Below are 55778 nucleotides of genomic sequence, written 5' to 3' on the forward strand. Positions count from 1 at the left end.
ATGAAGCGCCGCCGCACTGGGCCGAAGCCGGAACCGTTGCCGAAACCACGCAAAGCGTTGCCGTCGCGGCCAGGAAGGCCGTGCCGAAGAATTTGGATTTCACTTGTTTACCCCGTTTGAGACGGGGGACGTCGGGATGGAACCGGGGCCTTCGAGGCGCTTCAGGGTACCGTCCGGGCGTTCCCCGCACTAATGCCAGTTACCTTGCGCCCACATACTCGACAGGGCCGTCTTGTAGTCGCTGTGGGCGAAAGCGAAACCGGCCTGTTTAAGCTTCGCGTTCGAGACGCGCTTGCATTCCCCGTAAAAGGATCGTGCCATGGGCGAAATTGTGGCGGTCTCGAAGTCGATTGCGGGCGGCAAATCAACTTTCATTAAAGACGCTGCATATTCGACAACATCCTGAGGCGGTGCCGGCAGGTCGTCCGTGACATTGAAAACGCCGCCGATACGCCGTTCACCAAGGAAATCGAGCGCCCGCGCAATGTCCTCGACATGGATGCGGTTGAATACCTGGCCCGGCTTGATCAGCCGCTTCGCGGTGCCCCGTTCCAGATTGACGAAGGTGTTTCGGCCGGGGCCGTAGATACCCGAAAGCCGAAGGATCGCCAGGGGTTTGCCGGCCATGTCCGCGAGGTCCTGCCACGCCATCTCGGCGGCGAGCCTTTGCGACGAGCGTTGCGAGACGGGCCGGCATTCGGCCTCTTCGTCGATCCACGCGCCGTCATGATCGCCATAAACGCCGACGGTCGAGAGGTAGCCGATCCATTCGAGCTTCGGCAAAGTCGCGATCCGGTCGCCGAGTGCATCCAGCACCGGGTCGCCCTCGTCGCCGGGTCCGATCGAAATCACCAGATGCGTCGTCTCCTCCAGCGCCGAGGCAAGCTCCGGCGCGACCGCTGTTCCGTCGAACACATGCGGTACGAGCCCGATGGCGCGCAACGCGTCCGCCTTCTCCTGCGTCCGCGTCGTGCCGTGGACGGTCTTGCCGCGCGCGGCCATCAGGCGGCCGAAGGCCTGGCCGGAAAAACCCGCACCGAAGATGAAAATCGTCATGAGGTCGCCTCTTTCCATTCGTCGAGCACCGTCGGGTCCGTTTCGCGCGTCGCGTGCAGATCGCGCAACCCCGCCATGCGGTCTTTCGCCAGATTTCCAAGTGCCCAGACGGCCGCGCCGCGCACGGTCGGGTCGGGATCGGCCAGATGAGGCTCGACATGCCTGGCGAGGCCCGGCGTCTCGCTGTTTCCCGCCGCGATCAGCACGTTGCGGATGAACCGGTCGCGGCCGATCCGCTTGATTGGCGATCCGGAAAAAAGGGCACGAAACGCCGTATCGTCGAGTGCCAGCAGGTCTTCGAGCGCCGGGTTCTTCAGATCGTCGCGCGCCATGAGCTTCGATTCTCTCGCCGCGCTGGCGAACTTGTTCCACGGACAGACGGCAAGGCAGTCGTCGCAGCCATAGATGCGATTGCCCATCGCCTTGCGAAACTCGGCCGGGACAGGTCCCGCGTGTTCGATGGTCAGATAGGAGATGCAGCGTCGCGCATCGAGCCGGTAGGGTTCGGGAAAAGCACCGGTCGGGCAGATGTCGAGGCAGGCGCGGCACGAGCCGCAGTGGTCTGTCTCCGGCGCGTCGAGCGGCAACTCCATGTCGGTGAAGATCGAGCCGATGAAGAACCATGAGCCGAGCGCACGGCTGACCAGGTTGGTGTGCTTGCCTTGCCAGCCGAGACCGGCGGCCTCGCCGAGCGGCTTTTCCATCACCGGCGCGGTGTCGATGAAAACCTTGACGTCCGCGCCCGTCTTTGCCGCGAACCGGCCGGCGACCTGCTTCAGTTTGCCCTTGATGACATCGTGGTAGTCGCGGTTTTGCGCATAGACCGAAATCGTCGCGCGGTCATGTTTGTCCAGCGCCGCCAGCGGCGCATCGCTGTCTTCCGGCCCGTAATTCATCGCCGCGAGAACGACCGTTTTCGCATCGGGCCACAGTGTTCTGGGGTCGGCGCGGCGGGCCTCGGTTTCCTCCATCCAGCCCATCGTCCCGTGATGGCCGGCGCGCAGGAACTCCCGCAGCCGGGGTGCGGCGTGCGGAATGGAATCGGCGCGCGTCATCCGAACGTCCGAGAAACCCTCGGACTGCAGATCATCGATCAATCCCTGTCTGGCGCGTTGCGGCGTCATCGCGTGATCATGCCCGTCGCGGCGGCCATGCTTCAAGCACGGCTTTACCGCAGCCTAGAAATCGAGGTCGGCGTAATGCGGCGCGGGCGGCAGGCGGCGGACCCGGTCGGCCAGCAATTCGCGGAAGGAGGGGCGCGATTTCATCCGCTGATACCAGTCGCGGGCGGCCGGTTCGGCGGCCCAGTCGATCTCGCCGAGATAGTCGAGCACGCTCACGGTCGCGCCGGCGGCAAGGTCGGCGGCCGTCAGCCGGTCTCCGGCCAGCCAGTCGCGGCTGTGCGCCAGCCATCCAAGGTAGCGCATGTGCTGGCGGATATTGCTGCGCGCCGCGCGCAACACGGCGGAGTCGGGTGCGCCTCCGCCTTCGGCCGTCGTCATCTGCAGCTTGAATACGCGTTCGCGCGCCAGGGCACGCGTCACGTCGGCTTCCGCCTTGACGAGGAACCAGTCGATCAGCCGGCGCACTTCGGCGCGTTCGAGCGGCGAGCCCGGCATCAGCCGCTTGTCGCGCATGATCGGGCCGCGCGTCTCGTCGAGATACTCGGAAATGGCGAAAGCGCCGACGACCGGCGGTCCGGCTTCGCTGACCAGGACCGGAAGCGTGCCCGCCGGGTTGATCTGCATGAATTCCGGCCGCCGCGCCCAGGGCAGTTCCTCCTGCAGGTCGGGCGCCTCGCCATATTCGCCGAGCGTCAGCCGGACGAAACGCGAAGGGGCAGACATCGGATGATGGAAAAGCAACATGGTATCGGTGGGGCCTGTTTTGCTGCGCCGTATCTATTCGACTGGCTCTGCCTTAGCAATTGGGCCGCATCAGGGAGCAAAGGATTCGATATCGGCGAGCGTCGGAAGATCGGCTCCGCGCCGCGTGCAGGTGAGCGCCGCGGCCTTGACGGCGAAACCGGCCATCGCCGCCATGTCGGCGCCACGCGCCAGCCCCTTTCGTGTCAGGCCCTGCGCGCCGAGCCAGTGCAGGCACGCCGCCTGGAATGTGTCGCCCGCGCCAACCGTATCGGCGACCTGCACGGAAATGCCCGGCACGCGCAATTCGGTGCCTTCGGCGGAAAAGACAAGAGCGCCGTCCATGCCGAGCGTGACGCAGACGAGGTCCACGCCATTCGCCAGCGCGTCGGCGGCGAAACTGTCCGGCGTCGCGCCGAGCTGCGCGACATCCTCGTCGCTCGCCTTCACGAAGGCAGCGGCCTTCGTCATCGCGGCGACGCGCGCACGCCAGATCTCGATGTCCGGCTCGATCATCGTGCGCAGGTTCGGATCGTAGGAAACGAAGCGGTCGGTTCCCTCGCGCGCGGCGAGCGTGGCGAGTGCTGTCGCCGTCGGCTCGATGACGGTGGAATAGGACCCGAAATGGATCACACGCACGGCCGGGTCGAGCGTTCCCGGCAGGTCGTCGACCGTGACCGAGCAATCGGCTGTGCTGTCGGTGTAGAACACGTAGTCGGCGCTGTTGTCTTCCTTCAGGCCGATCATCGCGAGCGTCGTGTTCTGCCGTGTTTCCACGCATGGGGTCGAGTCGATATTGTTGGCTTTCATAAAGCCAGCGATTCGCCGCCCGAACATGTCGGTCGAGACCCGCGTGAAGAAACGCGAATGGTTTCCCATGCGTGCCAGTCCGAGCGCCACGTTGAGCGGCGATCCGCCGACATGGCCGTCGATCGAGATCCCGTGCGGATCGGAGGACGGCGCGGTGAACATGTCGAATAGGCTATCGCCGCAGCACAGATACATCGGGGCACTTTCGGTTTGGCCGCGGCGAAGCGCGGTTACAGATGCACGACACCGCCTTCCCGGATCGACCGTTCGGCGGCAGCGCCCATTTCTACCGCCCTCGCGCCGTCATGCAAGGTTACTTCCGGTTTGCCTCCCTCGCGGACCAGCCGGTTGAACCTTTCGTGCTGGAAATAGGTGCCGCCATGATGGTCGCCGGCGCGCAGCAGGTGTTCCTCGACATGCACCGCCTCGCGCTTCGGCGTTTTCGCCGCGCGGGGCGAGACGATCACTTCGGAGGCACGCTCCGCGCCGCCCGGCCAGAACCGCGCCGGACCGGGGACGACAGCCTCGATCTTGCCCGCGTCGCCCGTCACCGACACCTGTTCCTGGAAGTAGGAGCCCTCCGCGAACATGCACAAATCGAGCGCCGCGCGCATGCCGTTTGCGAAGTCGACGACGACGAAGGCGTTATCGATCACGTCGGGCCGCTCGCCGCCGTGGTCTTCGTCCTTGTGGTTCACGTCCTGCGCTCCGGAGGCGAACAGCCGCACCGGCTCGCTTTGCGTGATCAGCCGCATCAGGTCGAAGAAATGGCAGCATTTTTCCACCATCGTACCGCCCGAGCGCGCCGAAAACCGGTTCCAGTGGCCAACCTTGGTCAGGAAGGGAAAGCGATGTTCGACGATTGAAAGCATCTTCGGATTGCCGGCCTCGCCGGCCCGGACCATTTCGATCAGCCGCGCCACGGGCGGCATGTAACGATATTCCATCGCGACCCAGACCGGCGCGTCGCGGCTCTCGGCCTTCGCCGCCAAGGCGCGGGCGGCCTCCGCAATCGAGGCCGATGGTTTCTCCAGCAGAACCGGTAACCGTGTCGAGAGGATATCCTCCATCACCGCCGCATGCGTTTCGTTCGGACTTGCGACCACGACTGCATCGACATCGCCGGAAGACAGCAAGTCTCGATAATCGGCGAAGCTCTTTATGCCGGCAAACCCGTTCTGTCCGCAAAGCACCGCAGCGGCGTTGCGCATGCCTTCGTCGGGATCGGCGATGGCCGCGACTTCGGCATCCGCCAGCAGGGCAATGTTGCGGATATGCTCCTGCCCCATCATGCCGGTCCCGATGATGGCGTAGCGTGTCGGCATGGAATGTGTCCCTCCCGGGCTTCGATTGGCCCGATTGAGCGACTTACCGCGCTCTTCGCTCGTCGGCAAGAAAAAGTGTATCAATCGTGAATGAATTTGCGCTTGCGGCGGGTTACGCCGATCCGTGGATGCGCAAAAGTTTCGCCACCGCGCGGGCCGCTCGCGCCTCCGTTTCCTCGCGGTCCGGCGGCGGGGCCACTCCGATAACCCGGCGTATCTGCAAGTCGCCGATCAGGAGATTGATATAGGTTTCCGCCGCCTCGGCCGGTGTCCCGTCGGTCAGCGTCCCGTCCCGGAACGCCTTTTCGAAAAGGTCCTTGAGAAGCGGGAAGATCGCTTCGCGACCATGTTCGGCGATGGTGCTGCCAAGCGTCGCCGTTTCGAAAACATCCCCCGCTGCCGCCCGGTTCAAGGCCACGGCTTTTTCGCTTGTGACGATCGCGAGGAGAAGGGGTCCGAGCCGTGATAGCGCTTCGATGGGATCGCTGTTGTCGGAGAGGGCTTTTTCGAGCAGGTCGCGCGCATCGCGCGCATTGTCCTCGACAAGTGTCCTGAACAGCCCCTGCTTGTTGCCGAACCATTTGTAGAGCGTCTCGTTTGAGGCCTTTGCGCGCCGCGCGATCTCCAGCATCGATGCGGCCTTGTATCCCTTCTCCGCCAGGATCTCGAATGCCGCTTCCTTGATGGCGGCCCGCCGCCGCGCCGCGTAGTCGCCGCTCATCGTCTTCTCCAATGTCTTGACAAATCCGTAAACAATTATACGTATCTGTCAAATCGTACAAAAGATTACGTTTTGAATTATCGGAGAAACACCATGCGCATGAAAAACGCCGCCCTGATCGTCCTTGCAGGACTCGTCGCTGTGCCGACCGTCTGGATCGGCTGGTCCGCATGGTCTCTGCGTGCTGAAATTTCCGGCCGCGAGGACGCCGTTGTCGCGGACGCGCGAGACCGCGCCGCTTCATTCGACGCCGCCGCCATGCAAAGCCTGCCCGCGCCCGTTCGCCGCTACTTCGATTTCGTCTTTCCCGATGGTCCGCCGGTCGACATAGTCTCGGTCGCGGTGGATATGAGCGGAGAATTCCGCCGCCCGTTGATGGAGAAATTCGAACCGACCACAGCGCGGCAGGTCGCTTCGACGCGCAAGCCGGACCTTGTCTTTTCGGCCGACACGCCGATCATCGGTCCGGTGTGGGCCGTCGCCTACGACATCTTCGTGGATGGCGAGATGGAGATGGGCGCGAAACTGCTTTCGACGCTGCGTGTCGTCGACGAGAAGGGGACGCCCGAACTCAATCGCATCTCCCTGCGCCGCTGGTTGCTGGAAAGCCCTGCATGGCCCATGGCCTTGCTGCCGGGTGGCCCGGTTGAATGGCAACCGATCGATGATCGCCATGCCCGTGCTGTCGTCAGCGCCTATGGTTTTCAGGCCGCGATGATCGCCACCTTCCGCGACGACGGAAGCCTTGCGGCCTTCGACGCCGAGGAGGATGGCGACCTGACGACGCCTTATCACGGTTCGGGCGAGCACACCGTCAGGTCGGATTACCGCCTGGTGGAGGGCGTCCGGATCCCGATGTCATTTATGATCGCCCGCGCAGCTGACGGAGAAATCCATCCCTTCTGGGAAGGCCGCATCACCTCGATCCGCTTCATTCGAGACTGAGGTGATCATGCCGGGGCACAGTCATGGCGTCCGGTTACGCGCAGGCGCGGTGTCGGTGGCGGTCGCAAGATCGCGGTCGAGCCTGTCCTTGCGGATGCGCTGGCTGGGCGTCCGCTCGAAACTCGCCACCGCCTTCCAGTAGCGCGGCACGTGATGCGGCGGCATGGTGTCCCGGGACCATGCCGCGAGGCCCTCGGGATCGAAGGCCGATCCTTCGCGCATCGTGACGAAACACAGGATGTCGTGCTCGCCGATCTCCGCCGCGACGCCGACAACGGCACTTTCCGCGATATCGGGATGCGCCGCCAAGGCAGTCTCGACCTCCCAGGCCGAAATGTTCTCGCCACGCCTGCGAAGCGAATCTGACAGCCTTCCTAGAAAGTAAAGGTTGCCGTCCGCGTCCAACCTTCCGAGATCGCCCGTATGCAGCCTTCCATCGCGCAACAGCCCGGCGGTCGCTTCCGGCGCATTCAGGTAGCCGGGCGTGAACAGGCCCGGATAGGCGGTCGTCACGGTGATTTCCCCTTGTGCGCCGGCCGCGACGGCTCCCCCGTCATCACCGCATAGCGCGACCTCGAACCATGGCACCGCCGTGCCGGTCGAACCGACCGTGCCGGAGCGGTTGATCGTGGTGAAACTGGAGGCTTCGGTCATGCCGTAGACCTCGCGGATCGGGATTGCGAATCGCGCCTCGAAGGCGCGCCAGATCTCCGGCCGGCAGCCGCCGCCAAAGGCGATCTCGACCGGGTGGTCCCGGTCGTCGGCGCGCGGCGGGGCCTTGAGCAGGATTTCAAGGATTCCGCCAAGATAATGCAGCTTTGTGACGCCCTCGGCGCGCACGGTCGGCCACAGGCCGCTCGCGCTGAACCGTTCGACCATCACCAGCCTTGCGCGGTGGACCAGCGCCATGACGAGAACCTGCGCCCCGCCGATATGATGCAATGGCTCCCACATCAGGAACACATCGCCATCGCTGCAGTCGGAAGCGAGCGCCGTTCCGGCGGCTGACGCGACCAGCATGCGCTCGGTCACCTGCACGCCCTTGGGCGGCCCAGAAGTGCCCGAGGTGAACATGATCGTCCGAACGTCGTCCGGGCGGATCACGGGCAGCGTCGCCTCGCCGGGCTCCGCGTGGGTGTCGAATCGCCAGCCGTCGGTCACGAGGATTTCGATTGATCCGTCCGGCATGGCGGTGCGTAGGGGCTCGACCGCATCCTGATGGGCGTAGGCGAGAACCGGCCGCGCAACACCAAGCGCATGGGCGAGGGAAGGACCGCGCGCCTGCGGATTGAGGGGAATCCAGAGCGCGCCGGCCATCGCAATGCCGCAAAACAGCGCCGCATGGTTCGGGCCGTTGCCGAGCATGGTCGCGACAGGGTCGCCCGGACCGATCCCGCGACCGACGAGATCGGCGGCAATCGCCCGGGCCTGTCGCGCAACTTCGCCGATGGTGATCTGCCGATCACCCGCAGTCAGGATGATCCGGTCCGGTTCGTCGCGCTCGCAGGCGGCCAGCAACGCGCCGACGGTTGTCTCGAATGGCGGCGAGGCTGCCATGCGCCTGCTATCCATGCTTGATGCCGCCGCGTGCGGCGAGGAAGTCGCGCGTCGCCGCTTGTGGTTCGCCCGCATCGAAGGATTCGCGGTGGTGGCGTTTGGCGGCCGCGACGGCATCGTCCAGCCCGGCCTCGAGAACCTCGAAAAAGCGCCGCTTGATCAGCCGCATCGCCGTCTGGGGCTTCGCGCCGAGCTCCGTTGCGATTTCCAGCGATTTCGCCATGACGTTTTCCCGCTCGACCACGTGATGCAGCACGCCAAGTCCGAGCGCTTCGTCGGCTTTCATCAACCGACCGGTCAGCGTCAGTTCGATCGTGCGCGACAGACCGAGGATCTCACGCATGATCCAGGGGCCCGTGATCGAGGCGATACCCGAATTGATCTCCGGCTGGCCCATTCGCACGCCGGGATGACCGACGCGGATGTCGGTCAGAAGCGCGAACTGGAACGCCGACCCGGCCGTTACGCCGTTGATCGCCGCGATAACGGGCTTTTCCAGCGAACGCACCGCGCGATAGAGCGTGTGGAATTCCTCGATCCAGATTTCCGCACGGTCGGAATCGAAATCCGTCGCTTCGTTCAGGTCCTGTCCGGCGCTGAAGGCCCGATCGCCGGCGCCGGTGATGACCACGGCGCGCACCGTGTCTTCGGTGCCTGCATGCTGCAGCGCCGCGACAAGCGCGTCGCGCATCGGCGTATCCCATGCGTTCAACCGGTCCGGCCGGTTCAGCGTGATGGTCAGCACGCCGTCGGCGAGGGAGGTGAGAATAGAGTCGTTATGCATGAAGAAATGCCGTCCCGGTTCATGTCGGAGACGGCAAATCAATCAGATCGTCATGCGGGCGGCAAGCCGCGCGGTTCAGGCGCCGCGCCGCTTCGCCTTGAGCTCGAGCCTGCGCCTGTGGAGGATCGGCTCGGTGTAGCCTGACGGCTGCTTGCGCCCTTCCAGAACGAGCTCGAGCGCCGCCTGGAAGGCGACCGAATCGTCGAAATTCGGCGCCATCGGCTGATAGTTGGGATCGCCCGCATTCTGCCGATCGACGACTTCCGCCATCTTCTTCATCGTGTCGGTGATCTGGTGCTCCAGCACGACACCATGGTCCAGCCAATTGGCCATGTGCTGCGAGGAAATGCGCAGCGTTGCGCGGTCTTCCATCAGCCCGACATCGTTGATGTCCGGCACCTTGGAACAGCCGACGCCCTGGTCGACCCAGCGCACCACGTAGCCGAGGATGCCCTGCGCGTTGTTGTCGAGTTCGCGCTGGATGTCCTCGTCCGACCAGTTCGGCCGCCGGGCGACCGGCACGGAAAGGATGTCGTCGAGACGAGCGCGTCCGCGAGACCGCAGTTCGGCCTGCACCTCCTTGACGTCGACGGCATGGTAATGCGTCGCGTGCAGCGTCGCCGCTGTCGGTGAGGGCACCCATGCCGTATTGGCGCCGGCCTTGGGGTGACCGATCTTCTGCTCCAGCATCGCGTTCATCAGGTCCGGCATCGCCCACATGCCCTTGCCGATCTGGGCATGGCCCGAAAGCCCGCATTCCAAGCCGATATCGACATTCCAGTTCTCGTAGGCCTGGATCCAGACGGCGGCCTTCATGTCGCCCTTGCGGATCATCGGGCCGAGTTCCATTGACGTGTGGATCTCGTCGCCGGTGCGGTCGAGGAAGCCGGTATTGATGAAGACGACACGCTCTTTGGCGGCGCGGATGCACTCCTTGAGGTTCACCGTGGTGCGGCGTTCCTCGTCCATGATGCCCATCTTGATCGTGTTGGGCGCCATGCCAAGGGCGCCCTCGACACGAGTGAACAGTTCCACCGCGAAGGCCACTTCCTCCGGCCCATGCATCTTCGGCTTCACGACATACATCGAGCCCGCCGGCGAATTGGCGTGGCGGCCGTCCGGCCCGACATCGTGCAGCGCGATCAGCGCCGTCATCATCGCGTCCATGATGCCCTCCGGCACTTCATGGCCGTCACGGTCATGCGCCGCCGGGTTCGTCATCAGGTGGCCGACATTGCGGATCAGCATGAGCGAGCGGCCCTTGAGCGAGAAGTCTTCGCCAGCCGGCGAGACATAGTCACGGTCCGGATTCATTGCGCGGGTGATTGTTTTCCCGCCCTTCTCGAAGCGTTCTTCAAGATCGCCCTTCATCAGGCCGAGCCAGTTGCGATAGACCAGCGTCTTGTCTTCCGCATCGACCGCGGCGACGGAATCTTCGCAATCCATGATCGTCGTCAGCGCCGATTCGAGCACGAGGTCGGCGATATGCGCCGTATCGGTCTTGCCGATCGGATGGTTGGCGTCGATGACGATCTCGACATGCAGGCCGTTCTTCACGAGCAGGACCGCGTCGGGCGCGGCGGCGCTGCCGCGATAACCGGCAAATTGCGCCTTGTCCTTCAGCTCGGCCTTGGTGCTGTCTTCCATCTGCAGCTTCAAATCGCCGTACTCGATTGAGAAGCCGCGGACATCGGTCCAGTCGGTGTAAAGCGGTATGTTCTCGTTGAGGAAGTTGCGTGCCCACGCGATCACCCGCGCGCCGCGTTCCGGATCGTAGCCGCTGCCCTGCGGCAGGTCGCCCATCGCGTCCGTGCCGTAGAGCGCGTCATAAAGCGATCCCCAGCGGGCATTCGCCGCGTTGAGCGCGAACCGCGCATTCATGATCGGCACGACGAGCTGCGGCCCGGCAATCTCGGCGATTTCGGGATCGACATTCTCCGTGGTCACGGAGAAGGGCTCGCCTTCCGGAACCAGATAGCCGATCTCTTCCAGGAACGCCTTGTATTCCGGCATCTCGTAGCCGCTCTCGCGGTGGTCGCGGTACCAGGCGTCGAGTTTCTCCTGCAGCGCGTCGCGCTTTGCCAGCAGGTCGCGGTTCTTCGGCGCCAGGTCGTGCACGATCGCCGAAAAGGCAGGCCAGAAGTCCTTCGCCTCGACGCCCGTGCCGGGCATCGCCTCGTCGGTGATGAAGTCGTAAAGACCCTTGTCGATTGTCAGACCGTCAATCGTGAGCGTCGCGGCCATGCCATTTCCTCCGGAAAACAAGTGATCCTGCGGCAAAGCACGGAGTTCGATTGACTGTCAACTTGACCAAACTGACAAGCTTTATTTCCAAAATCGAAAAAATGGCGTCTGTCTTTTGCAATTCTGCGGCCGCGAAGGACCGGTTCAAGCGGCGAAAGGATGACTCGGCCAATGCCGTCCGGAGCCCGAACGGTCCGGTCAGCGCGCCGTCGCGGGACGCCCGCCTGCGGTTACGGTCACCGATGCGGAGACGAATTGATCACGTCCTTCGATCTCGGCCGTTTTCAGGTCGCGCGCGGTCGAAAGCGTGATCTCCCCCGCGCCGGCTTCCAGTGCCTTGGCCGCAGCGATGTCGCCGCACAGGCGCTCGGCTGCATCCAGCGCGGCATCGGCCTCGGAGAAGGCGAGCCCGGCGGCTTCCGCCTGCCCGGCGATCTCGAAGCGGCCTTCGACGGGCTGCACGATCTCGGCTGAAACAGTAACCCGCACCTGCCCAACCACGGCGCCGACGGCATTGGCGACGTCGGCATGGTCTGGAATGATCGCCCGTGTTGCCAGCAGGTCGCCCGCACCCGGATAACAGGCGCCCGCGCCCGCGCCGAGGCCGATTATGGGCCGGTCGAGCGAAAGCGCGATTTGCGCGATGCCCGGCTTGCGATCGAGTGCGCGCTGCGCGAGCGGCGAAAGGGCCGTTGCCGCGCCATCCAGTCCGTCCTCGCAAAGCGCCGTTTCGAGCACGCGCTCGGCGGAGAGCCGGATCAGCCGGTCCACGACCCTGCTGCTGATCGTTTCCGGATCGCGCGCGAGCGGATTGCCGTAGCCATCCTTCCTGCGCGCGAACAGCGAAGCGCCTTTGCGGGCAGCGTCACAGTTCCAGTGTGTGAAGCGGCCGAGCACATGCTGGGCATCGGACGGCGTGAAGCCGGCGATCAGCACCAGCCCGCGCGCGGAAAGCCGGTTCAACGTTGCCAGTTCGGCGGTCGCCTTTAGCAGCCTGTCGAGCGGCTGCGGCGTGTCGGTCAGCCGCGAGTACAAATCGGCTTCTGACCGTGACAACCCGGCGGCCAGACGGTCGGGGACGCCGGCGCGCAGTGCGAAGCGGCCCTCGTTGCGTACCGGGAAGCTCGCCCGCATCTGCCGGTCGAGTTGCGCGACGACGTCCGCACCATGCTGATGCGCCAGAAGCGACAAGGGCACGAGCCGGCGCGGCCCGAGCCGTATCGCGGGTTTCAATGCGCCGTCATCGATGGCGACCTCACTGTCGCCGCCGAGCCCGAAGGTGCGCATCGCCACCGCGTCGACCATGGTCCGGTAGCCCCCGACCGTCGCGCCCTGCGGATCGATGCGCGGCCGGCCTCCGTCGAGGATCGCGATGTCGGTCGTCGTCCCGCCGATATCCGAAACGATGGCATTGTCCTCGCCCGCGAGGTGATGTGCGCCGACGAGGCTCGCCGCGGGGCCCGACAGGATCGTCTCGATCGGACGCGACCGCGCGAAACCGGCCGAGACCAGCGAGCCGTCGCCGCGCACCACCATCAGCGGCGCGCTGAGGCCCGATGCCGCCATCCGTGCCTCGGCGGCATCGATCAGCCGGTCGATCATCGAGATCAATCGCGCATTGAGCACGGTGGTCAGGGCGCGGCGCGGTCCGTCCAGTTTGGCGGTGAGTTCGTGGCTCGCGGTGACCGGCAATCCGGTGCGCGCCCGGATCGCTTCGCACGCCGCGATCTCGTGCTCCGGATTGCGCACGGCGAAATAGCCCGCGACGGCAAAGGCGGAGACCTCGCCGGCAAGGCCGTCAATGGCCTTTTCCAATGCCAAACGGTCGAATTCGTTCGCCTGGCGGCCATGTGCATCGTGTCCGCCGGAGATAAAGATCACGGGATCGCCGGACACCGCCTCGCGCAGTCCCGCCTTGTCGAGATCGCTTTCCGAAAAACCGATCATGACGAGCCCGATGCGTCCGCCCTGGCCTTCGACGAGCGCGTTGGTCGCCAGCGTCGTCGAGATCGAGACGAGACCGATATCCTCTGGTGCGAATTCGCTTGCCCCCAGCACGGCGTCCATCGCCTCGCCGAGCCCGATGGACAGGTCGTGCCGCGTGGTCAGCGCTTTTGCTTTCGCGATGACGCCGCGCGTCTCGTCATGGATGACGGCGTCCGTAAAGGTGCCGCCCGTATCGATGCCGAGGGAGAGGGTCATCTGTAATGGATCGCGCGCAAGGATCGTTTCGGATGCGCTGCATTACGCATGTCATGAAGTAAGGGCAATGCCCTACCGCCGTACAACCCGCATCGGCAGGCCGTTCTGGGGCTGCACGGTCAGTTTCTGAACTGGCCAGGGATTGAGGCCCGGTGTCGGCTCGAAGCTGAATTCGTTCAGCAGCAAGGCCAGCGCGATTACCGCTTCCTGCAGCGCGAATGTCGCGCCGATGCAGATGCGCGGTCCCGCGCCGAAGGGCAGATACTGGAACCGGTCGATCGTGTCGCGGTTCTCCGGCCAGAAACGCGACGGCACGAAGGCGTTCGGATTGTCCCAATGGAGGCGGTGGCGATGCAGCACCCAGGGCATGACGAGGACAGTCGCGCCCTTCGGAATTTCGATCTGCGTGCCGTCCTTCATGACGAAGGTCTCGCTCTCGATCGGCTCCCGGTTGAGAGACGGCGCGGGCGGATAGAGCCGCATCGCTTCCTCGAAGGCGGCGCGCGTCTTCGGCATCCGGTCCAGCCATTCGACCGGCGGAGGTCCCTCCGCCAGCACATTGGCGATTTCCTCTTCCACCAGCGCGCGTTCCTGCGGCGCATTGGCGAGGCAGTAGAGCGTCCAGCCGAGCGCTCGCGCGGTCGTCTCGTGTCCCGCGCCGATGAAGGTGATCAGATTGTCCTCGATTTCCGCGGCCGACAGCCCGTCCGGGCCCTCGGCCTCGAGCAGCAGCGTGACGAAATCCTCCGGCACGCTGTCCGGGTCGGACTGCATCCGCATACGGCGCTGGTCGATCGTGTCCCGCACGATCTTGCGGAATTTCCCAAGCACGTTCCGGCCGCGCATACGCTGGAACCGCGGTAGCCATTCCGGCGCCTTGAGAAGGTCGAGGGGGTCCACCTGACCCATCGTCGACAGAAGCCGGTCGACATCGCCGGCAAAATCATCGCCGCCTGTCGCGATTTCGTTCGAAAACAACGTATCGGACAGGATCTCGAAGGTCAGCTCCGTCATCTCGGCGCTGATGTCGTGCACCGCGCCGTCGGTTTCGCGATAGCGCGTGAGGAAGGTCTCGGTGCGCGCCTTCATCATGTCGGCGAAGCCGCGGATATGGCGCGGAGTGAAGACCGGCGCCATCGCCTTGCGCGACCGTTTCCACACATCGCCTTCCGCGGTCAAAAGCCCGTCGCGCAGGATCGGCCGCAGGATCAGCTGGCGCACACGCGCCATGCGGTAGTTCTTCGCATTGTCGACGAGGATATGGCGGATCAGTTCCGGGTGGTTCGCAATCAGAACGTGGTCGGCGAGGAACTTCACCGAGATATGCGGCAGCGTGTAGGACGGCTCGCCCCAGATCTCGAGCGGGTTGCGCATCGACGTCCGGATCAGTTCGAGCCGTGTCGGGGGCCGGTTGCGCGGCGTCGGGTGGGGCGGCACGAAAGGTTTTGGTTGAGAATCCATGGTTGTAATCCTATCGCAATGCAACCCACAGGGGAAGCGATGCGACGCCCCGCCCGTACCTCATATAGGTTACGGGCGGGGCGCTTTCACGGATTACACGATGCGGAGCTCAATCGCCGATGTCTTCTTCGCGCCTTTTCACCCTGAAGAACCGCCCGAACAGGATCGGCGCGACGAAGCCGAGAATGGCGAAGGCCCACAGCGCAATCGATAGCGGTGAGGCGAACAGCGTCGTCCAGTCGCCGTCGGAGATCGTCATCGCGCGGCGCAGGTTCTTCTCCATCTGGTCGCCGAGCAGCACGCCGAGAATAATCGGTACCAGCGGCACGTCGAGCTTGCGCAAGACCCATCCCAGCACGCCGAACCCGACCATGACCATCAGGTCGAATGTCGATCCGGAAATGCCGTAGATGCCGACGAATGAGATCATCGCGACCGCCGGCATCAGATATTTCGGCGGGATCAGCAGAACCCGCACGAACAGCGAGACCATCGGGATGTTCATCAAAAGCAGCATGACATTGCCGATGAACAGCGCCGCGATCAGGCCCCAGACCACGTCGGGGTTCTGCTGGAACAGCAGCGGCCCGGGCGTGATGTTCAGCGCCAGCAGCATGGCGAGCAGTACCGCGGTGGTGCCGGAACCGGGCACGCCGAGCGCCAGCATCGGCACAAGCGCGCCGCCGGCCGCGGCGTTGTTGCCGGCCTCCGGCGCTGCGACGCCGCGCGGATCGCCCTTGCCGAAAGTGCCGTCCTTGTCGGAGACCTTTTTTTCCAGGGAATAGGCGAGAAACGAACCGAGTGAAGCGCCTGCACCGGGCAGCACACCGGCGATGAAGCCGATCACCGTCGACCGGCTCATCGCGCCTGCGGTTTTCTTGAGCATCGAAAGCGGCGGCGTCACACGTCCGATCTTCATCTTCGAGGCGTCGGCGTCGGCATTGCCACGATGATTTTCGAGGAAGACGAAGATCTCAGAGACCGCGAACAACCCGACGATCGCGACGAGGAAATCGATCCCGTCATAAAGATGGACCTCGCCAAAAGCGAAGCGGGGCACGCCCGTCTGGCCATCGACGCCGATCGTTGCGATACCGAGACCCAGCGCCGCAGCAAAGGCGGCCTTGGCCTGGTTGCGGCTGGCGATGCCGCCAAGCGTTGCGAAGGCCAGCGTGAACAAGGCAAAATACTCTGCCGGGCCGAACAGCAGCGCCACCTTGACGAGCTGCGGCGCCAGCATGACGAGGCCCCAGGTCGCGAAGAACGAGCCGACGAAGGAGGCAATGCCGGACAGTGCCAGCGCCTCGCCGGCCATGCCCTTCTTCGCCATAGGATAGCCGTCCAGCGTGGTCATCATCGCGGGCTCGTCGCCGGGGATGTTGAGCAGGATCGACGAAATGCGCCCGCCATACATCGCGCCGTAATAGACGCTGGTCAGCAGGATCAGAGCTGGTGTCGCGGGCAGGCCCAGCGTGAAGGCGAGCGGGATGAGGATGGCGACGCCGTTGGAAGGCCCGAGCCCCGGCAATGCGCCCATCACCGTGCCGAGGAAACAACCGAGCAGGGCAAGAAGAAGGTTCTGAAGCGTGAAGGCGACGACGAAACCGTCACCGAGCGAGGAAAGAACGTCCATGATCTAGAACCCCCAGGGCCCGCGCGCCAGCGACAAGCCGAGAATGAGATGGAAAACGACATAGATACCGATCGCGATCGTGAGTCCGGCGATGATCGAGGCAATGGGATGCGCGCCGAGCCGCCAGGAAAGGAAGGCTGCGGCGACGGTCGTCGAGGCGACGAAGCCTGCTTCCGGCAGGGCCAGCGCATAGGCGATCATAAGCGCCGTCGACATCGCGATTTCAAATAGCCGGCCTGCGGCGGGCCAGTGCGGTGCTGGATCGGGCCTGAGGACGAAGACGAGACTGGCCGCCGCCAGCACGATGGCGATCAGGACGGGAAAGGCCTTCGGGCCAACCGGGTCCTGTATGAAGCTCTCCTGGATCAGCGTCGCCTGCCAGACGTAAAACGCCGACAAGAAAAGCCCGATCACGCCGAATATGCGGTCGCTCATGCTCTCCCCTCCCCTGGGATGAATTCGCCCTGGTCGAAAGGGCATCCGGCGGTTGCGCCGGATGCCAGTATCAAACCGTAAGTCTTTGCTTACTTGATCAGGCCGATCTGCTTCGACAGGTCGCTGATGTTGTCGATCGATTCCTTCACGAAGGCCTCGAACTCGGCGCCGGTCATGTCGAGCGGCGCGAGGCCGTTCGCCGCCATCGCCTGCTTCCACTCGTCGGACGCATAGGTCTTGGCGACCGCGTCGGTCCAGAATGCATAGGCGTCATCGGACATGCCGCCCGGCGCATAGAAACCGCGCCAGTTGGCGCCGATCACGTCGATGCCCTGTTCCTTTGCGGTCGGGAAGGACGCGAAATCGCCTTCCAGACGCTCCGGCGCGAGAACCGCGATTACGCGGATGTCGCCGGAATCGACGAAGCCCTTGGCTTCGGACGCATCACCCGTAAAGGCCTGCACCGAGCCGGCGAGCAGCTGCGTGACCGCCTCGCCGCCACCGTCGAAGGCGACATATTTGATGGTGCGGACATCGTCGATGCCGGCCTTGTTTGCGGCGAGCAGAACCTTCAGATGGTCCCAGCCACCCACGGCCGAGCCGCCGGCCACGGAGACCGAGGACGGATCGTTCTTGATCATGTCCATCAATTCGGGAAGAGTCTTGACCTCGGAATCCGCTGCAACCGCGATGATACCGTAGTCGGCACCGACCGCGCCGACCCAGCGCATCTGGTCCATGGTGTTGCCGGGAAAGGCGCCCTGCGCCAGCCGGGTCGCTGTCGCCGAGGACGCCGCGACAATCAGGTTGTTTTCGTCATTGCGCTTGTTGGCGACTTCGGCATAGGCCACGCCGCCACCGCCGCCGGCAAGATTGACCACCTGCATGGTGCCGGGAACCAGCTTCAAGTCCTGCATGGTCTTGCCGACCTGCCGGCAGGTGAAGTCCCAGCCACCGCCCGGATTGGCCGGGGCAATGCACTCGGTGTTGGACGGCTCGAAAGCGAAGGCCGCGATCGAGGATGCAAGCGTGAACGCGGCCGCGAGGCCGATAAGTTTCTTCATGGTATCTCCTCCAAAGACGCCGCGGCATTGCACGCCGCAGCTGCCGGTCCTAATAGTGCATGAAGCTGTCACTGACCTGTCACGGCGGGAGGAGTGCATGCGCCTGCTTATTGTCGAGGACGCGGAGGACGTCTCCGATGCGATCGCCGAGAACCTGTCGCGGCAGGGCCATGTCTGCGACAAGGCGCGCACGCTCGCGGACGCGCGCCAGTTCCTTGCCGTACAGCCCTTCGACCTGATGGTGCTCGATATCAATCTGCCAGACGGCTCCGGCTACGACTTGCTCAAGGAAATCCGTGCCCGCGGCGAAGCGCTCGCCGTCTTGATGCTCACTGCGCGGCTCGGCGTCGACGATCGTGTCGATGCGCTCGATGCCGGCGCGGACGACTATCTCGTCAAGCCTTTCGACTTTCGCGAACTGGAAGCGCGGCTGCGCGCCGTCGCGCGGCGCAGGCATGGTGAAACCGATGCCGTCCTGGAGGCGGGCGACATCTGCTTCAACACCGCGACGCGGCGCGTAACCGTTGCCGGCACGCCGTGCGATCTGACGCGCCGCGAACAATCGCTTCTGGAAATCCTGCTCTCCTCACGAGGACGTGTGATCGCCAAGGAGGAGCTGCATTCGCGCCTCTTCGGGCTCGAGGACGAGGTGGGGCTCAATGCGGTGGAGCTTTATATCGCGCGTCTGCGCAAGAAACTCCCTTCGACCTCGCTGGAAATACGGACCCTGCGCGGGCTCGGCTATCAGGCCTTCGTCGCCGGGCCTGCCCGCCATGCTTGACGTCACCAATGGCGGCCCCGCTTTGCGCACGCGCCGCCGCCCCTCCATCGCCTTGCGCCTCACACTGGCGGTCACTTTCATCCTGCTGCTGGCCGCCACGGCCGCGCTCTGGTCCGCGTGGAACTACGGGATTCAGGCCGCCAACGAAGCCTATGACCGGCTTCTGACCGGTGCGTCACTGCAAATCGCCGAACGCATTAGCGTCGCGGATGGCGAGGTGCTGGTGGACCTGCCATCCTCCGCCTTCGAACTCCTGTCTCTCGCGCGCAACGACCGCGTGTTCTACCGGGTTGTCGGAATGGATGGCGAAACGCTGACCGGCTATCCAGACCTGCCTTTGCCTGAGGAGGCGGAGACCCGGGCGGCGACCGCCTATGAAACCGACTATTCCGGCGAGACGGTGCGCGCCGTCATGACAACGCGACAGATCGCGGAACGCGGCATGAACGGCAATGTCCGCGTGATCGTCGCCCACACGGTGCAGGAGCGCATCGCGCTTGCCCGCGACATCGCCACCAAGGCGGCAATCCTGGTCGGGGCTGCTGCGCTCGCCATCGTGCTGCTGGCATGGTTCGCGGTGCGTTACGCGCTGGCGCCGCTGATCCGCGTCGAGCGCGCCTTGTTGTCGCGCGACCCGAACGACCTGTCGCCCTTCGAGATCGAGACGCCGCGCGAGATCGAGACCGTCGTCGATGCGATCAACCGCTTTACTCGCCGGCTCGACCGTCGCGTCAGCGCCGTGCAGTCCTTCGTTGCCGACGCCGCCCACCAGTTGCGCACGCCCATCACCGCCATTCGCGCCCAGGCGCAGCTGGCTGCGGGCGAGGAATCGCCCGACCGGCTGCGCCGCATCAACAAGCGCATTCTGGACCGGTCGATCGCCGTCGGCCGCCTGGCCGACCAGTTGCTCAGCCATGCCATGGTGACCCACCGCACTGATTCCGAGCCGCGCGAGCGTGTCGACCTGCGCCGCATCGCCATCGAGGCCGAACAGGAGACGCGGCGTTTTGCCGATGCGGCTGCGGAACTGCCGTTGCTGGACCTGCCGGAAGAGGCGGTGACAGTCGCCGGCGACCGGTTTTCACTGCGCGAGGCGGTCAAGAACCTCGCCAACAATGCGCTCGAACATGGCAAGCCGCCGGTCGCCATCCGGGTCGCGGCAGAAGGCGGGCGCGCCATTATTTGCGTGATCGACCATGGGGGCGGGATCGCGCAGGAAGACCGCGCATCGGCGGGAACGCGGTTCCGGCGCAACCGCGCGGCATCCTCCAAGGGCGCAAGTCTCGGGCTCGCCATCGCCCACGAAGTCGCCGTGTCGCATGGCGGCGAACTCACACTGCGCGACATCGAGAATGGCGGTTTCGAGGTTTCGCTCTCCTTGCCGCTTGCGGGAGACCGCCCATGATGCGCTGGATAGCCCTCGCGGTTTTGCTGCTGGCTTCGGCCATGCCCGCTCGCGCCGACGATTACGAGTTCCCGGCATCCGCCGCGCCAGTGCGTATGCTGGTTGTCGGCTCGACCACCGATATAGGCATCATCCGCCCGGTCATCGAGGCCTATCAGCGGTCCAATCCGTCGGTTGCCATCCGCTATCGCGAGCTTACGACCAACGCGCTTTTCTCCGAGGCACGGGACGCCTGTGCCGGCAAGCGGCCGGCGGACGACGTGGTGCTCTCCTCGGCGATGGATCTTCAGGTCAAGCTGGTCAATGACGGCTGCGCATCGACAGTACTCCGTCCCGGTCTTCAGCTCCTGCCGGATTACGCGCGCTGGCGCGATCAGTTGTTCGGATTGACCTACGAGCCTTCTGTCATCGTCTACAACCGGCGCGCCGTCGCCGAGTGGGAGGCGCCCGTCGATCATTTCGCGCTGCTTGACCTGCTGCGCCAGCCCGACCGGTTCAAGGGCCGCATTGGCACCTACGACATCGAATCCTCCGGTCTCGGCTATCTCTTCGCCACGCTGGACGATCAGCGTTCCTCCACCTGGGGCCGGTTGATCGAGGGCATGGGCCGCAACGAGGTCAAACTCTATTGCTGTACCCAGGAAATCCTCGACCGCGTGGCCGATGGCCGCCTGACGCTCGGCTACAACGTGCTCGGCTCCTATGCGCTGGCCGAGGCGCGCGAGAAGCCCGAACTCGCTGTCATCGTCCCGTCAGACTATACGCTGGTGCTGACCCGGGCCGCCTACGTGCCGGACAATGCCGCCAACAAGGCCGATGCAGGTGCGTTCCTTGAGTTCACGCAGGGGCCGGAAGGCCGCCGTATTCTCAACGAGGAGGCGTTGCTGTTTTCCCCGCTCGACGGCGCGGATTATATGTTTCGGGAGCTTGGCAGGGCGGGCGGCGAGAGCCGCACGATCCGCCCGATCGCGCTGGGCCCGGCGCTGATGGTTGGCCTCGACCAGATGAAGCGTCGGCTATTCCTCAAACAGTGGCGTGACTCGCTGGGAATCGCCGAAGACTGAAGCCAGCCGCTACAGGCTGCAAACCGCCGGCACGTGCGGCCGGACAGGAGATCGCATTCCCAATGAGCAAACTTTTCGAGGAACTGGACTATCGCCCGACGCCCATCGGACCGGTAATCCTGCGCAGACGCCATATCCTGTCGCTTGGCGAGGATGTCTTCGAGATCATGCTCGGCGAGGAACACCTCATGTCAAGCCTGTTCACGGCGTCCGAGGTTGCCCTCGCACGGCTCGGTCTCGCCGAACTGGAGGGCGAGTCCCTTGATGTCGTTGTCGGCGGACTCGGCCTCGGTTACACGGCGGCGGCCGTCCTCGAACACGATAGCGTCGATTCTCTGATCGTCATCGAGATGCTGGATCCGGTCGTCGATTGGCACGAGCGGAAACTGATTCCGCTCGATCCGCCGCTCGCGGGCGATCCGCGCTGCCGCTTCGTGTGCGACGATTTCTTCGCCCTCGCGTCGTCGCGAAAAGGATTCGATCCCGCTAAGCCCGGACGGCTTTTTCACGCCATCCTCATCGATATCGATCACGCACCCGATCGCCTGCTGGACCGCCGCTCGGGCAGTTTCTATTCACCGGAAGGCTTCGCTCGCCTGGCCGATCACCTGCATCCCGGCGGTATCATGGGCCTCTGGTCGGACGACCGGCCGGACAGTGCTTTCACGGAATTGCTCGCCTCCGTGTTCGGCGAGGCGCGCGCGGAGCCGGTGACGTTCACCAACCCGCTCCAGCACGACCGGGAGTTCACCCAGACAGTATATCTCGCCCGCAAGTCCGCCGCGCCGGCCTGACTTGCACTCGGGTTTCGGTGCCCTGTAGACTGGCGGTGAAAGACATTCTGTTTCGAACAATCCGGATCATCACGATGAAATACCGCAAACTCGGCCGAACCGGCCTGGATGTGAGCGCGATTTGCCTCGGCACAATGACATGGGGATCGCAGAACACCGAGGCCGAAGGCCATCGGCAAATGGATTACGCCGTCGGCCAAGGCGTCAATTTCTTCGACACGGCCGAACTCTATCCGACGACGCCGGCTTCCGCTGATACTGTCGGCGACACGGAATCGATCATCGGTACCTGGTTTGCCGGGCGCGGCAAGCGCGACGACATCGTTCTTGCCTCGAAGGTTGCCGGTGGCGGCCGGGCCTGGATCGACGATGGCGCGAACCTTTCCGCCGCCAAGGTCCGCCGCGCGTGCGAGCGTTCCCTCAAACGCCTGCAAACGGACTATATCGATCTCTATCAAGTGCATTGGCCGGACCGCCAGACCTACCATTTCCGCAAGTCCTGGTTCTGGAAACCTGAGGACCACGACCGGCAGCAGACGCTCGACGTCATCGCCGAAGTGATGGGCGAACTCGATGCGTTGGTGAAGGAAGGCAAGGTGCGCCATGTCGGCCTGTCCAACGAGACGGCCTGGGGCACGATGCAATATTTGAAACTGTCGGAGCAGAAGGGCTTTCCGCGCATTCAGTCGATCCAGAACGAATACTCGCTCTTGCACCGGCTGTTCGACATGGATCTCGCGGAAGTCGCCGCCCATGAGGATGTCGGTCTTCTCGCCTTTTCGCCGCTGGCCGCCGGCTTATTGTCGGGAAAGTACCGGACAGGCGAGGTTCCGGAGGGTACTCGGCTTTCGATGCAGCCGGACCTCAACGGCCGCTACCAGGAGCGATCGAAACCGGCGTTGGAAGCCTATCTGGCGGTTGCCGACAGGCACGGGCTCGATCCGGCCCAGATGGCGCTGGCCTTCTGCCTGTCGCGCCCTTTCATGACGGCTGCCATCATCGGTGCGACATCGATGGAGCAATTGAAGACCAATATCGGCGCGGTCGATGTCGAGCTCGACGACGCCGTGCTGGATGAAATCCTCGAGATCTACCAGCGCCATACGGTTCCGATGTAGGCGATCAGGCCCGTTTTTGCCTGGGCTGCAATGCTGCCGGATCACGTACCGGCAGCGTGGTTCGAAGCAGATCGGTGATCGCGGCTGCATCGACTGGCCGGGAGAAAAGGTATCCCTGGCCAAAATCGCAGCCGAGTTCGGCCAACCTTTCCGCTTGCGCATAGGTTTCGACGCCCTCGGCGACGACATCGAGCCCGGTCTTGCGCGCGATGTCAGCCAGCGCTTCGACGATCGCAGCGCTCGGGACATCGGTCATGAGCTTTTCCACGAAGCTCTTGTCGATCTTGATGACGTCGACCGGAAAATGCAGCAGATGAGTCAGAGATGCGAAGCCGGTGCCAAAATCGTCGAGAGCGACACGGACACCGCGCTTTCGCAGATTGGCCATGGGCTGCGCGACATGGCCTTCCATCAGCACCGTCTCGGTCACTTCCAGTTGCAAGCGATGCGGTGAGAGGCCGGTTCTTTCCAGCGCGGACATCAGCCGTTCCTCGAGATCGTCGGGCCGGAAATCCGCCGTCGCCAGATTGATCGCGACATGCTCGATCGGCAGGCCTTCGTCGAGCCAGTAGCGCAACTCGTTGAAGGCGAGATCGATCATCTGCGCGGTCAGCCGCGAGGTGTTGCGCGCGTCGTCGAACGCCATCTGGAATTCCGATGCCGTCGCGATCCGGCCGTCCGGGCGCCTTATCCGCGCCAGCGCCTCGACACCGGTGATCCGTCCGGTCTCCAGGCTGACCACCGGCTGGTAAAAGGCGATGACCCGGTCCTCGTCCAGCGCTTCCAGCAAATCGCGCGATTCGGCGATACGGCGCAGGATGGTACTCTTGTGGCTCGGATCGAACTGGACATATCCGCCGCGCCGCATCTGCTTGGCGTGGTAGAGCGCCATGTCGGCGTTCTGGCGAAGCTGTTCGGGCGCGGTTCCGTCGATACCGTTGAGAACGCCGCCGATCGTGACACTGGGCGAAAGCGTTCCGTTCTCTGTATCGATCGGCTGGGTGACCGCGTCGAGCGCCATATAGGCTTTTTGCCGCAACGAAGCGTGGTCCTTGCATCCCCGGCAAATGATCGCGAATTCGTCGCCGCCAAGGCGGAACGCGTTGTTCTTGCCTGCAAGCGCGGCGAGTCGCTTCGCCACCGAAGCGATTTGCGTGTCGCCGGCGCAATGGCCGAGACTGTCATTCACGATCTTGAGATTGTCGATGTCGATGAGCAACAGGCCGAACGGAGCCGACAACAGCTCCGGATCGAAGAACGCCGTATCGAATGACCGGCGGTTTCCGATTCCGGTCAATTGGTCGCTATAGGCGAGATACTCGTTATGCGCGTTGATCTCGGCATATTCGAAGGCGATCGCGCACAAATGGACGCAACGCTTGACCAGTTCCTTTTCCGCGTCGTCCGCGCCGCGGTTTTCGCGAAAATAGAAGGCGAAGGTCGCCACTGTGCGACCGTCGCGCGTCTTGATCGGGCTCGACCAGCAGGCTTTGAGCCGGTGCGGCGCGATCAATCCGAGATAAGGCTGCCATTTCGGATCTTTATCGATATCCGTCGTTTGCACGGGTTCCCCGAAATAGGCGGCGGCGCCGCATGAGCCCACCTCCGGCCCGATGGGCACGCCGTCAAGCGCCTCGGCATAGCTGTCAGGCAGGCTCGGCGCCGCGACCGGTCGGATAAGACCGTTCTCGATGCGCACGATTGTGCAGACGGCGTCCGGCGCAATTTGCTCGGCCTCGCGGCAGAGGAGGTCGGCCACGCTGTGGAAGTCGCTGCCTGTCGCGACCGCTTCGAGAATCTTGCCCTGAAAGGCGGAAAGCTTGAGTTGAGCTTCCAGTGTCATCGGCACCTGCCTGTTCGTATCTGCGTCGCAATGCATCATGCGCCCGTTACAATTAGGTTTACTTCAACAGGTATTTCTTCACGAAAATCCCCTACATTTAACTTAAGGCTGCGAAGTCGGGAGGTTGCGTCAACTATGTGAGTGCTGCCAAGATCTCGGGATCTATTTCAGGTGACAGACCCTGATGCCCCGCCGCCGCGATCAGTTCGGCCATCGGCACCTTGCCGTCGGGGCCGAGGAAAAGTCCTTTGACGAAGGCTTGCGCCATCACCTTGTCGCCGCGTTCCATGCGATGCTCAATATAGAGCCACTTCTCGTCCCAGCCGATTACACGCGTGGTCAGGTCGAAACGATCGAAAACATTGATCGATCGCCGGAATCCGATCCTCGCCGTCGCGATGACCGGATACCATTTGCGCGACCGCATGACCGGCAGGAGCCCCGTGCGCAGGATCAGGTCCAGCCGGCCGAGATCCATGATGGTGAGATAGCGGCCATTGTTCATGTGCAGGTTGGTATCGAGATCGTTCGGCCAGCAGCGCAGCGTTACGCGCCCTTCCGCCAGGACGTCCATATGGCCACGCTTCCTCGAACCCAGCAGGACCTGGAGCAGGCGGAGGATCAGGTTCATGGCGGTGGTCCTTCGTTCCGATAGGACCGCTCTAACGTTTACGTAAAAGGAAGTCGAGACGCTGTCGCCGCCGTTTTACGCAGCGGATTTACGCTCTGCCCGGCGTCCTGAGCCGCGCACGGACATATTTGCCTGCCGATCGGTAATGGCTTGGCCCCGCCGCCTCTGCCCATCGCCCGGGCGTCCAGTCGTTGTTGGCGCCCTCCATCGGCCCGCCATAGAGCTCAACGTCGCTCTTCGATGCCATGAATGCCAACAGTTGCTCGTGCCCGTTCTTCAAAAGCGCTTTTGCATCGGCCCAGCCGAGGGTCGATTGCGCCTCGCGAAGCATGGCGTTGTAGGCTTTCAACTGGTTCCACTTGTAGCCCTCGGCTGGGAAGTGGACCGCTTTTCCCGACTGGCCGTCACGATACCAGCCCAGAAACAGTTCGATCCAGTGCGCACGATGACCAATCACGTCCTTGATCGAAGTGCCGCCGCCATCCTTTGCGAGCGCGACGGTCTCTCCGATCTCGTCGATGAGCGCTGTGAGCCTGGCGTATTCCTTGCCGGTTATGGCGATCAGTTGGTCTTTGCTCGTTGCGGCCATGGAGCGTCTCCTCGTCCTTGAGAGGATCGAGTCACCGTCATGTACCGGCATTGACCAGCGTCAAGTCATGCAGCTCTTTCGCCAGCGCTTCGCTCGCAAACCTGAGAAGATCGCATAACCGTGTCGACCGGGGTGGTTCGCCGTGTTACACATAGACAGGCTTGTCGACCCGTTCTCCCGCCCCGAAAATCCGAAGATAGCGCTCGATCTCCGCCGGATCGCCTGTCGCCTTTCTCGGATTGTCCGACAGCTTGACCGCCGGCTTTCCATTGGCTTCGGTGACCTTGCAGACCAGGGAGATGGCGCGAAGCTGGTCATTGCGGCGCGGCGCGCAATCGACAAAATCATTGGTCAGATTGGTGCCCCAGCCGAAGGCCATGCGCACCTTGCCTTTGAAGTGTTCGTGCGTGCTTACGATCGTATCGACATCCAGACCGTCGGAGAAGATCAGGATTTTCTGTGCCGGGTCGCGGCCCTTTTCCCGCCACCAGTCGATGATGCGTTCGCCGCCCTCGACCGGCGGGGCCGAGTCCGGCCGGAAACCGGTCCAGTCGGCCACCCAGTCGGGCGCGTCCTCGAGAAAAGCCGCGGTTCCGAACGTGTCGGGCAGGACGATGCGCAGATTGCCGCCGTAAAGCGCGTTCCAGTCTTCCAGCACCCTGTAATTCGCTTGCGCGATGCCGGCGTCGGTCTCCGCCAGCGCTGCGTAGACCATTGGCAGTTCATGCGCATTGGTGCCGACGGCTTCGAGGTCGTTGTCCATCGCGAGAAGCACGTTCGAGGTGCCGGTGAACGCGTCGGGAATGCCCTCCTGCAAGGCTTGCACGCACCAGCGCTGCCACAGGAAGGAGTGCCGCCGCCGCGTGCCGAAATCCGAGATCGACAGACCATCGAGCGCCTTCAACCGCTCGACCTTCTCCCACGTCTTCGCCTTGGCGCGTGCATAGAGCACGTCGAGCTCGAACGGGCCCATGCCGCGCATCGCCGCGCGCGAACGCAACTCGTTGACGATGGCGAGCGCCGGGATCTCCCACATGGTCGTGTGCGTCCACGGCCCGTGGAAATCGAGTTGGAACTGGCCATCCTTCACCGAGATCTCGTAGTCGGGCAGCTGAAAGTCGGCCAGCCAGGCGAGGAACTCCGGCTCGAAGATCTGCTTGCGCCCGTAGAACGTGTTCCCGGCGAGCCAGATATGCTCCTTCTTGGTCAGCCGGACCGACCGTGCGTAATCGAGCTGGTCCCGCAACTCGTCGATGTCGATCTCCTCGGCGAGCCGGATAGACGTCGTTCGGTTGATCAGCGAAAAGGTCGCATTCACATCGGCATGCTGCTTCCAGATCATCTGCAGCATCATCAGCTTGTAGAAATCCGTATCGAGCAGCGACCGGACGATCGGATCGAGCTTCCAGGTATGGTCGTGTACACGCCTTGCGATATCGAGAACGCGAAAAACCATCGTGTCGTCCTAGAGAAGATGCACGCCGGCGGCGCGCATCCGCTCGGTCATCGCCGCGAGTGACCCGTCCAGGTCGATCGCGCGGCAAGCCTGCATGACAACAGAGGTCTTGAAACCGCAGGTCACCGCGTCAAGCGCCGAGAAGCCGACGCAAAAATCTGTCGCCAGCCCGCAAAGCACGACCTCCCCGAACCCCCGCTCTTTCAGGTATCCGGAAAGGCCTGTCGGCGTGTCATGGTCGTTTTCGAAGAAAGCCGAGTAACTGTCGATCTCCGGTCGGAAACCCTTGCGGATCACGAGTTCCGCCGTCGTCCATTGGAGATCGTCGTGGAATTGGGCGCCTTTTGTCCCCTGCACGCAGTGGTCTGGCCACAGCGTCTGCGGTCCGTAGGAGGCCTCGATGGTCTCGAAAGGTTGTTTGCCTTCATGCTGTGATGCGAAAGAGGAGTGACCCGCCGGGTGCCAGTCCTGCGTCAGGATCACGTGGTCGTGGCTGTCGATCAGGTGGTTGACGAGCGGTACGATCTCGTCGCCGCCGCCGACGGCGAGCGCGCCTCCCGGACAGAAGTCGTTCTGCATGTCGATGACGATCAGCGCCTTGTGCGCCATGGCGGCCTCCCTTTGCCGGTGGCGGTTGCCAAACGAATAGGACACGTAAAGAATAATGAAAAGACCGGCCGGCGCATCGCCGTCCGAAACCGCCGGCATGATGGCCTATTCCCTCGAATTTGCGGGTTTTCCCGAACGAATTGGTAATGCGGCGACCTGATAATGCAGCGCAACAAAATTCGCACCGAGATACATGCGCAGCAACCATCCCGATCTCTTTCTTGCCGTCGACACCAATGGACGTGCGGCCCGGTTCCTGTCGACACGTGCGACGATTGCCGCGGCGATCATCGGCCTGTTTCTCGCCGTCGGCGGCGGCACCTGGGCGGTGCTCGCCTCACATGATCCGGAACGGCGCGGGTCGGGGGCGGTCGAGGAACCGGTTTTCTTCACCAGTTCCGTCAGTCGCGAAAGCAGCCAGGGCTTCGACTTCTACGAGGGAATCGAACCGAGACCGATGGATATCTGCCGCGGGCGGCAATCCGAGAACTGCACAATCGACGGCAACACTTTCTGGCTGAACGGCGTGCGCTTCCGTCTCGCCAATGCGGCCGTCCCTCGGGCGGAAGGTCGCTGCATGCGTGAAGCGGCGCTCGGCCGCGAGGCCGTCGAGACGCTGAAGCAATTGCTGGATGGCCGCACGATCGAGATCCGCAGCAAGGGCCGCGACAGACAGGCCCGAATCCTTGCCGTTGTCGAAACGCCCGATGGCGATGTCGGCCGCAATCTCGTCCGCTTCGGCGTCGCGGTTCCATGGAAGGGCCGCGAGGAGCCGCGCGAGACCTGGTGCGAGTAGACCCTTATCCGGGTTTGCCTTTCTCAAGGAGCGGGCCAACCACCTCGATTCGGTTCGTCCAGACATAACCGTCGAATCCATCCGGTATCTGTCGAAGTTCCGCCTCGCTATCGATGCCGTGTTTCGTGGTCGAATTAAGGTATTCGACGGCTACGCCCAACAGGCCCGCACCTCTTCCGGCAACCCCGCCGGAATCCGTTCGAAATCCTCCCCGTTCACATGCCGCCTGAGCGCCGACGCGACGGTCCCGAGCGCTTCCTTCGCATCCGCCATGAAGGCGTCGAAGTCGCGCGAGGCGGTGAAATACTCCTGGGGTATCGGCACATGTCCCGTCTAGGCCACAGGCCTATGTCCGGCAATGCCGCGAAGCTGACCCGCCGGTCGCTTGAACGAAAAAGTAAGACCTCGGCCCGCAGGCTCGCATCACGATTCGAACCGGAACGCGTGCCATGGCCACCATCGACGCAAAACGCGGAAACGCCACCTCCCGCTCGCGGTCCAGCAGTCGCCTGCCGTGGCGCACGGCGCTTTTGCTGGTCGCCTGCTTCTCCATTGGCGCGGGCGTTGCGGTGATGCTGCGCCATGTGGACGGTATCGAACTCTCGCGCGTGGGCGCGCTTGTCGACCACATGACCACCAGCGCCTATACGCCTTCCGCACCGCCGGATTTCTCCGCCACGGTAGCGCCGCGCGCCATGCCGATTTGTGGCGTGGGCCGCGGGGTCGATTGCGACACGATTTGGCTCGCCGGCGAAAAGATCAGGCTCGTCAATATCGATGCGCCCGAGGTGAAGGGCCGCTGTCGCGCGGAAACGCAGCGCGCTGCTGCCGCCACGCGCGCACTCGCGCGCCTGCTCGACGGCCAGCCGATCCGCATCGTCCGGCAGGGACAGGACCGCTATGGCCGCACACTGGCCGCGATTGCGACATCCGCCGGCGATGCCGGCGCGCTGCTTGTCAGCAATGGCCTCGCCGTCTCGTGGCGCGGCCGCCGCGAGCCGGTGGGAACCTGGTGCGGAGCCTGAAGCGGAACCTTTCGCCAGGCTCGCCGGTTATGGACACACGTTCCACCAAGCCGGGAGACCGCTATGCGCCGCACATCCTTCTTGATCGTCATCGCCGCCACGACCGCTTTGGCCGCCCCGGCCAACGCCCGCTCCACATGCGGCTTCATTGAGGAAATGCAGCCGGGCGAGACGCTTGAACAGCTTGCCGAGCGCTGTGGCACCGAGCCGGGGGAAATCCTGCGCGTCAACGACGCCGATACGGTTGCCGACCTTCCCGAAGGCAAACTGAAAATGCCAGTCTTCGAAGAGGATGCAGTCGATGATTTCCTTGGCAGGGCGCGGATGGCCATGGATGATGCCGGACGGAACATCCGGGATGCGGCCAATTCAGCCGGCAAGACCGTCTCCGACTATCTGGCTGACACGCCGGATTTCAGTCGCGAGATCGCCGAGTTCGGCGATCGCATCGGCTTGCCTGGCGTCGATGCCCAGCCGTCGCGCGGTCCCGAAGTCGACGTCGAGAAAAAGGATGACGGCAAGTTCGAGGTCGAGGCGTCCGGCCTTCCCGGGAACAAGGACGTCAGGATCGGCCTTCGCCGCGGCGACAGCCTGACCATGCTGGATACGGTCGAGACCGACGCTGCCGGCAAGCTTTCGGCCGAAATCGAAGTCCCCGCCAAAACCGTCGAGGCAGGCGGCGACGCGGTCATCGTGGTCGAGACGGCCGACGAGCGCGTGCGGCTCGTCTCGGATGTTCTGGCGCTCGACTAGGGCAAGCCCCTAGTGCAGCACGATCTCGCCGTCCACGCGGCGAAACTCGCCGGGCTTGATCAGCCTTTGGTGCGAGTAGCGCACAGAATGCAGCGGGCCGTCGAGATTGTTCTCCCAGAAATCGAGAAATCCGTACATCTGTGGAAACTCCGGAGCCAGGTCGTAGTCCTGCCAGACATAGGTCTGCAGGATGCCCGGATGGTCCGGCATGCGATAGAGGATATGGGCTGTTGTCAGCCCGTAGCCTTCCAGTTGCAATTCGAAAGCGCTCTTGCCTTGCATTGCCACTCCTTTTCGGACTATTGCACCGAAGAACGCTACGAAAAAATCTGATTCTGTCAATAATATCAGCTTGTTAGCAGCCCATACGGGCGAGTGCTGATTTTTTCTTTCGCTCCTCTTGAATCCGAAAATATCCGAAACCAGATTTCCGGCGCGCGAAGCCGCGATCCGGATCGCGCGCCAGCCGCCGGTTCGAAGGGAACGGCGGCCGGCGGAACTCTCTTCAACATCGTTTGTCCAGGAGGAAAACACGCATGAAGTTCCGTCCATTGCATGACCGCATTCTGGTCCGCCGCATCGAAGCCGAGGAAAAGACGGCCGGGGGAATCATCATTCCCGATACAGCCAAGGAAAAGCCGTCCGAGGGCGAGGTTGTCGCTGTGGGCTCCGGCGCGCGCGACGAGAAGGGCGCGATCCAGCCGCTAGACGTTCAGGTTGGCGACCGCATCCTGTTCGGCAAATGGTCCGGCACCGAGATCAAGCTCGAAGGCACGGATTACCTGATCATGAAGGAATCCGACGTCATGGGCGTCATCGAGGCCGAAGCCGCGGCGAAAAAGGCCGCCTGAGCGTAACAAGGGAAAACGAAAATGGCTGCAAAGGAAGTCAAGTTTAACGTCGAAGCGCGCGAGAAGATGCTGCGTGGCGTCGACATTCTCGCCAATGCCGTGAAGGTCACGCTCGGCCCCAAGGGGCGCAATGTCGTGATCGACAAGTCGTTCGGCGCGCCCCGCATCACCAAGGACGGCGTCACCGTCGCCAAGGAAGTCGAACTGGAAGACAAGTTCGAGAACATGGGTGCGCAGATGGTGCGCGAAGTTGCGTCCAAGACCAACGATCTGGCCGGCGACGGCACCACCACCGCGACCGTCCTCGCCCAGGCGATCGTCCGCGAGGGCGCCAAGGCCGTGGCGTCGGGCATGAACCCGATGGACCTCAAGCGCGGTATCGACAAGGCTGTCGACGCCGTCGTCGCCGAACTCAAGGCCAATGCCCGCAAGGTCTCGCAGAACTCGGAGATCGCCCAGGTCGGCACCATCTCCGCCAATGGCGACGCCGAGATCGGCAAGTTCCTCTCCGAGGCTATGGAAAAGGTCGGCAATGAAGGCGTCATCACCGTCGAGGAAGCCAAGACCGCCGAGACCGAGCTCGAAGTCGTCGAAGGCATGCAGTTCGACCGCGGTTACCTGTCGCCCTATTTCGTCACCAACCAGGAGAAGATGCGCGTCGAGCTCGACGACCCCTACATCCTGCTGCACGAAAAGAAGCTCTCCAACCTGCAGGCCATGCTCCCGGTCCTAGAGGCCGTGGTCCAGTCCGGCAAGCCGCTTCTGATCATCGCCGAGGATGTCGAGGGTGAGGCGCTCGCCACGCTCGTCGTCAACAAGCTGCGCGGCGGCCTCAAGATCGCCGCCGTCAAGGCGCCGGGCTTCGGCGACCGCCGCAAGGCCATGCTGCAGGACATCGCCATCCTCACAAACGGCACCTTCATCTCCGAGGATCTCGGCGTGAAGCTCGAGAATGTCACGCTCGACATGCTCGGCAAGGCCAAGAAAGTGGTTATCGAGAAGGAAAACACCACCATCGTCGATGGCGCCGGTGAGAAGTCCGAGATCGAAGGCCGCGTCAACCAGATCAAGGCCCAGATCGAGGAAACCACCTCCGATTACGACCGCGAGAAGCTGCAGGAGCGCCTTGCAAAGCTTGCTGGCGGCGTTGCGGTCATCCGCGTTGGCGGCGCGACCGAAGTCGAGGTGAAGGAGAAGAAGGACCGTGTCGACGACGCCCTGCACGCAACCCGTGCGGCCGTCGAGGAAGGCATCCTGCCGGGTGGCGGCACCGCGCTGATGCGCGCCGTCAAGGCGCTCGAAAGCGTCGAGACCGCGAACCACGACCAGGAAGTCGGCGTGAACATCATCCGCCGCGCAATCGAGGCGCCGATGCGCCAGATCGCCACGAATGCCGGCGCCGAAGGCTCCGTCATCGTCGGCAAGGTCCGCGAGAAGTCCGACTTCTCCTGGGGCTGGAACGCCCAGACCGACGCCTTCGAGGACCTGTTCGCGTCCGGCGTGATCGACCCGCTCAAGGTCGTGCGTACCGCCCTTCAGGACGCAGCCTCCGTCGCCGGCTTGCTGATCACCACCGAGGCAATGGTCGCCGAACTGCCTAAGAAGGAAGCCCCGATGCCGGCCATGCCGGGCGGCGGCATGGACTTCTGATCCGGCCTCAAAGCCTCTGACAGACAATCGACCCGCGGGAACCTTCCCGCGGGTTTTTTGTTGCACTGCGGTAGACTTGCCCTAGCTCAAGGACAAGAATGAGCCTCTCGCGCGCTTTGCGGCGCGGCCACGCCATTACAAACCGCTGCAAGGATCGATGCCGGAAGAGATCGTCGAAACCGCCGAAGAAGCCATAGTCGACACCTATATGCTGGCGTCCCTCTGGGCATGGCCGCTCATACTGCTTGCCGTTGCGATCTTCGTCGGATGGGCCGTCCATGCGCTTCTGTGGCGAGCTCTCGCGCGCATGCTGCGCCGCAGTTCATGGTGGCGGCAGGCGATCGGCCGTGCGCGCAGTCCCGCCCGCCTCGCCATCATTCTGCTCGCTGTTTCGGTGGCGGTCTCCGCCTCCGGCTTGCCGATGGAGTTCAAGGGCGCGGTCTCCAGGACGATCTCGGTCATCATGATCGGGCTGATCGGCTGGACGGCGATCCTGCTGACCAATCTCTTCACCGACCGGTTGATGCGCGGCCATCGCCTTGAAACGGAAGATGGCGAGGACAACGTCCATGGCCGCAAGGTCGTGACGCAGGTCCGCGTGCTGCGTCGAACAGCCAACATCCTGATTTTCATCATCGCCGCCGCCTCCGTGCTTTTGACCTTCGACAGCGTTCGCCAATATGGCGTCAGCCTGTTCGCCTCCGCCGGTGTTGCCGGCCTTGCCGTCGGCTTCGCCGCCCGCCCGGTCCTTGCCAACCTGATCGCCGGCGTCCAGATCGCGCTCACCCAGCCAATCCGGCTGGAGGATGTCGTCATCGTCGAGGGCGAGTGGGGCTGGATCGAGGAAATCGGCGCGACCTATGTGGTCGTGCGTATCTGGGACTGGCGGCGCATGGTCGTGCCGCTGTCCTACTTCATCGAGAAGCCGTTCGAGAACTGGACCCGCGAAGGGACCTCGATCATCGGGGCGGTCACCTGGCATGTCGATTACTCGGTGCCGGTGGAGATACTGCGCGCGAAGCTCATCGAATTCGTGGAGTCTTCGTCGCTCTGGGACGGGCAGGTCGCCAAGATGCACATGACCGATGCGAACGACAAGACGATCGTCGTGCGTGGCATCATGAGCGCACGCAACTCGATCGCCACTTGGGAACTGCGCTGCGAGATCCGTGAAAAGCTGATCGCCTGGCTGCAGGCCGAATATCCGCAGGCCCTGCCGCGCTTCCGCGCCGAGATCTCCCGGTCGGGCACCGAGGAATATCGGGAAGATATTCCCGATGGCGCCCGCGCTCCGGTCTCCTAGTTCTTGTCCAGTTGCTCTTCCAGGTCCGCGCAATGGTCGCGCGTTTCGCTGCGCTCCGTGAAGCGGATGAAGTCGAAGGGCAGGCCTTCGCCCTCTATGTCTTCATAGTCGGCGAAGCGCTGTGCGTCCTCCGTCACCTCGAATAATCCTATCGAGACAGTGTCAGTATTTGGCGCCTTTGTTTGCAGGATGAACGGCACGCCCCAGTCGCTGCGTACATGGCCCGCACCCGCGATCAGGACCGCACCGTCGCTGCGCCCGGCGTCCAGCATTGCCGTTGCCATGGACAGGTCGCGGGCAAGCTGGACGTCGATCATCGGCGCGATCGCCTCTTCGGGCAGCAGATCGCAATGGGCGGCCATCAATTCCTCTGCCAGCCCTGCGCGCGTTTCCTCGGGATAGGTGACGTCCGATTCAATGGTAAGAGATTGCTTTCCAATGTCGCGGATCACGCTGCGGTCCAGATCGCCGGCGACAAGGGGGAGGTCGAGTTCCAGCGCGCCTTCGACGATCGGGCGGTAGATGGCCCAGTCCGGCCAGCCGCGTTTCGTCCAGCGCAGTTCCGCGCCAAGTGCGTCGAGGTCTGGCGCGGGCGCTGCCATCGCCGCGTCGAGAACCGGTTGCAGGCTTTTCGGAACCATCTCGAACACCACCGCCGGCTCGCGGCCGGCCTCCGCCATGGTGCGGATGATGTCCGCCTGGATCGTGTGATGCACCGAATTGGTGTGGATTTCGCCGACAAGCACGAAATCCGCAGCGATCGCCCGCGCCTCGATATCCGCGTAAGTCGTCTTCGACCCGTCGCCGGTCCATGCGGTGCCGTCCAGGGGATGGCTCCAGGCCGTCGTGTGAAACGCCGTCAGGCAGCCCATTATGACTGCAGCCGAAAGCACGGGGCGTATGGGCATGATCACTCCTATCGTGGTCCTGTCGCGATGCTTGTCGAAGCAATCTGGAAAACAAGTGCCACATGTTCAAGTGGCCGTAACGTCAGTGCTTTTTTCCGAGTTCCTCCGCCAGCATGTCGAAGACGAGGCGCACGCGCCGGCTGGTGTTGAGCTCGCGATGTGTCGTCAGCCAGATCGGAACTTCCATCGGATGGAAATCCGGCAGCACGCGGCGCACGGTCGGTTCACTGTCGCCGATCCGTTCCGGCACGATGCCGATCGCCACGCCGGCTTTGACCAGTTCCCAGTGGACGAGGTGGTTGGCGGTCAACACCGGAAAGTTCGCCGTCGACAGCGAAAGCCCCATCCGGTTCAACCCGTCAAGCATCACCGATGTCGTGTCGAAGCCGATGAAGTCCGCGCGCGACAGGTCTTCCGGCATCGCGGGATTGCCGATCCGTTTCAGGTAGCCGGGCGCGGCGTAGAACCGGGCGAGATCGTCGCCCACTTTCTTCGCGATCAGGTCGGGCTGCGTCGGACGGAAATTGCGGATGGCGATATCCGCCTCGCGCCGCTTAAGGTCGATCGCGGCGTTGGAAGCGACGATTTCGACCTCGATACCCGGCTGCTCCCGTCTCAGCCGCGCCACGACGGGCGGCAGCAGAAAGGCCGAGTAGATCTCGCTCGCGGTTATGCAGATCGATCCCTCGATGGACTGAGCCTGACCGGAGGCGGCGAGCGAAACGAGGCCCGCGGCGTTGCCCATTGCGCGCACATGGTCGAGCAGTTCCAGACCCGCCGGCGTCAGCGTCAGTCCGCGTCCGGCGCGCTCGAACAACACGACGCCGAGTTCGCCTTCCAGCGCGTCGACCTGCCGGCCGAGCGTCGGTTGCGCCATGCCAAGCGCCCGCGCCGCGGCGGACAGCGAACCCTCTTCGGCCGTGACGAGAAACGCCCGGGCCCGGTTCCAGTCGAACTTCACGGAACGCCAATCCATACGAAAATGCATATCAGAACGCAGTAATTGGTCAATTTAATATGCGTGAGTGCATGGGTATATCCGCATCAACGCAATCGATCCTGTTGGAGAAACCATTATGAAAGCCGCCCTTTACGAGAAATACGGCGATGCAGGTGTCCTGTCCGTCGGCGATGTCGTCCGTCCGGAACCCGGCAAGGACGAGATCCTGGTCAAGGTCTATTCCGCCGCCGTCACCACGGCCGACTGGCGCCTGCGCGCCTCCGCCTTTCCGGGTGTCATGTGGCTTCCCGGCCGTCTGATGTTCGGTCTTCGCCGCCCGCGCAACCCGATCCTCGGCAATGCCTTTTCCGGCCGTGTCGTTTCGCGCGGATCCGAAGTCGAGCGGTTCCGGCTTGGCGACGCCGTATTTGGCTTCGCGCAGGGAGCCCATGCGGAATATCTCGTCGTCAAGGCCGATGGCGCTGTGGCGCATAAACCGAAAGCAATCACTTACGAAGAGGCGGCAGCCGTGCCCTTCGGCGCGATCTCGGCGCTGGTGTTCCTTCGCGATTTCGCGAAGGTGAAACCCGGCGAAAAGGTTCTCGTCAACGGCGCGTCCGGCGCGGTTGGCGTGTGGGCGGTCCAGCTTGCCCGCTATCTCGGCGCAAGCGTCACCGGTGTCGCCGGCACCGATAATCTCGATCTGGTGAAATCGCTCGGTGCGGGAAAGGTCGTCGATTACCGGCGTGAGGATGTTGCCGATACCGGGACGGACTTCGATGTGGTGCTCGATCCGGTCGGCAAGCTGCCCTACTCCGTCGCGAAGCGGGTGCTGAAGCCCGGCGGGCGCTACGTGCCGCTCGAGTTCAGCGGCCGCGAGATGATCCAGGCGCTGGTCGCGAAGCTAACGGGCGGACCGAAGATCGTGCTCGCGATATCGAACGACAGCCGCGATGATCTCGAATACCTTGCCGGTCTGCTCGACAAAGGCGAAATCCGGGCCGTGGTCGACAGCCGTTTCCCGCTGGGCGACATTGCCGACGCGCACCGGCGTGTCGAGACCCGGCACGTGCGCGGCTCCGTGGTGCTGTCGCTTGAAACCCCCGAAGCGACAGCCGTCGCTGCCTGAGACGGAGGAGATGAGCATGCGTGAACAGTCATTCGATGCCGGACGGATCGCGCGAATTGCCGGCCTGCTCTATGTCGTGATCATCCTGGCCGGCATGGGCAGCGAGGTCGCGGTTCGCATCCCCAATATCGTTCCGGGCGATCCGGCCGCCACCGCGGCCAACCTCGTCGACAACGCCGGTCTTTTTCGCCGGTCCTTCGCCGCCGACATGGCGATGGCGCTGTCGGATGTCGCGCTCGCGGTACTGCTGTTCTGGCTGTTGGGTCCTGCCGGCAAGGTTCTGTCGCTGATGGCCATGGCCTTCCGGCTGGTCCAGGCCGCCTTGATCGGCGCGAGCCTGCTGTTCCAGCATGCGGCATTGCTGGTCGCCAATGGCGCGCCGGGCTTCGATTCCGGAGATCGCGAGGCGCTTGCTGCCTTCTTCCTCGACATTCATGCCCATGGCTATGACCTGGGCCTGGTCTTTTTCGGTGTAGCCTGCCTTCTTTTGGGAACGCTCATCTGGCGCTCCGGCTTCCTGCCGCGCTGGCTCGGCGGTCTCGTCTTCGCCGCCGGTCCGGTCTATCTGGCAGGCTCTTTCGCCCGCTTCGTCATGCCGGAAATCCACGGTCCGCTGCAATTTGCCTATGTGGTGCCGCTGATCGCGGAGACAGCTTTCGCGCTCTGGCTGCTGATCCGCGGTGTTGATACCCGGGTCTGGAAAGCCGGCGCCGGCAAATAAAACAAACCGGCCGCTGCGCTTCTGAGGGCGAAAACGCCGTGTCTCATCGCTTCAGCTGATATCGGTACGGCTCCTCGAAGAGGTCGAGAACCTTCGTGCCCGCCGGCAGGCGCGCGCTGTGCTCCACGCCGGAGGGAATGTTGTAGCTGTCGCCCGGCCGATAGGTCCGGGTTTCGCCGCCGATCGTAAGTTCCAGCGAACCTTCCAGCACTGTGCCCCATTGGCCCTTGTGCGAATGCGGCGGCAGCGAGACGTCCTGGTGTATTGTGAAGATGACCATGAGGCCCTTGTCCGACTGGATGGCGTTGGTGGAGACCGTTTCCTCGCCGATGGGCAGGTCGATGGCATCCAGGGTCTGGATGAAGTCCGGCAGATCCATTGATTGTCCTCCTCTGCGCGCATGCTCCACAAGGCTAGCAGTAAACATTCCCTTGCGACAGTTTTTGCGCTGATGCCACGCGGGTACTGGACAATCCGCCCGTCTCCGTCCCAGTCTGTTGGGCGGATTTTAGGGAGGAGACGTGATGCTTGGACTGATGCAGGAGTGGCCGCTCGTCTGCCACAAGATCATCGACTATGCGGCGAGACAGCACCCAAATAGGGAGGTCGTCTCGCGCTCGATCGAGGGCCCGATCACACGTTCAACCTGGCGCGAAGTGCGCGCACGATCGCTGAAGGTCGCGCAGTTGCTCGCCCGCGAGGGCTTCCAGCCCGGAGACCGGATCGCCACGCTTGCCTGGAACACCGGCCGGCATCTCGAAGCATGGTTCGGCATCATGGGCATGGGGGGCGTCTACCACACCCTCAATCCGCGTCTGTTTCCTGACCAGATCGCGTGGATCATGAACCATGCGTCCGACCGCGCCATCTTCACCGACCTGACCTTCATGCCATTGGTCGAAAAGCTCGCGCCGGCTGTCGAGTCGCTGCGCAAGGTCATCGTTCTCACCGATGCCGCCCATATGCCCGAGACCGCACTACCCAACGTCGTGGCCTACGAAGAATGGCTGACCGAAGCCGATGGCGATTTCGAATGGGCCGATGTCGGCGAGAAGGCCGCCTGCGGCATGTGCTACACTTCGGGCACAACCGGCGATCCGAAGGGTGTGCTCTATTCGCACCGGTCCAACGTGCTGCACGCCATGATGTCCTGCATGCCCGACGCGATGGGCATTGGCGCACGGGATGTCGTCTTGCCCGTCGTGCCTATGTTTCATGCCAACGCATGGGGGCTTGGCCAGTCCGGCCCGATGATCGGCGCCAAGATGGTGATGCCCGGCGGCAAGATGGACGGCGAATCCATCTACGAGCTTCTCGACACCGAAAAGGTGACCTTCACCGCCGCCGTGCCCACGGTCTGGCTGATGCTGCTGCAATATCTCGAGCAGACGGGCAACAAGCTGCCGCATCTCGAGAAGGTCGTCATCGGCGGGTCGGCGTGCCCGCGCGCCATGACGGAGGCATTCGAAAAGGTCTATGGCGTCGAGGTCATTCACGCGTGGGGGATGACCGAGATGAGCCCGCTCGGCAGCTTGTGCACCATGAAGCCGGAATATGCCGCCTTCACGGGCAACGATCTCTTCGACATCAAGCAGAAACAGGGCGCCGCGCCGTTCGGCGTCGAAATGAAAATCACCGATGACGATGACGCGGAACTGCCGTGGGACGGCAAGACCTTCGGCCGGCTGAAGGTGCGCGGTCCGGCGGTCGCCGCCTCCTATTACGGCGGCGATGGAGCCGATCAGTTCGATGCGGCCGGCTGGTTTGACACGGGCGATGTCGCCCATATCGACGAGAACGGCTACATGCAGATCACCGACCGCTCGAAGGATGTCATCAAGTCGGGCGGAGAGTGGATTTCCTCGATCGACCTGGAAAATCTCGCCGTCGGCCATCCTGATGTCGCGGAAGCCGCGGTCATCGGACTGCCCCACGAGAAATGGGGAGAGCGTCCGCTCCTGATCGTTGTCGCCCGCGAAGGCCGCACGCCATCGGGAAGCGACATTCTCTCTTTCATGGAAGGCAAGGTCGCCTCGTGGTGGATGCCCGACGATGTCACCTTCGTCGATGAGATCCCCCACACCGCGACCGGCAAGATCAAGAAGACGGCGCTGCGCGAACAGTTCGAGGGCTACAAGCTCCCCGGCTAGGATGCGGCCGCCGGATCGCGATGCGGGCATGTCCCTGCTCGCGTGATTTCGCGGGGCTGTGAAACGCCTGCATTGGATGATGCCGACGCTGGCGCAAGCCTTTCCGCGTCGGGCCTCCTTCCGGGCCGCCACATTGGCATTTCCCCCTGAAAACCCTATATGTTTCAGGTATTCGGCGCGTCTGATTCGGGGCATCGTCCCGCTTCGCGCGACGCGCGCTTGAAAGAACCGGACCACATGAGCGAAACGCCTGAAATTCCTGAAGAAATCGTCGTCGAATCCAATGAGTACGGCGCCGGCTCGATCAAGGTCCTCAAGGGCCTCGACGCGGTGCGCAAGCGCCCCGGCATGTATATCGGCGATACCGATGACGGGTCTGGCCTGCATCACATGGTCTACGAGGTTGTGGACAACGCCATCGATGAGGCCTTGGCCGGCCATGCCGATCTCGTCACCGTCACCCTCAATGCCGACGGGTCTGTGACCGTCACCGACAACGGCCGCGGCATCCCGGTCGATTTGCATCCGGAAGAAGGCGTCTCTGCAGCCGAGGTCATCATGACCCAGCTTCACGCAGGCGGTAAGTTCGACCAGAATTCCTACAAGGTCTCCGGCGGCCTGCACGGCGTCGGCGTCTCGGTCGTCAACGCGCTCTCCGTCTCGCTGAGGCTGAAGATCGGCCGCAAGGGCAAGTTCCACGAGATGAGCTTCACCCACGGGGTCGCCGACGCGCCGCTGGCCGTCACCGGCGATGCGGGCGATTACACGGGCACCGAGGTCACCTTCACCCCGTCGCAGGAAACCTTCACCAATGTGGAGTTCTCCTACGAAACGCTGGAGCACCGCCTGCGCGAGCTCGCCTTCCTGAATTCCGGCGTCCGCATCAAGCTCACTGACAACCGCCATGCCGATGAGCGCCAGACCGAATTGTTCTACGAGGGCGGGTTGATCGAGTTTGTCCGCTATCTCGATCGTGCGAAGAAACCGCTCATCGAGCTGCCGGTGCACATCACCGGGGAGAAGGACGGCATCACCGTCGAGGTCGCGCTGTGGTGGAACGATTCGTACCACGAGAACGTGCTCTGCTTCACCAACAACATCCCGCAGCGTGACGGCGGCACTCACATGGCCGGCTTCCGCGGCGCGCTGACGCGCCAGGTCACCGGCTATGCCGAGAAATCGGGCCTGACCAAGAAGGAAAAGGTCTCGCTCACCGGCGACGACACCCGCGAAGGGCTGACCTGCGTCCTCTCGGTCAAGGTGCCGGATCCGAAATTCTCCTCCCAGACCAAGGACAAGCTGGTCTCGTCGGAGGTCCGTCCCGTGGTCGAGAGCCTCGTCAACGAGCATCTGGCCGAATGGCTGGAGGAACATCCCGCCGAGGCGAAGATCCTGGTCGGCAAGGTGGTCGAGGCCGCCGCAGCCCGCGAAGCCGCCCGCAAGGCGCGCGAGCTGACGCGCCGCAAGGGCGTGCTCGATATCACCTCGCTGCCCGGCAAGCTCGCCGACTGCCAGGAAAAGGATCCGGCCAAATCCGAGATCTTCATCGTCGAGGGTGATTCCGCCGGCGGTTCCGCCAAGGGCGGCCGCTCGCGCAAGAACCAGGCGATCCTGCCGCTGCGCGGCAAGATCCTGAATGTCGAGCGTGCCCGCTTCGACCGGATGCTATCCTCCGACCAGGTCGGCACGCTGATCACCGCGCTCGGCACGGGCATCGGCAAGGACGAGTTCGACGCCGACAAGGCGCGCTATCACAAGATCATCATCATGACGGACGCCGATGTCGACGGCGCCCATATCCGCACCCTGCTGCTCACCTTCTTCTTCCGCCAGATGCCGGAGCTGATCGAGCGCGGCTATCTCTACATAGCGCAGCCGCCGCTCTACAAGGTGACGCGCGGCAAGCAGAGCCAGTACCTCAAGAACGAGCAGGCGATGGAGGATTACCTCATCGACCTGTCGGTCGACGGCACCGCGCTGGAACTCTCCAATGGCGAGGTCCGAACCGGCCAGGATTTGCGCGCCGTCATCTCGACCGCGCTGCAGATGCGAACCGTGCTGTCCGGCCTGCATTCGCGCTATGATCGCTCGGTCGTCGAGCAGGCCACCATCGCCGGCGCCATGGACGTAGCCGTGCTTGCCGATCCGGGCCGCGCCGCAACCACCGCGCAGGAAGTCGCTGTTCGCCTCGACATGATCTCCGAGGAGACCGAGCGCGGCTGGACCGGCCGCGTCAACCCGTCGAATGACGGCACTGGCGGCTATGTGTTCGAGCGCACCGTTCGCGGCGTGAAGGAGGTGATGATCCTCGACGCCGCCCTGATCGGCTCGGCCGACGCCCGCGCGCTCAATTCGCTCGTCCCGAAACTACGCGAGGTCTATGCCGAACCGCCGGTCTTGCGCCGCAAGGAGGTCGCCGACACGATCGCCGGCCCGATCGCTCTGATCGACCTTGTCTTCGCTTTCGGCCGCAAGGGTCTCACCTCCCAGCGCTACAAGGGCCTCGGCGAAATGGATGCCGAGCAATTGTGGGAAACGACGCTCGACCCGGAAGCCCGCTCGCTTTTGCAGGTCAAGGTTCCCGATGCGACCGACGCCGATTCGCTGTTCTCCCGGCTGATGGGCGACGAGGTGGAGCCGCGCAAGAACTTCATCCAGGACAACGCGCTGTCCGTGGCGAACCTGGATATCTAGTGCAATTCGGATTTGGATTGAAACATCGGAATCGCAATGCGCGTTCAAGCCAAAGGCGAGAGGCCGCGCGTTTTGATTCTATCGCAATCTGAAATGCGCTAGGCGCTCGCGCTACCGCAGGAAAAAGTGCCAATAGGCAAAGGCCAGTCCGAGTACCTGCATGCCGACGACGAAATAGAGCGCGGCCACGAAGGGCTGTTTGCGGGTCTTGTGACGGAACAGAGCCCGTCCAGCGAAGGCTCCCGGAGTTCCGCCCAGAAGCGCGACTAGTAAAAGTGTCGACTCTCGCACGCGCCATCCGCCCCGGCGCGCCTGCCGCTTGTCCCATCCGAACATCGCGAAGGCGAGGATATTCATTGCGAGGAACGTAAGGAGGATCTGAAGCAGCATATGTCGCGGGTCCGTTGTGAACCTGTCGGATTATGGGACGGAATGACTTCGGCGTCGTTAACTGCCGCGCCATGACCCTTCAGTGCCGGGCCGGCAAGCGCCGGGGCGAGGTGCTTGAACTGCCCCGGCGTGTTCTTGTGAATGAACAGGATATTCCCTGGCGCCAATACTCGTCGAACGCGAGGACGCCGGCATCCAATTCCCATATTTCAAGCGACAAGCCACATCCCGGGTCAGCCGGGCTTCACCATGCGCGTCATCACGTCGGACTTCAGGACGAACCGCTGGTAGAGCGCGCCGAGCACGTGCAGCGCGACAAGCGCGAGAAGGATGATCCGCATCACCTCGTGGCCTTCCGCCGCCGCTTCGACGCGGCCGAACCATGCCGCCATGCCGGAGACCGGCATCAGGATCAGCAACGCGTAGAGCCCGAGATGGGTCGCGCCGGCGGCAAGTTTCAGGATGGCGGGTTCGTGTTCCGGTGGTGGCGGTGCGCCGCGTTTCAGGCGCAGCACGATGCGCCAGAGCGCAAGCGCGAGCACGAGGATGCCGCCGAAGACGTGGCTGGCGACAAGTGGATTGAAGGCAATTTCCTGGCCGCGTTCGACTGCGTGCCAGGCTTCGGAGATGCTGTCGTGCAGGACATATTGCAGGACGATCACGATGAACACGATCCAGTGCAGTCGGATCTGTGTGGCGGAAAAACCGGTGGGCGCGGACATGCGGGCCTCCATTTGCGTGTGTAACCCCTCAAGGGCCATCCTAGCCGAAGCCGATTTATATTGCATGCTATATGAATGCGACGCTGCGCCGCATCACAGAAAATTCGCAATGCGAGCCGTTTGCGGACACGTTCGTTGGTCTCGCAGAAGGAAAATGGAGCGCCCATGACCGCGCGCGGACAAAAAGCCGTCGGCATGCGCGACCCCGGCCTGCTTAATGGTTTACGGCACACCGGCGCGGAAAAAGATTAGGCTATTCCGTCGCGCCGCCTTCGACGGGCAGCGGATGGAAACAGGCGTGGCTTTGCAGGCCCTCGTCGATCAGCGCCGGCTGCCGGTCACGGCATGTCGCATCGGCGCGCCAGCAGCGCGGATTGAACGCGCAGCCCTTCGGCGGGTCGAGCGGCGAGGGCAATTCGCCCTCCAGCCGGATGCGGTTTTTCTCGTGAAACGGGTCGGCCACCGGCGTCGCCGACAACAGCGCGGCGGTGTAGGGGTGCCGGGGATGATTGAATACCTCTTCTGACGGGCCCGTCTCGACCGGCTTGCCGAGATACATAACCATGATCTCGTCGGCGAGGTGACGCACGACGGAGAGATCATGGCTGATGAATAGATAGGCGAGCCCCAGTTCGGCCTGCAGATCCATCAGGATGTTGAGCACTTGCGCCTGGATCGACACGTCGAGCGCCGAAACCGGTTCGTCGAGCACGAGGATCTTCGGGTTCAGCATCAGCGCCCGGGCGATCGCGATGCGCTGGCGCTGGCCGCCGGAAAACATGTGCGGATAGCGTTCGTAATGCTCCGCACGCAGCCCGACCCGCTCCATCATGTTGATCGCCTTGGCGCGCCGTGTCGCGGCATTGTCGCTCGTGTTGATCACCAGCGGTTCTTCCAGGATCGCGCCGATCTTCTGGCGCGGATTGAGCGAGCCATAGGGATTCTGGAAGACGATCTGCATCTTGCGGCGCAATTCGGCGGTCGATTGCGTCACCGGCTGGCCGTCGATCTTCAGGAGGCCGTCGGTCGGTTCCTCGATCATGGTGACGAGACGCGCCAGCGTCGATTTCCCGCAGCCCGACTCGCCGACCACCGCAAGCGTCCGGCCCGCCTCCAGGCTGAACGAGACCCCGTCAAGCGCCTTCACGAGACCCTTCTCACCGAAAAACCCGCCTCCGACATCGTAGTGGCGCTTCAAATCCTGCGCTTCGACGACGATCTCTCCGGTGCGCGGGCGGCGTTTGTTCGCTGTCGCGGGCGCGTTCATGGGGCCGCCTCCGCGGTTTCGGGATACCCGGTCGGCTGGCCGTCCTTGAGCGGATAATTGCACAAAGCGAAGCCGAACTCCTCATCCTGGCGCACCGCCTCGCGGGTGCAGCGCTCGGTTGCGTATTGGCAGCGCGGCGAGAACAGGCAACCCGCCGGCCGGTCGCCCTGTCCGGGCACGACGCCCGGAATCGACGGCAGCCGCCCGTGCCGCGTGGCCCTTTCCGGCAGAGCTGAAAGCAGCGCCTGCGTGTAGGGATGATGCGGGTCGCTGAACAGCGCACGCACGTTCTGCTGCTCCACCTTCTGCCCGGCATATTGCACCTGCACCCGCTCGGCCGTCTCGGCCACGACGCCCATGTCGTGGGTAATCAGGATGAGCCCCATGCCGTGGCTCTCCTGCAGGCCGACCAGCAGGTCGAGGATCTGCGCCTGGATGGTCACGTCGAGCGCTGTGGTTGGTTCGTCGGCGATGAGCAGCTTGGGATCGCAGGCAAGGGCCATGGCGATCATCACGCGCTGGCTCATGCCGCCGGAGAGCTGGTGCGGAAACTGGTTGAGCCGCTTTTCGGGGGCAGGGATGCCGACGAGGTTCAACAGTTCGATGGCGCGCTCGCGCCGCTCGGCCCGGCCCATGCCGAGATGGATACGCAGGCTCTCGCCGATCTGGAAACCGACCGTGAAACACGGGTTGAGGCTCGACATCGGCTCCTGGAAGATCATGGCGATATCCTTGCCGATGATCTTGCGCCGGTCCTTCGCGCCGAGCTGGAGCATGTCGCGGCCATCGAAGCGCATCGCGTCGGCCGTCACCGTCGCGGTCCATGGCAAAAGGCCCATCAGCGCCAGCATGGCAACCGACTTGCCTGAGCCACTCTCGCCGACGATCGACAGGATCTCGCCCCGATCGCATGTCAGCGACACCCCGTCCACCGCCTTGAACGGGCCGGAGGAGGTCTTGAAGCTGACCGTCAGGTTTTCGATTTCGAGAAGCGCCATGACGTCAGCTCTGCTTGAGTTTCGGATCGAGCGCGTCGCGCAGGCCGTCGCCCATCAGGTTGATGGCGAGCACCGTCGTCAGGATGGCGAGGCCGGGGAAGGTGACCACCCACCACGCGCGAAGGATGAATTCGCGTGCTTCGGCGAGCATCGTGCCCCATTCCGGCGTCGGCGGCTGCGCACCCACGCCGAGAAAGCCGAGCGCGGCGGCATCCAGAATGGCGTTGGAGAAGGCGAGCGTTCCCTGGACGATCAGCGGCGCGAGGCAGTTCGGCAGGATGGTGACAAACATCAGACGGAGCTTGCCCGCGCCGGCCACGCGCGCCGAAATGACATATTCGCGTTCCCGCTCGGACAGTACCGCTGCACGCGTCAATCGGACGAAATGCGGCTGCAGGATCAGCGCGATGGCGATCATGGCATTGGTGAGGCCGGGACCGAGGATCGCGACGAGGACCAGCGCCAGCAACAAGGACGGGAAGGCAAGGATCACGTCCATGACGCGCATGATCGCGGTGTCGATCCAGCCGCGGAAGAACCCCGCGATAAGCCCGACAAACACGCCGACGGAGACCGACAGCGCCACCACCACGACGCCGATGAAAAGCGAGAAACGCGCGCCGAAGATCAGCCGTGAGAAGATGTCGCGACCAACCGCATCGGTGCCGAGCGGATAGGACCACGAACCGCCATCCATCCACGCTGGTGGAAGAATGAGCGCTTGCCTGTTCTGCAGGCTCGGCGAATGCGGCGCGATGATCGGCGCGAAGACGGCGAGAAAGACAATGATCGAGAAGACGACAAGGCCGATCACGGCGCCCTTGTTCTGACTGAAATAATACCAGAATTCCGACAGCATGGCCCGGCGCATGGCCCATGCGCTGACGGGACGGCCCTGCTGGCCGTCGATTTCCGTTTTCTGCGCTTCGATATGGGTCACGGGACTACCTTCTGATCCGCGGATTGATGAACCCGTAGAGCACGTCCACGGCGAGATTGACGATCATGATGACGCTGGCGATCAGCAGAAGACCGCCCTGCACGACCGCGTAGTCGCGCTTGCCGACGGAATCGATCATCCATTTGCCTATGCCCGGCCAAGAGAAGATCGTTTCGGTCAGGATCGCGCCTGTCATGAGGACGCCGACTTGCAGGCCGATCGTTGTGACGACGGGAATGAGCGCATTGCGCAGCGCATGCAGGCCAATGATGCGTTTCGGGGCCAGCCCCTTGGATTTCGCTGTCCGCACATAGTCCTCGCCGAGCACTTCCAGCATCGCAGAGCGCGTCTGCCGCGCGATGACCGCCAGCGGGATCGTCGCCAGCACGATTGTCGGCAGGATCAGATGGCTGACCGCCGATTTGAAGGCGCCGGCCTGGCCGGACAGCAGGCTGTCGATCAGCATGAAGCCGGTCACCGGTTCGAAGAAGAAGAGCAGCGATATGCGCCCGGAAACCGGAGTCCATCCGAGGAAACCGGAGAAGAAGATGATGAGCAGCAGGCCCCACCAGAAGATCGGCATCGAATAGCCGGTCAGCGCGACGCCCATGATCGACTGATCGAACCAGGAGCCGCGTTTGACGGCGGCGAAGACACCGGCGGGGATGCCGATGACGACTGCCAGGATGATGGCGCAAAGCGCCAGTTCCAGCGTCGCCGGAAACAGCGTGAAGAATTCCTGCAGAACAGGGCGTTTCGTGACGAGCGACGTGCCGAGATCGCCCTGCAGAATACCCGCGACATAGTCGAGATACTGGACGATGACCGGCCGGTCGAAACCGTAGACGGCCTGAAGCTGTTCATAGCGTTCCGGCGTGATGCCCCGTTCGCCGGCGAGCAGCAGGATGGGGTCGCCCGGCAACAGCCGGATGAACGCGAAGGCCACGATCGAGACGCCGATGAATGTCGGGATCACCAGCGCAAGCCGATAAAGAAAAAATCGAAGCATGGCGGTGGGCTCTGCCTGATTTATAAGGGCCGATCAACCGGCCGAATTCGCCGGGTGCGGCGAGAAAACGCCGCCCGGCACGGGGCCGGGCGACGCGATTTCGAATTACTCGGCGAGATCGACGCCTTCGAAGTTGTGGCCACCAAGCGGGTCCATCTTGTAGCCGGTGACGTTCGAACGCATCGGCATGTGGACAACCGAGTGGGCGATGGTCGCCCACGGCGCCTCGCGCTTGAAGACGACCTGGGCCTCCTCGTAGAGCGCCGTGCGCTCTTCCTGGGTGCCGGTCTTCGCCTTCATGATCAGGTCGTTGAACTCCTCATTGCACCACTGGGCGCGATTGGCGCCGCCGACGCCGTCGCAGCCGAGCAGCACGGCGAGGAAGTTGTCCGGATCGCCGTTATCGCCGGTCCAGCCGAGAAGCACCGCGCCGTCGCGGTCTTCAGCTTTCGAGCGCTCGAGATACTCGCCCCATTCATAGGAGACGATCTCGACCTCGACGCCGATCTTGGAGAAGTCCTCCTGGATCACCTCGGCCATGCGGCGCGCGTTCGGGTTGTACGGACGCTGCACCGGCATCGCCCAGACCTTCATCGACAAGTCGGTGACGCCTGCTTCCTCGAGCATCGCCTTTGCCGCATCCGGATCGTACGGATCGTCCTCGATGGAGTCGTTGTAGGACCACATCGTCGGCGGGATCGGATTCTTGGCCGCCTGGCCGGCACCCTGGAAGACCGTGTCCAGGATCGCCTGCTTGTTGATGGCCATGTTCAGGGCCTTGCGCACCTTGGCGTTGTCGAACGGCGCGACCTTGGTGTTGTAGGCGAGATAGCCGACATTCAGGCCTTCCTGCTCCATCACCGTTATGTCTTCATTGTCCTTCAGCGACTGCACGTCGGCCGGGTTCGGATACGGCATCACGTGGCACTCGCCCGCCAGAAGCTTCTGCTGACGCACCGCGTTGTCCGTGGTGATGGCGAAGACCAGATCGTCGATCGGCTGCTTGCCGGCATAGTAGTCGGGAAACGCCTTGTAGCGGATGACCGCGTCAGGCTGGTAGGCCACGAACTGGAACGGGCCGGTGCCGACGGGCTTCTGGTTCAGGTCGGACTTGGTGTCGGACTCGATGAGGCTGTCGGCATATTCCTTGGAGACGATCGAGGCGAAGTCCATGGCGAGGTTCGCGACGAACGGCGCTTCCGGCCGGGTGAGCACGAATTTGACCGTCATGTCATCGACCTTCTCGATCGACGAGACAAGGTCAGGCATCGACATCGCGTTGAAGTATTCCCAGCTCGCGCCTTCGACATAGGAGAAATATGGGTTCTCCTCGTCCATCTGGCGCTCGAAGGTGAAGATGATGTCGTCGGCGTTCATATCGCGCGTCGGCGTGAAGAAGTCCGTCGTATGAAACTTGACGCCCGGACGCAGCTTGAAGGTGAACTCCAGGCCGTCGTCGGAGACTTCCCAGCTTTCAGCGAGGTCCGGAACAACATTGGTCGTACCCGGCTCGAACTGGACGAGACCGCTATAGACCGGCTTGGAAGAGGCGTCGAAGGTCGTGCCGGCCGTGTAGAGCGCGGTGTCGAAACCCTCCGGCGAACCTTCGGAACAATAGACCAGCGTCTTTGCGCTGGCGGCGGATGCCAGACCCGATGCGAGAATTGTCGCAGCGAGTAGCGAAGTTAGTTTCCTGATTTTCATGATTGCTCCCGTTTACAAACTCTAACGTTTCAGAAGACGGTTCCGCGCGGCTGGCGGAACGGCAGTCTGCATCTCTCCCGATGCGGAAGAGGGGAGCAAAGCCCGAAAGAAGGGCGATTGCAATACGCCGTTTTTGATTTCTTTTCCAATCGATCAAAATTCGGCGTGAGCATGTTCATGCATCTGGTGCCGAAAGGTTGGATTGGACGCCGTCGGTCCCCGCGCTCGGCCTCCGCGCGATCTTATCCCAATACGGCGCGTTTCAGCTCTTCGCCGGTGAAGGCGCGTTGCCCTTCGCCGGAAAACGCCGCCTTGACGAGAGCGATGATACGGTCGTTGGCGGGTGTCGCAACGCCTGTCTTGCGACCGAGCGCCGCGATCTCGCCATTCAGCCAGTCGATCTCCGGCTGCCGCCCGCGCTCCAGGTCGAGAAGCATGGACGCCTTGGCGTTCTCATCGACATCCAGCATGCCGCGCGCGACACGGAGAAACAGCCAGTTCGGCAGGGTCAGGATCGGCGCCAGCAGGTTGGGCGGCGCCTTGCCCGCCTTCGCCGGAATGATGCCGGCGGCCTTGAAAACGGTCAGCGCTTCCCGGATCAGCGCGGCCATCACCAAACGGTAGGGGCGGATCGCGAGCTGCCGCTTCAGCGGCATGCCGGAGAGCGTGTTGACGGCGTTGTTGAGATTGTAGAGCAGCTTGCCCCACTGCACGGATTCGATATCCGCTGATACCGCCGACGGGATGCCCGCCGTGTCGAATGCCTCGACGAGAGCTTGTGCGCCCCCGCCTTCGCCGATCACGATTTCTCCGCTGGTCGCACAATGAAACCGGTTCGTACCGATTTCGGCCACGTTGAAGCCGACCATGCCTGCGAGAACGTTGCGGGGCGCAAGGCACTCGGCCAGCACGGCGGGATTGGATATGCCGTTCTGCAGGCTGACGATCAACGCGTCGGGCCCGGCGAGCGGTGCAAGGGTTTCCGCGGCACTGCGTGTTGCGATGCTCTTCACGCAGACGAGAATGACGTCGCAATCGGCGAGCGCCGACACGTCCTGCGAAAAGATGAAGCTGCCGTTCGCGGCGAAGTGTTCCGTGCCGTCATAGCGCGTTATCAGGATGCCATCCGCAAGCCGGTCGCCCATCGCGGCACGGCCCACGAGAACAGGCATATGACCGGCGGCCGCCAGCGCGCCGCCGACATAACAGCCGACCGACCCCGACCCCATTATCCCGATCTTCATGTTCCAGGCTCCGTTCGCGCATGCCGGATTACAGTGGCGATACGCCCGCTTTCGTCAAGTCCGTCGGCCCGAAGCCCGCATAGGCGGCAACTGCGCCAATTTTTCCCTTCACCTGCGTCGCCGAAAGCGGTAGGTGACGCATAGGCCAAACCGTACGATCCCGGAGTAATTCATGACCGAGAAAACCTTCCTCCCCAAAGTGGTGACGGTGTTCGGCGGGTCCGGGTTTGTCGGCAGACACGTGGTCCGCGCCCTTGCCAAGAATGGCTACAGAGTGCGCGTCGCCGTGCGCCGTCCGGATCTCGCCCTTCACCTTCAGCCGCTCGGCGACGTCGGACAGATTACTGCCGTGCAGGCCAATCTGCGCCATCGCTGGTCGATCGAGCGTGCGCTGGAGGGCTCGGACGCGGCCATCAATCTCGTCGGTATTCTGTTTGAAAGCGGACGGCAGAGTTTCGCCGCGGTCCAGGATTTCGGCGCGCGCGCCGTCGCCGAGGCATGCGCGGAGGCGGGCGTTCCGCTCGTTCACATGTCGGCCATAGGCGCCGATCCGAAAAGCGCGTCCGACTACGGCCGCAGCAAGGCCGCCGGCGAGGCCGCTGTCCTTTCCGCGTTGGGGGACAAGGCGGTCATCATGCGTCCGTCGATCGTGTTCGGGCCGGAAGACGGCTTCTTCAACAAGTTCGCCGACTTGGCGCGTTTCCTGCCGGCCCTGCCGCTGATCGGCGGCGGCGAGACGAAGTTCCAGCCGGTCTATGTCGGCGACGTCGCCGATGCCTTCGTGCGCGCTGTCGATGGTTCGCTTGAAGGGGGCAAGGTCTACGAATTGGGTGGCCCGGAAGTCGTATCCTTCCGCGAATGCATGCAGGAAATCCTCAAGATCACCCGGCGCAAGCGGCTCCTCGTCGATATCCCGTGGTGGCTCGCGCGGATCCAGGGGCGCATCTTCGGCATGCTGCCCAAGCCGCTGCTGACCGTCGATCAGGTCGAACTGCTCAAGTCCGACAATGTCGTCTCTGACGAAGCGGAGACCGAGGGACGCTCGTTTGCCGGCATCGGCATTCGCCCGACGACGATGGATGCGATCCTGCCGACTTATCTCTGGCGCTACCGCGAGACCGGCCAGTTCACCAAGCCGGCCGCGCCTTCGGAAACGGGCGGCGCTGCCTGAATTTGGACACCGTCCACTTGCTGCCCGAGGCGATTTCCGGTTCGGCCGCGGCCATTCTGATTGCCACCAGTATCTTCACATCAGCGACATCCGCCGTTTTCGGACTTGGTGGCGGCGTCATGATGCTCGTGTTGATGAGCCTCTTCATGCCGGTCGCCGCGCTGATCCCGGTGCATGGCGTGGTTCAGCTGGGCTCAAATCTCGGCCGCGCCTATCATTTGCGCCGATTCGCGGTTCCTTCGATGATCCTCCCTTTTGCGGCGGGTGGCGTGATCGGTGCGCTGGCTGGCGGCGCCGTTGTGACCGAACTGCCGGAAGCGCTGCTCAAGACGATCCTCGCGGTGTTCATTCTCGTGATCACCTGGGTGAAACTGCCGCCATTGCCGTTGGTAAAATCTCCGCCCGTCTTCGCGATCGGCGGTGCGGTGACGACGGCTCTGACGATTTTTCTCGGCGCGACCGGTCCGCTGATCACGGCGCTGATGGCAAAGACCTTCGAAACCCGCCATCAGGTCGTCGCCAATGCGGCGGTCGCCATGACGATCCAGCACCTGCTGAAGGTGGTGGCATTCGGCATTCTCGGCTTCGGTCTTGCACCGTGGCTGCCGCTGGCCTGCGCGATGATCGTGTCCGGCTATGCGGGAACGATGATCGGCGCCCGGCTTCTCGACACAATGGATGAGGCGCGGTTTCGATTCTGGTTTCGAATCGGCGTGACCGTTCTCGCGGTCGAACTTCTGCGTCGCGCCCTCTTCTGACGATTAGCCGACCAGATAAAGCCCGATCAGCCCCGCCGTGCCGACGAGGATGCGCCACAGGGCGAAAAGCCGGAAGCCATGCCGCGACACATAGTCGAGCAGGTATTTCACCACGAAGACGCCCGCGATGAAGGCGGTGATGAAGCCCGCGCCGATGATGATTGCGTCGTCGAAGGACAGGACGTTGCGGTTTTTGAAGAGATCGAGCGCGAAGGCGCCGGTCATGGTGGGCATGGCGAGGAAGAACGAGAACTCCGCCGCCGAACGCTTGTCGGTCCCCATCAGCAGCGCGCCTGCGATGGTCGCGCCCGAGCGGGACGTGCCGGGGATCATCGCCAAACACTGGCAAAGCCCGATCTTGAAGCACAGGCCGAGCGGGTATTCCGTGACGTCGGTATAGCGCGGCTTCAGCGGCAGGCGGTCGATCCACAACAGGATGAACCCGCCGACGATCAGCACGATACAGATCAAGAGTGGCGTCTCGAACAGCACCGTCTTGATGAAGTCATGCGCGAGCGCGCCGATCACGGCCGCCGGAAGGAAGGCGAGCAGAATGCCGCCGACGAAATGCTGCGTCTTGCGGTCAGAGGGCAGCGCAACCGCCATTTGCCAGAGCCGCGTGAAGTAGACGGTCAAAATCGCCAGGATCGCGCCGAGCTGGATCAGCACCTCGAATGTTTTTCCGGTTGATTCGAAGCCGAGGAAATGGCCGGCCAGCAGCAGATGCGCTGTCGAGGAGACGGGGATGAACTCCGTCAGCCCCTCGAGGATGCCGAGAAGAAGTGCTTCGACGATCGTCTGGTCAGCCATGGGTGTTATCCGGTTCTCGTCCGCCGGGCGGCGGCACTTTCGCGCGGCATACACGAAAACCGGATCGGATTACCAGCCCATCAGCCCTGCTTCGTTCGGACGCGATAGGCCAGCCGGTCGGCCCATTCAGGATGCTTGTCGAACTGCGCCGCCGCGAAGGGGCAGATCGGGATGATCTTGCGCCCTTCGCGTTGCGCATCCGCCATCAGCGCCTCGAGCAGCCGCAGGCCGGTGCCCGTGCCGCGAAACGCGTCCGGAACCTCCGTATGGTCGATGATGAGCTGGTTCGCACCAGTCAGCCGGTAGCTCATTTCCGCGATCGTGTCGGCCGGTCCGCGCACGAGGTAGCGCCCCTTGCCTTCGGCGTCCTGCTCGCGGTCAACCGGAAGTGAATGGATATCCGCGAGGCTTGCGCGGATCTGCGTCATGAATTCGCCAATGGCATCGACCTCGACCTGCGCGATTTCGTGGCCGCCGCGATGCCAAACGCTTTTCACCGTCGCGCCGCGCGATTCGAGGCCGTCGATCAATTGCCCCGTTGTCTCAGGCGGGCAGATTGGATCGCTTCCGCCGGCCGTCACGAGGATCTGCCGTCCGGCAAGCTGGTCGCCTGCCGAGATGTCCCACGGGATCAGCGGATGCATCAACACCGCGTGGCTGACTATTTCCGGGGCTTCCAGCATGATCGAGGCGAGGATGTTGGCGCCATTCGAATAGCCGAGCCCGACGACGCGCGACGGTTTCAGCCGCTCGACCTGCGCGGCGAGGAACGCCGCCATCGCCCGCGTGCGCTCCGCCAAATCGGCCATGTCGTAGACACCTTCGCCCGTGCGCTTGAAGTAACGCAACGCGCCGTTCTCCGAGACGTCTCCGCGCGGCGCGACGACGATCGCCTCGGGAAAATGCGCTCGCCCGTAATCGAGAAACTGCGTCTCGTCGCCGCCGGTGCCGTGAAACACGAACAGCACCGGATTGCCGGGCCGGTAATCTGGACCGGGCTTTTCCGCGAAGTGATATGGATTGTCCGGCATTGGTCCTGTCCTGTGCGTCTCGCGGGGTCGATCGCTGTGGTGTCCATATAGGGCGATGGCGCGGCTACGATCCAGCCGCAGGAGCCGCGATTGGCGCGATCTGGAACATGAGGGGATGAAATGGCGGGGCACGGCTACGAAAGCGGACGGCTCGATCTCCCGTTCGTCGGGATCGATCTCGTCGAGGGCGCGCCGGACTATGATCCGTCAGGTTTGAAAACGACGCTGGCCGCTCAACTCCTGCTCAACGTGATCGGCCGCGTCCTGCAACACCGCTTCTAAAGCGGCAATGCGCTGGTGTCCTTCAGCGTTTCGAGCGCGATCGAGGTCTTCACGTTCTGCACCGCTTCATGCGGCAGCAGCATCTCGTTGACGAAATCCGACAGGCCGCGGAGGTCTCTGGTGACGACCTTCAGGATGTA

The 55778-nt window shown here is 63.4% G+C and carries 55 protein-coding genes and 1 pseudogene (2 of these 56 cut by a window edge); 19 read left to right on the forward strand and 37 right to left on the reverse strand.

The window, feature by feature from the left end; translation table 11 throughout:
- From LC343_RS19330 to LC343_RS19360, 7 genes are all read right to left on the reverse strand, one after another.
- Positions 1-73, reverse strand: the 5' portion of a protein-coding gene (locus LC343_RS19330; RefSeq protein WP_223478906.1) for a septal ring lytic transglycosylase RlpA family protein. Its footprint begins 257 nt before the window's first position; the window shows 73 of its 330 coding nt (coding positions 1-73); its start codon is at positions 71-73; the stop codon falls past the left edge of the window.
- A 116-nt stretch (positions 74-189) separates the two neighbouring features.
- Complete coding sequence (locus LC343_RS19335) at positions 190-1056, reverse strand: SDR family oxidoreductase (RefSeq protein WP_223478816.1); 867 nt, start codon at positions 1054-1056, stop codon at positions 190-192.
- Positions 1053-2180 (reverse strand): tRNA epoxyqueuosine(34) reductase QueG, encoded by a 1128-nt coding sequence (gene queG, locus LC343_RS19340; protein ID WP_223478907.1) that lies wholly within the window; start codon positions 2178-2180, stop codon positions 1053-1055. The genes LC343_RS19335 and queG overlap by 4 nt, the downstream gene beginning before the upstream one ends.
- Before the next feature lie 54 nt (positions 2181-2234).
- The gene (locus tag LC343_RS19345) at positions 2235-2924 is read right to left on the reverse strand and encodes a glutathione S-transferase family protein (RefSeq protein WP_223478817.1); all 690 of its coding nucleotides are present in this window, start codon (positions 2922-2924) and stop codon (positions 2235-2237) included.
- Between the two features lie 69 nt (positions 2925-2993).
- A complete protein-coding gene (locus LC343_RS19350) occupies positions 2994-3893 on the reverse strand; it encodes a carbohydrate kinase family protein (protein WP_223478818.1) in 900 nt (299 codons plus the stop codon).
- Positions 3894-3961: 68 nt separating this feature from the next.
- Positions 3962-5056: a Gfo/Idh/MocA family protein gene (locus tag LC343_RS19355; protein ID WP_223478819.1), complete on the reverse strand. Its 1095-nt coding sequence runs from the start codon at positions 5054-5056 to the stop codon at positions 3962-3964.
- A 112-nt stretch (positions 5057-5168) separates the two neighbouring features.
- A complete protein-coding gene (locus LC343_RS19360; RefSeq protein ID WP_223478820.1) occupies positions 5169-5777 on the reverse strand; it encodes a TetR/AcrR family transcriptional regulator in 609 nt (202 codons plus the stop codon).
- Between the two features lie 93 nt (positions 5778-5870).
- On the opposite strand from LC343_RS19360, the gene LC343_RS19365 reads away from it, so the two are divergent.
- Entirely contained in the window at positions 5871-6722 is an 852-nt protein-coding gene (locus LC343_RS19365) for a DUF6920 family protein (RefSeq protein WP_223478821.1), read from the forward strand.
- Between the two features lie 21 nt (positions 6723-6743).
- Here LC343_RS19365 and LC343_RS19370 read toward each other — a convergent pair whose 3' ends face one another.
- From LC343_RS19370 to LC343_RS19405, 8 genes are all read right to left on the reverse strand, one after another.
- On the reverse strand, positions 6744-8294 hold the full coding sequence (locus LC343_RS19370) for an AMP-binding protein (protein ID WP_223478822.1): 1551 nt from the start codon (positions 8292-8294) through the stop codon (positions 6744-6746).
- A complete protein-coding gene (locus tag LC343_RS19375) occupies positions 8287-9063 on the reverse strand; it encodes an enoyl-CoA hydratase/isomerase family protein (RefSeq protein WP_223478823.1) in 777 nt (258 codons plus the stop codon). The genes LC343_RS19370 and LC343_RS19375 overlap by 8 nt, the downstream gene beginning before the upstream one ends.
- 75 nt (positions 9064-9138) lie before the next feature.
- Positions 9139-11307 carry a malate synthase G gene (locus LC343_RS19380; RefSeq protein ID WP_223478824.1) on the reverse strand — a complete coding sequence of 723 codons (2169 nt, stop codon included), beginning with the start codon at positions 11305-11307 and terminating at the stop codon, positions 9139-9141.
- 198 nt (positions 11308-11505) lie between these two features.
- On the reverse strand, positions 11506-13509 hold the full coding sequence (locus LC343_RS19385; protein WP_223478825.1) for a hydantoinase/oxoprolinase N-terminal domain-containing protein: 2004 nt from the start codon (positions 13507-13509) through the stop codon (positions 11506-11508).
- Between the two features lie 72 nt (positions 13510-13581).
- Positions 13582-14970 (reverse strand): cytochrome P450, encoded by a 1389-nt coding sequence (locus LC343_RS19390; RefSeq protein WP_223478826.1) that lies wholly within the window; start codon positions 14968-14970, stop codon positions 13582-13584.
- Between the two features lie 109 nt (positions 14971-15079).
- Positions 15080-16603 carry a tripartite tricarboxylate transporter permease gene (locus LC343_RS19395; RefSeq protein WP_223478827.1) on the reverse strand — a complete coding sequence of 508 codons (1524 nt, stop codon included), beginning with the start codon at positions 16601-16603 and terminating at the stop codon, positions 15080-15082.
- Between the two features lie 3 nt (positions 16604-16606).
- Entirely contained in the window at positions 16607-17038 is a 432-nt protein-coding gene (locus LC343_RS19400) for a tripartite tricarboxylate transporter TctB family protein (protein WP_223478828.1), read from the reverse strand.
- A gap of 89 nt (positions 17039-17127) precedes the next feature.
- Positions 17128-18102, reverse strand: coding sequence for a Bug family tripartite tricarboxylate transporter substrate binding protein (locus LC343_RS19405; protein ID WP_223478829.1), 975 nt, complete (start codon positions 18100-18102; stop codon positions 17128-17130).
- A gap of 97 nt (positions 18103-18199) precedes the next feature.
- On the opposite strand from LC343_RS19405, the gene LC343_RS19410 reads away from it, so the two are divergent.
- The 5 genes from LC343_RS19410 (at position 18200) to LC343_RS19430 (ending at position 23264) form a co-directional block, all read left to right on the forward strand.
- Positions 18200-18883, forward strand: a complete 684-nt coding sequence (locus tag LC343_RS19410; RefSeq protein WP_223478830.1) for a response regulator transcription factor — start codon at positions 18200-18202, stop codon at positions 18881-18883.
- Positions 18876-20288, forward strand: coding sequence for a sensor histidine kinase (locus LC343_RS19415; RefSeq protein WP_223478831.1), 1413 nt, complete (start codon positions 18876-18878; stop codon positions 20286-20288). The genes LC343_RS19410 and LC343_RS19415 overlap by 8 nt, the downstream gene beginning before the upstream one ends.
- Positions 20285-21352 (forward strand): ABC transporter substrate-binding protein, encoded by a 1068-nt coding sequence (locus LC343_RS19420; RefSeq protein ID WP_223478832.1) that lies wholly within the window; start codon positions 20285-20287, stop codon positions 21350-21352. Before LC343_RS19415 ends, LC343_RS19420 begins: the two co-directional genes overlap by 4 nt.
- A 62-nt stretch (positions 21353-21414) precedes the next feature.
- Entirely contained in the window at positions 21415-22146 is a 732-nt protein-coding gene (locus LC343_RS19425; protein WP_223478833.1) for a polyamine aminopropyltransferase, read from the forward strand.
- A 74-nt stretch (positions 22147-22220) separates the two neighbouring features.
- Entirely contained in the window at positions 22221-23264 is a 1044-nt protein-coding gene (locus tag LC343_RS19430) for an aldo/keto reductase (RefSeq protein WP_223478834.1), read from the forward strand.
- A 4-nt stretch (positions 23265-23268) separates the two neighbouring features.
- On the opposite strand, the gene LC343_RS19435 is transcribed toward LC343_RS19430, so the two are convergent.
- The 5 genes from LC343_RS19435 to pncA form a co-directional block, all read right to left on the reverse strand.
- Complete coding sequence (locus LC343_RS19435; RefSeq protein WP_223478835.1) at positions 23269-25107, reverse strand: bifunctional diguanylate cyclase/phosphodiesterase; 1839 nt, start codon at positions 25105-25107, stop codon at positions 23269-23271.
- A gap of 133 nt (positions 25108-25240) precedes the next feature.
- A complete protein-coding gene (locus LC343_RS19440) occupies positions 25241-25738 on the reverse strand; it encodes a thioesterase family protein (protein WP_223478836.1) in 498 nt (165 codons plus the stop codon).
- A gap of 88 nt (positions 25739-25826) precedes the next feature.
- On the reverse strand, positions 25827-26327 hold the full coding sequence (locus LC343_RS19445) for a ClbS/DfsB family four-helix bundle protein (protein WP_223478837.1): 501 nt from the start codon (positions 26325-26327) through the stop codon (positions 25827-25829).
- 145 nt (positions 26328-26472) lie between these two features.
- Entirely contained in the window at positions 26473-27783 is a 1311-nt protein-coding gene (gene pncB / locus LC343_RS19450) for a nicotinate phosphoribosyltransferase (RefSeq protein ID WP_223478838.1), read from the reverse strand.
- Positions 27784-27792: 9 nt separating this feature from the next.
- Complete coding sequence (gene pncA, locus LC343_RS19455) at positions 27793-28392, reverse strand: bifunctional nicotinamidase/pyrazinamidase (RefSeq protein WP_223478908.1); 600 nt, start codon at positions 28390-28392, stop codon at positions 27793-27795.
- Positions 28393-28585: 193 nt separating this feature from the next.
- Between pncA and LC343_RS19460 the strand changes: the two genes are divergently transcribed.
- Positions 28586-29188: a thermonuclease family protein gene (locus tag LC343_RS19460; protein WP_223478839.1), complete on the forward strand. Its 603-nt coding sequence runs from the start codon at positions 28586-28588 to the stop codon at positions 29186-29188.
- A 150-nt stretch (positions 29189-29338) separates the two neighbouring features.
- On the opposite strand, the gene LC343_RS19465 is transcribed toward LC343_RS19460, so the two are convergent.
- On the reverse strand, positions 29339-29512 hold the full coding sequence (locus LC343_RS19465; protein WP_223478840.1) for a DUF2267 domain-containing protein: 174 nt from the start codon (positions 29510-29512) through the stop codon (positions 29339-29341).
- 125 nt (positions 29513-29637) lie between these two features.
- On the opposite strand from LC343_RS19465, the gene LC343_RS19470 reads away from it, so the two are divergent.
- Both LC343_RS19470 and LC343_RS19475 read left to right on the forward strand, forming a co-directional pair.
- Positions 29638-30213, forward strand: a complete 576-nt coding sequence (locus LC343_RS19470; RefSeq protein WP_223478841.1) for a thermonuclease family protein — start codon at positions 29638-29640, stop codon at positions 30211-30213.
- Between the two features lie 63 nt (positions 30214-30276).
- Positions 30277-30966, forward strand: a complete 690-nt coding sequence (locus tag LC343_RS19475) for a hypothetical protein (RefSeq protein ID WP_223478842.1) — start codon at positions 30277-30279, stop codon at positions 30964-30966.
- A 9-nt stretch (positions 30967-30975) separates the two neighbouring features.
- Here LC343_RS19475 and LC343_RS19480 read toward each other — a convergent pair whose 3' ends face one another.
- Positions 30976-31248, reverse strand: coding sequence for an usg protein (locus LC343_RS19480; protein WP_223478843.1), 273 nt, complete (start codon positions 31246-31248; stop codon positions 30976-30978).
- 254 nt (positions 31249-31502) lie between these two features.
- Here LC343_RS19480 and groES point away from each other — a divergent pair, with 254 nt between their 5' ends.
- The 3 genes from groES to LC343_RS19495 all read left to right on the forward strand — a co-directional run bounded on the left by groES (position 31503) and on the right by LC343_RS19495 (position 34770).
- Positions 31503-31817, forward strand: coding sequence for a co-chaperone GroES (groES, locus tag LC343_RS19485; protein ID WP_223478844.1), 315 nt, complete (start codon positions 31503-31505; stop codon positions 31815-31817).
- 21 nt (positions 31818-31838) lie between these two features.
- The gene (gene groL, locus LC343_RS19490) at positions 31839-33467 is read left to right on the forward strand and encodes a chaperonin GroEL (protein ID WP_223478845.1); all 1629 of its coding nucleotides are present in this window, start codon (positions 31839-31841) and stop codon (positions 33465-33467) included.
- A gap of 157 nt (positions 33468-33624) precedes the next feature.
- Positions 33625-34770 carry a mechanosensitive ion channel family protein gene (locus LC343_RS19495; RefSeq protein ID WP_223478846.1) on the forward strand — a complete coding sequence of 382 codons (1146 nt, stop codon included), beginning with the start codon at positions 33625-33627 and terminating at the stop codon, positions 34768-34770.
- On the opposite strand, the gene LC343_RS19500 is transcribed toward LC343_RS19495, so the two are convergent.
- The gene (locus LC343_RS19500) at positions 34767-35678 is read right to left on the reverse strand and encodes a ChaN family lipoprotein (protein ID WP_223478847.1); all 912 of its coding nucleotides are present in this window, start codon (positions 35676-35678) and stop codon (positions 34767-34769) included. The two genes, LC343_RS19495 and LC343_RS19500, sit on opposite strands and share 4 nt — an antisense overlap.
- An 82-nt stretch (positions 35679-35760) precedes the next feature.
- On the reverse strand, positions 35761-36654 hold the full coding sequence (locus tag LC343_RS19505) for a LysR family transcriptional regulator (RefSeq protein WP_223478848.1): 894 nt from the start codon (positions 36652-36654) through the stop codon (positions 35761-35763).
- A 100-nt stretch (positions 36655-36754) separates the two neighbouring features.
- Between LC343_RS19505 and LC343_RS19510 the strand changes: the two genes are divergently transcribed.
- Positions 36755-37747 carry an NAD(P)-dependent alcohol dehydrogenase gene (locus tag LC343_RS19510; protein ID WP_223478849.1) on the forward strand — a complete coding sequence of 331 codons (993 nt, stop codon included), beginning with the start codon at positions 36755-36757 and terminating at the stop codon, positions 37745-37747.
- A gap of 16 nt (positions 37748-37763) precedes the next feature.
- Entirely contained in the window at positions 37764-38468 is a 705-nt protein-coding gene (locus tag LC343_RS19515; protein WP_223478850.1) for a DUF4386 domain-containing protein, read from the forward strand.
- A gap of 43 nt (positions 38469-38511) precedes the next feature.
- Here LC343_RS19515 and LC343_RS19520 read toward each other — a convergent pair whose 3' ends face one another.
- Positions 38512-38847: a cupin domain-containing protein gene (locus LC343_RS19520; protein WP_223478851.1), complete on the reverse strand. Its 336-nt coding sequence runs from the start codon at positions 38845-38847 to the stop codon at positions 38512-38514.
- Positions 38848-38992: 145 nt separating this feature from the next.
- Between LC343_RS19520 and LC343_RS19525 the strand changes: the two genes are divergently transcribed.
- A complete protein-coding gene (locus LC343_RS19525; RefSeq protein ID WP_223478852.1) occupies positions 38993-40618 on the forward strand; it encodes a long-chain-fatty-acid--CoA ligase in 1626 nt (541 codons plus the stop codon).
- Between the two features lie 237 nt (positions 40619-40855).
- Complete coding sequence (gyrB, locus tag LC343_RS19530) at positions 40856-43312, forward strand: DNA topoisomerase (ATP-hydrolyzing) subunit B (RefSeq protein ID WP_223478853.1); 2457 nt, start codon at positions 40856-40858, stop codon at positions 43310-43312.
- A gap of 111 nt (positions 43313-43423) precedes the next feature.
- Here the strand turns inward: gyrB and LC343_RS19535 are convergent, their stop codons facing one another.
- From LC343_RS19535 to LC343_RS19570, 8 genes are all read right to left on the reverse strand, one after another.
- Positions 43424-43702 carry a DUF1294 domain-containing protein gene (locus tag LC343_RS19535; protein ID WP_223478854.1) on the reverse strand — a complete coding sequence of 93 codons (279 nt, stop codon included), beginning with the start codon at positions 43700-43702 and terminating at the stop codon, positions 43424-43426.
- Between the two features lie 233 nt (positions 43703-43935).
- The gene (locus LC343_RS19540; protein WP_223478855.1) at positions 43936-44424 is read right to left on the reverse strand and encodes a cytochrome b; all 489 of its coding nucleotides are present in this window, start codon (positions 44422-44424) and stop codon (positions 43936-43938) included.
- Between the two features lie 253 nt (positions 44425-44677).
- Positions 44678-45691 carry a dipeptide ABC transporter ATP-binding protein gene (locus tag LC343_RS19545; RefSeq protein WP_223478856.1) on the reverse strand — a complete coding sequence of 338 codons (1014 nt, stop codon included), beginning with the start codon at positions 45689-45691 and terminating at the stop codon, positions 44678-44680.
- Positions 45688-46689, reverse strand: coding sequence for an ABC transporter ATP-binding protein (locus LC343_RS19550; protein ID WP_223478857.1), 1002 nt, complete (start codon positions 46687-46689; stop codon positions 45688-45690). The genes LC343_RS19545 and LC343_RS19550 overlap by 4 nt, the downstream gene beginning before the upstream one ends.
- 4 nt (positions 46690-46693) lie before the next feature.
- A complete protein-coding gene (locus tag LC343_RS19555) occupies positions 46694-47560 on the reverse strand; it encodes an ABC transporter permease subunit (protein WP_223478909.1) in 867 nt (288 codons plus the stop codon).
- Positions 47561-47633: 73 nt separating this feature from the next.
- Complete coding sequence (locus LC343_RS19560; RefSeq protein WP_223478858.1) at positions 47634-48638, reverse strand: ABC transporter permease subunit; 1005 nt, start codon at positions 48636-48638, stop codon at positions 47634-47636.
- Between the two features lie 105 nt (positions 48639-48743).
- Entirely contained in the window at positions 48744-50342 is a 1599-nt protein-coding gene (locus LC343_RS19565; protein WP_223478859.1) for an ABC transporter substrate-binding protein, read from the reverse strand.
- A gap of 242 nt (positions 50343-50584) precedes the next feature.
- A complete protein-coding gene (locus LC343_RS19570) occupies positions 50585-51586 on the reverse strand; it encodes a 2-dehydropantoate 2-reductase (RefSeq protein WP_223478860.1) in 1002 nt (333 codons plus the stop codon).
- Positions 51587-51758: 172 nt separating this feature from the next.
- Between LC343_RS19570 and LC343_RS19575 the strand changes: the two genes are divergently transcribed.
- Both LC343_RS19575 and LC343_RS19580 read left to right on the forward strand, forming a co-directional pair.
- On the forward strand, positions 51759-52757 hold the full coding sequence (locus LC343_RS19575) for a complex I NDUFA9 subunit family protein (protein WP_223478861.1): 999 nt from the start codon (positions 51759-51761) through the stop codon (positions 52755-52757).
- A 2-nt stretch (positions 52758-52759) separates the two neighbouring features.
- Entirely contained in the window at positions 52760-53515 is a 756-nt protein-coding gene (locus LC343_RS19580; RefSeq protein ID WP_223478862.1) for a sulfite exporter TauE/SafE family protein, read from the forward strand.
- Positions 53516-53518: 3 nt separating this feature from the next.
- On the opposite strand, the gene LC343_RS19585 is transcribed toward LC343_RS19580, so the two are convergent.
- The 3 genes and pseudogenes from LC343_RS19585 to LC343_RS19595 form a co-directional block, all read right to left on the reverse strand.
- The gene (locus tag LC343_RS19585) at positions 53519-54325 is read right to left on the reverse strand and encodes an undecaprenyl-diphosphate phosphatase (RefSeq protein ID WP_223478863.1); all 807 of its coding nucleotides are present in this window, start codon (positions 54323-54325) and stop codon (positions 53519-53521) included.
- A gap of 80 nt (positions 54326-54405) precedes the next feature.
- Entirely contained in the window at positions 54406-54753 is a 348-nt protein-coding gene (locus LC343_RS19590) for a GNAT family N-acetyltransferase (RefSeq protein ID WP_223478910.1), read from the reverse strand.
- Positions 54751-55356, reverse strand: a pseudogene (locus tag LC343_RS19595) (alpha/beta hydrolase); the annotation flags it as partial. The gene LC343_RS19590 and the pseudogene LC343_RS19595, both read right to left, overlap by 3 nt.
- A gap of 120 nt (positions 55357-55476) precedes the next feature.
- Between LC343_RS19595 and LC343_RS19600 the strand changes: the two are divergent.
- Positions 55477-55638, forward strand: coding sequence for a hypothetical protein (locus LC343_RS19600; protein ID WP_428982625.1), 162 nt, complete (start codon positions 55477-55479; stop codon positions 55636-55638).
- Here LC343_RS19600 and LC343_RS19605 read toward each other — a convergent pair.
- Positions 55635-55778 carry the 3' end of an Lrp/AsnC family transcriptional regulator gene (locus LC343_RS19605; protein WP_223478864.1) on the reverse strand. Its footprint extends 321 nt past the window's final position, so only the last 144 of its 465 coding nucleotides appear in the window; its start codon lies off the right edge, out of view — the gene reads right to left on this strand; it ends in the stop codon at positions 55635-55637. The genes LC343_RS19600 and LC343_RS19605 overlap by 4 nt on opposite strands.

Origin of the sequence: Oricola indica (assembly GCF_019966595.1) — a bacterium.
Classification (GTDB): Bacteria; Pseudomonadota; Alphaproteobacteria; order Rhizobiales; family Rhizobiaceae; genus Oricola; species Oricola indica.

Coding starts and splice junctions, on each gene's coding strand:
- LC343_RS19375 (WP_223478823.1), bottom strand. CDS start 9,063: ATGCATAACGACTCTATTCTCACCTCCCTCGCCGACGGCGTGCTGACC.
- LC343_RS19500 (WP_223478847.1), bottom strand. CDS start 35,678: ATGCCCATACGCCCCGTGCTTTCGGCTGCAGTCATAATGGGCTGCCTG.
- LC343_RS19400 (WP_223478828.1), bottom strand. CDS start 17,038: ATGAGCGACCGCATATTCGGCGTGATCGGGCTTTTCTTGTCGGCGTTT.
- LC343_RS19350 (WP_223478818.1), bottom strand. CDS start 3,893: ATGTTCACCGCGCCGTCCTCCGATCCGCACGGGATCTCGATCGACGGC.
- LC343_RS19520 (WP_223478851.1), bottom strand. CDS start 38,847: ATGGATCTGCCGGACTTCATCCAGACCCTGGATGCCATCGACCTGCCC.
- LC343_RS19435 (WP_223478835.1), bottom strand. CDS start 25,107: ATGACACTGGAAGCTCAACTCAAGCTTTCCGCCTTTCAGGGCAAGATT.
- LC343_RS19470 (WP_223478841.1), top strand. CDS start 29,638: ATGGCCACCATCGACGCAAAACGCGGAAACGCCACCTCCCGCTCGCGG.
- LC343_RS19445 (WP_223478837.1), bottom strand. CDS start 26,327: ATGGCCGCAACGAGCAAAGACCAACTGATCGCCATAACCGGCAAGGAA.
- LC343_RS19555 (WP_223478909.1), bottom strand. CDS start 47,560: ATGCGCCGGGCCATGCTGTCGGAATTCTGGTATTATTTCAGTCAGAAC.
- LC343_RS19535 (WP_223478854.1), bottom strand. CDS start 43,702: ATGCTGCTTCAGATCCTCCTTACGTTCCTCGCAATGAATATCCTCGCC.
- LC343_RS19600 (WP_428982625.1), top strand. CDS start 55,477: ATGGCGGGGCACGGCTACGAAAGCGGACGGCTCGATCTCCCGTTCGTC.
- LC343_RS19525 (WP_223478852.1), top strand. CDS start 38,993: ATGCTTGGACTGATGCAGGAGTGGCCGCTCGTCTGCCACAAGATCATC.
- LC343_RS19370 (WP_223478822.1), bottom strand. CDS start 8,294: ATGGATAGCAGGCGCATGGCAGCCTCGCCGCCATTCGAGACAACCGTC.
- LC343_RS19575 (WP_223478861.1), top strand. CDS start 51,759: ATGACCGAGAAAACCTTCCTCCCCAAAGTGGTGACGGTGTTCGGCGGG.
- LC343_RS19475 (WP_223478842.1), top strand. CDS start 30,277: ATGCGCCGCACATCCTTCTTGATCGTCATCGCCGCCACGACCGCTTTG.
- LC343_RS19585 (WP_223478863.1), bottom strand. CDS start 54,325: ATGGCTGACCAGACGATCGTCGAAGCACTTCTTCTCGGCATCCTCGAG.
- groL (WP_223478845.1), top strand. CDS start 31,839: ATGGCTGCAAAGGAAGTCAAGTTTAACGTCGAAGCGCGCGAGAAGATG.
- pncB (WP_223478838.1), bottom strand. CDS start 27,783: ATGGTTTTTCGCGTTCTCGATATCGCAAGGCGTGTACACGACCATACC.
- LC343_RS19440 (WP_223478836.1), bottom strand. CDS start 25,738: ATGAACCTGATCCTCCGCCTGCTCCAGGTCCTGCTGGGTTCGAGGAAG.
- LC343_RS19415 (WP_223478831.1), top strand. CDS start 18,876: ATGCTTGACGTCACCAATGGCGGCCCCGCTTTGCGCACGCGCCGCCGC.
- LC343_RS19560 (WP_223478858.1), bottom strand. CDS start 48,638: ATGCTTCGATTTTTTCTTTATCGGCTTGCGCTGGTGATCCCGACATTC.
- LC343_RS19390 (WP_223478826.1), bottom strand. CDS start 14,970: ATGGATTCTCAACCAAAACCTTTCGTGCCGCCCCACCCGACGCCGCGC.
- LC343_RS19570 (WP_223478860.1), bottom strand. CDS start 51,586: ATGAAGATCGGGATAATGGGGTCGGGGTCGGTCGGCTGTTATGTCGGC.
- LC343_RS19385 (WP_223478825.1), bottom strand. CDS start 13,509: ATGACCCTCTCCCTCGGCATCGATACGGGCGGCACCTTTACGGACGCC.
- LC343_RS19335 (WP_223478816.1), bottom strand. CDS start 1,056: ATGACGATTTTCATCTTCGGTGCGGGTTTTTCCGGCCAGGCCTTCGGC.
- LC343_RS19590 (WP_223478910.1), bottom strand. CDS start 54,753: ATGACGCAGATCCGCGCAAGCCTCGCGGATATCCATTCACTTCCGGTT.
- LC343_RS19420 (WP_223478832.1), top strand. CDS start 20,285: ATGATGCGCTGGATAGCCCTCGCGGTTTTGCTGCTGGCTTCGGCCATG.
- LC343_RS19430 (WP_223478834.1), top strand. CDS start 22,221: ATGAAATACCGCAAACTCGGCCGAACCGGCCTGGATGTGAGCGCGATT.
- LC343_RS19565 (WP_223478859.1), bottom strand. CDS start 50,342: ATGAAAATCAGGAAACTAACTTCGCTACTCGCTGCGACAATTCTCGCA.
- LC343_RS19545 (WP_223478856.1), bottom strand. CDS start 45,691: ATGAACGCGCCCGCGACAGCGAACAAACGCCGCCCGCGCACCGGAGAG.
- LC343_RS19510 (WP_223478849.1), top strand. CDS start 36,755: ATGAAAGCCGCCCTTTACGAGAAATACGGCGATGCAGGTGTCCTGTCC.
- LC343_RS19410 (WP_223478830.1), top strand. CDS start 18,200: ATGCGCCTGCTTATTGTCGAGGACGCGGAGGACGTCTCCGATGCGATC.
- LC343_RS19365 (WP_223478821.1), top strand. CDS start 5,871: ATGCGCATGAAAAACGCCGCCCTGATCGTCCTTGCAGGACTCGTCGCT.
- pncA (WP_223478908.1), bottom strand. CDS start 28,392: ATGGCGCACAAGGCGCTGATCGTCATCGACATGCAGAACGACTTCTGT.
- queG (WP_223478907.1), bottom strand. CDS start 2,180: ATGACGCCGCAACGCGCCAGACAGGGATTGATCGATGATCTGCAGTCC.
- LC343_RS19345 (WP_223478817.1), bottom strand. CDS start 2,924: ATGTTGCTTTTCCATCATCCGATGTCTGCCCCTTCGCGTTTCGTCCGG.
- groES (WP_223478844.1), top strand. CDS start 31,503: ATGAAGTTCCGTCCATTGCATGACCGCATTCTGGTCCGCCGCATCGAA.
- LC343_RS19495 (WP_223478846.1), top strand. CDS start 33,625: ATGCCGGAAGAGATCGTCGAAACCGCCGAAGAAGCCATAGTCGACACC.
- LC343_RS19505 (WP_223478848.1), bottom strand. CDS start 36,654: ATGGATTGGCGTTCCGTGAAGTTCGACTGGAACCGGGCCCGGGCGTTT.
- LC343_RS19460 (WP_223478839.1), top strand. CDS start 28,586: ATGCGCAGCAACCATCCCGATCTCTTTCTTGCCGTCGACACCAATGGA.
- gyrB (WP_223478853.1), top strand. CDS start 40,856: ATGAGCGAAACGCCTGAAATTCCTGAAGAAATCGTCGTCGAATCCAAT.
- LC343_RS19355 (WP_223478819.1), bottom strand. CDS start 5,056: ATGCCGACACGCTACGCCATCATCGGGACCGGCATGATGGGGCAGGAG.
- LC343_RS19395 (WP_223478827.1), bottom strand. CDS start 16,603: ATGGACGTTCTTTCCTCGCTCGGTGACGGTTTCGTCGTCGCCTTCACG.
- LC343_RS19540 (WP_223478855.1), bottom strand. CDS start 44,424: ATGTCCGCGCCCACCGGTTTTTCCGCCACACAGATCCGACTGCACTGG.
- LC343_RS19515 (WP_223478850.1), top strand. CDS start 37,764: ATGCGTGAACAGTCATTCGATGCCGGACGGATCGCGCGAATTGCCGGC.
- LC343_RS19405 (WP_223478829.1), bottom strand. CDS start 18,102: ATGAAGAAACTTATCGGCCTCGCGGCCGCGTTCACGCTTGCATCCTCG.
- LC343_RS19380 (WP_223478824.1), bottom strand. CDS start 11,307: ATGGCCGCGACGCTCACGATTGACGGTCTGACAATCGACAAGGGTCTT.
- LC343_RS19480 (WP_223478843.1), bottom strand. CDS start 31,248: ATGCAAGGCAAGAGCGCTTTCGAATTGCAACTGGAAGGCTACGGGCTG.
- LC343_RS19425 (WP_223478833.1), top strand. CDS start 21,415: ATGAGCAAACTTTTCGAGGAACTGGACTATCGCCCGACGCCCATCGGA.
- LC343_RS19550 (WP_223478857.1), bottom strand. CDS start 46,689: ATGGCGCTTCTCGAAATCGAAAACCTGACGGTCAGCTTCAAGACCTCC.
- LC343_RS19360 (WP_223478820.1), bottom strand. CDS start 5,777: ATGAGCGGCGACTACGCGGCGCGGCGGCGGGCCGCCATCAAGGAAGCG.